The 57,003-nt window shown below is 67.8% G+C and carries 49 protein-coding genes (1 of these 49 only partly in view); 29 read left to right on the top strand and 20 right to left on the bottom strand.

Going from position 1 to position 57,003, the window contains the following annotated elements:
* Positions 1-372, top strand: the 3' portion of a protein-coding gene (locus BT264_RS33280) for an ABC transporter ATP-binding protein (protein ID WP_072444380.1). Its footprint begins 336 nt before the window's first position; only the last 372 of its 708 coding nucleotides appear in the window; the start codon falls outside the window, past its left edge; it ends in the stop codon at positions 370-372.
* 161 nt (positions 373-533) lie between these two features.
* Positions 534-1,280 carry an SDR family NAD(P)-dependent oxidoreductase gene (locus tag BT264_RS33275; RefSeq protein WP_072444378.1) on the top strand — a complete coding sequence of 249 codons (747 nt, stop codon included), beginning with the start codon at positions 534-536 and terminating at the stop codon, positions 1,278-1,280.
* Between the two features lie 61 nt (positions 1,281-1,341).
* Here the strand turns inward: BT264_RS33275 and BT264_RS33270 are convergent, their stop codons facing one another.
* From BT264_RS33270 to iolC, 5 genes are all read right to left on the bottom strand, one after another.
* Entirely contained in the window at positions 1,342-1,821 is a 480-nt protein-coding gene (locus BT264_RS33270) for a heme-degrading domain-containing protein (RefSeq protein ID WP_072444376.1), read from the bottom strand.
* 79 nt (positions 1,822-1,900) lie between these two features.
* Positions 1,901-2,719: a 5-deoxy-glucuronate isomerase gene (iolB, locus tag BT264_RS33265; RefSeq protein WP_072444374.1), complete on the bottom strand. Its 819-nt coding sequence runs from the start codon at positions 2,717-2,719 to the stop codon at positions 1,901-1,903.
* A 53-nt stretch (positions 2,720-2,772) separates the two neighbouring features.
* Positions 2,773-3,702 carry a myo-inosose-2 dehydratase gene (iolE, locus tag BT264_RS33260; protein WP_072444372.1) on the bottom strand — a complete coding sequence of 310 codons (930 nt, stop codon included), beginning with the start codon at positions 3,700-3,702 and terminating at the stop codon, positions 2,773-2,775.
* Between the two features lie 61 nt (positions 3,703-3,763).
* Complete coding sequence (gene iolD / locus BT264_RS33255; protein WP_072444369.1) at positions 3,764-5,647, bottom strand: 3D-(3,5/4)-trihydroxycyclohexane-1,2-dione acylhydrolase (decyclizing); 1,884 nt, start codon at positions 5,645-5,647, stop codon at positions 3,764-3,766.
* A gap of 45 nt (positions 5,648-5,692) precedes the next feature.
* Positions 5,693-7,651, bottom strand: a complete 1,959-nt coding sequence (gene iolC / locus BT264_RS33250; protein ID WP_072444367.1) for a bifunctional 5-dehydro-2-deoxygluconokinase/5-dehydro-2-deoxyphosphogluconate aldolase — start codon at positions 7,649-7,651, stop codon at positions 5,693-5,695.
* A gap of 306 nt (positions 7,652-7,957) precedes the next feature.
* On the opposite strand from iolC, the gene BT264_RS33245 reads away from it, so the two are divergent.
* The 8 genes from BT264_RS33245 (at position 7,958) to BT264_RS33210 (ending at position 17,015) form a co-directional block, all read left to right on the top strand.
* On the top strand, positions 7,958-8,884 hold the full coding sequence (locus tag BT264_RS33245; protein ID WP_072444364.1) for a sugar ABC transporter substrate-binding protein: 927 nt from the start codon (positions 7,958-7,960) through the stop codon (positions 8,882-8,884).
* Positions 8,885-8,950: 66 nt separating this feature from the next.
* Positions 8,951-10,546, top strand: a complete 1,596-nt coding sequence (locus BT264_RS33240; RefSeq protein WP_072444363.1) for a sugar ABC transporter ATP-binding protein — start codon at positions 8,951-8,953, stop codon at positions 10,544-10,546.
* Positions 10,547-10,573: 27 nt separating this feature from the next.
* A complete protein-coding gene (locus BT264_RS33235) occupies positions 10,574-11,599 on the top strand; it encodes an ABC transporter permease (RefSeq protein WP_072444361.1) in 1,026 nt (341 codons plus the stop codon).
* 43 nt (positions 11,600-11,642) lie between these two features.
* On the top strand, positions 11,643-12,554 hold the full coding sequence (locus BT264_RS33230; RefSeq protein WP_072444359.1) for a sugar phosphate isomerase/epimerase family protein: 912 nt from the start codon (positions 11,643-11,645) through the stop codon (positions 12,552-12,554).
* A gap of 60 nt (positions 12,555-12,614) precedes the next feature.
* Positions 12,615-13,628 (top strand): bifunctional inositol 2-dehydrogenase/D-chiro-inositol 1-dehydrogenase, encoded by a 1,014-nt coding sequence (locus BT264_RS33225; RefSeq protein WP_072444357.1) that lies wholly within the window; start codon positions 12,615-12,617, stop codon positions 13,626-13,628.
* A gap of 62 nt (positions 13,629-13,690) precedes the next feature.
* Complete coding sequence (locus BT264_RS33220; protein ID WP_072444355.1) at positions 13,691-14,617, top strand: TIM barrel protein; 927 nt, start codon at positions 13,691-13,693, stop codon at positions 14,615-14,617.
* Between the two features lie 48 nt (positions 14,618-14,665).
* Positions 14,666-15,838 carry a Gfo/Idh/MocA family protein gene (locus BT264_RS33215; protein ID WP_072444353.1) on the top strand — a complete coding sequence of 391 codons (1,173 nt, stop codon included), beginning with the start codon at positions 14,666-14,668 and terminating at the stop codon, positions 15,836-15,838.
* A 292-nt stretch (positions 15,839-16,130) separates the two neighbouring features.
* Positions 16,131-17,015, top strand: a complete 885-nt coding sequence (locus BT264_RS33210) for a MurR/RpiR family transcriptional regulator (protein WP_072444351.1) — start codon at positions 16,131-16,133, stop codon at positions 17,013-17,015.
* 57 nt (positions 17,016-17,072) lie between these two features.
* On the opposite strand, the gene BT264_RS33205 is transcribed toward BT264_RS33210, so the two are convergent.
* Positions 17,073-18,593 (bottom strand): CoA-acylating methylmalonate-semialdehyde dehydrogenase, encoded by a 1,521-nt coding sequence (locus BT264_RS33205; protein ID WP_072444348.1) that lies wholly within the window; start codon positions 18,591-18,593, stop codon positions 17,073-17,075.
* A gap of 110 nt (positions 18,594-18,703) precedes the next feature.
* Here BT264_RS33205 and BT264_RS33200 point away from each other — a divergent pair, with 110 nt between their 5' ends.
* From BT264_RS33200 to BT264_RS33170, 7 genes are all read left to right on the top strand, one after another.
* The gene (locus tag BT264_RS33200) at positions 18,704-19,639 is read left to right on the top strand and encodes a LysR family transcriptional regulator (protein WP_065500209.1); all 936 of its coding nucleotides are present in this window, start codon (positions 18,704-18,706) and stop codon (positions 19,637-19,639) included.
* Positions 19,640-19,755: 116 nt separating this feature from the next.
* Positions 19,756-19,983 (top strand): sulfurtransferase TusA family protein, encoded by a 228-nt coding sequence (locus BT264_RS33195; RefSeq protein WP_006402122.1) that lies wholly within the window; start codon positions 19,756-19,758, stop codon positions 19,981-19,983.
* 305 nt (positions 19,984-20,288) lie between these two features.
* Positions 20,289-20,723, top strand: coding sequence for a peptidase (locus tag BT264_RS33190; protein WP_072444346.1), 435 nt, complete (start codon positions 20,289-20,291; stop codon positions 20,721-20,723).
* A 269-nt stretch (positions 20,724-20,992) separates the two neighbouring features.
* Complete coding sequence (locus tag BT264_RS33185; protein ID WP_034183383.1) at positions 20,993-21,697, top strand: response regulator transcription factor; 705 nt, start codon at positions 20,993-20,995, stop codon at positions 21,695-21,697.
* The gene (locus BT264_RS33180; protein ID WP_072444344.1) at positions 21,694-23,055 is read left to right on the top strand and encodes a FecR family protein; all 1,362 of its coding nucleotides are present in this window, start codon (positions 21,694-21,696) and stop codon (positions 23,053-23,055) included. The genes BT264_RS33185 and BT264_RS33180 overlap by 4 nt, the downstream gene beginning before the upstream one ends.
* 10 nt (positions 23,056-23,065) lie before the next feature.
* Entirely contained in the window at positions 23,066-25,453 is a 2,388-nt protein-coding gene (locus BT264_RS33175) for a CHASE2 domain-containing protein (protein WP_072444342.1), read from the top strand.
* A 35-nt stretch (positions 25,454-25,488) separates the two neighbouring features.
* Positions 25,489-26,103 (top strand): DUF4136 domain-containing protein, encoded by a 615-nt coding sequence (locus tag BT264_RS33170; protein WP_072444340.1) that lies wholly within the window; start codon positions 25,489-25,491, stop codon positions 26,101-26,103.
* Positions 26,104-26,155: 52 nt separating this feature from the next.
* On the opposite strand, the gene galU is transcribed toward BT264_RS33170, so the two are convergent.
* Positions 26,156-27,040: a UTP--glucose-1-phosphate uridylyltransferase GalU gene (gene galU, locus BT264_RS33165; protein WP_034183387.1), complete on the bottom strand. Its 885-nt coding sequence runs from the start codon at positions 27,038-27,040 to the stop codon at positions 26,156-26,158.
* Positions 27,041-27,127: 87 nt separating this feature from the next.
* A complete protein-coding gene (locus BT264_RS33160; RefSeq protein ID WP_072444338.1) occupies positions 27,128-29,995 on the bottom strand; it encodes a valine--tRNA ligase in 2,868 nt (955 codons plus the stop codon).
* A 214-nt stretch (positions 29,996-30,209) separates the two neighbouring features.
* Between BT264_RS33160 and BT264_RS33150 the strand changes: the two genes are divergently transcribed.
* Together BT264_RS33150 and BT264_RS33145 are read left to right on the top strand one after the other, a co-directional pair.
* Positions 30,210-32,573 carry a UvrD-helicase domain-containing protein gene (locus BT264_RS33150; protein ID WP_072444336.1) on the top strand — a complete coding sequence of 788 codons (2,364 nt, stop codon included), beginning with the start codon at positions 30,210-30,212 and terminating at the stop codon, positions 32,571-32,573.
* Positions 32,570-33,367: a 5'-methylthioadenosine/adenosylhomocysteine nucleosidase gene (locus BT264_RS33145; RefSeq protein ID WP_072444334.1), complete on the top strand. Its 798-nt coding sequence runs from the start codon at positions 32,570-32,572 to the stop codon at positions 33,365-33,367. The genes BT264_RS33150 and BT264_RS33145 overlap by 4 nt, the downstream gene beginning before the upstream one ends.
* A gap of 66 nt (positions 33,368-33,433) precedes the next feature.
* On the opposite strand, the gene BT264_RS33140 is transcribed toward BT264_RS33145, so the two are convergent.
* Positions 33,434-34,672, bottom strand: coding sequence for an MFS transporter (locus BT264_RS33140; protein ID WP_072444332.1), 1,239 nt, complete (start codon positions 34,670-34,672; stop codon positions 33,434-33,436).
* Between the two features lie 403 nt (positions 34,673-35,075).
* On the opposite strand from BT264_RS33140, the gene BT264_RS33135 reads away from it, so the two are divergent.
* Positions 35,076-36,749 (top strand): methyl-accepting chemotaxis protein, encoded by a 1,674-nt coding sequence (locus tag BT264_RS33135; RefSeq protein ID WP_072444330.1) that lies wholly within the window; start codon positions 35,076-35,078, stop codon positions 36,747-36,749.
* A gap of 21 nt (positions 36,750-36,770) precedes the next feature.
* Here the strand turns inward: BT264_RS33135 and BT264_RS33130 are convergent, their stop codons facing one another.
* Genes BT264_RS33130 through BT264_RS33115 form a run of 4 tightly spaced genes read right to left on the bottom strand, consistent with a single transcriptional unit; the run spans position 36,771 to position 41,692 of the window.
* Positions 36,771-37,646, bottom strand: coding sequence for an efflux RND transporter periplasmic adaptor subunit (locus tag BT264_RS33130; protein ID WP_014897260.1), 876 nt, complete (start codon positions 37,644-37,646; stop codon positions 36,771-36,773).
* Between the two features lie 12 nt (positions 37,647-37,658).
* Entirely contained in the window at positions 37,659-37,862 is a 204-nt protein-coding gene (locus BT264_RS33125) for a DUF1656 domain-containing protein (RefSeq protein ID WP_011351756.1), read from the bottom strand.
* Positions 37,859-40,063 (bottom strand): FUSC family protein, encoded by a 2,205-nt coding sequence (locus tag BT264_RS33120; protein ID WP_072444328.1) that lies wholly within the window; start codon positions 40,061-40,063, stop codon positions 37,859-37,861. The genes BT264_RS33125 and BT264_RS33120 overlap by 4 nt, the downstream gene beginning before the upstream one ends.
* Before the next feature lie 15 nt (positions 40,064-40,078).
* Positions 40,079-41,692, bottom strand: a complete 1,614-nt coding sequence (locus tag BT264_RS33115; protein ID WP_072444326.1) for an efflux transporter outer membrane subunit — start codon at positions 41,690-41,692, stop codon at positions 40,079-40,081.
* Positions 41,693-41,849: 157 nt separating this feature from the next.
* On the opposite strand from BT264_RS33115, the gene BT264_RS33110 reads away from it, so the two are divergent.
* Together BT264_RS33110 and BT264_RS39405 are read left to right on the top strand one after the other, a co-directional pair.
* Positions 41,850-42,791 (top strand): LysR family transcriptional regulator, encoded by a 942-nt coding sequence (locus BT264_RS33110; RefSeq protein ID WP_072444324.1) that lies wholly within the window; start codon positions 41,850-41,852, stop codon positions 42,789-42,791.
* Positions 42,792-42,908: 117 nt separating this feature from the next.
* Entirely contained in the window at positions 42,909-43,073 is a 165-nt protein-coding gene (locus BT264_RS39405) for a hypothetical protein (protein WP_165948056.1), read from the top strand.
* Positions 43,074-43,142: 69 nt separating this feature from the next.
* On the opposite strand, the gene BT264_RS33105 is transcribed toward BT264_RS39405, so the two are convergent.
* The 4 genes from BT264_RS33105 to wrbA are packed head-to-tail and all read right to left on the bottom strand — an operon-like array spanning position 43,143 to position 46,448.
* Positions 43,143-43,973 carry a metallophosphoesterase gene (locus BT264_RS33105; RefSeq protein ID WP_072444322.1) on the bottom strand — a complete coding sequence of 277 codons (831 nt, stop codon included), beginning with the start codon at positions 43,971-43,973 and terminating at the stop codon, positions 43,143-43,145.
* Between the two features lie 25 nt (positions 43,974-43,998).
* A complete protein-coding gene (locus tag BT264_RS33100; protein ID WP_072444320.1) occupies positions 43,999-45,420 on the bottom strand; it encodes an FAD-binding oxidoreductase in 1,422 nt (473 codons plus the stop codon).
* Positions 45,421-45,438: 18 nt separating this feature from the next.
* On the bottom strand, positions 45,439-45,831 hold the full coding sequence (locus BT264_RS33095) for a DUF2069 domain-containing protein (RefSeq protein WP_072444318.1): 393 nt from the start codon (positions 45,829-45,831) through the stop codon (positions 45,439-45,441).
* Positions 45,828-46,448: an NAD(P)H:quinone oxidoreductase gene (gene wrbA, locus BT264_RS33090; protein ID WP_072444316.1), complete on the bottom strand. Its 621-nt coding sequence runs from the start codon at positions 46,446-46,448 to the stop codon at positions 45,828-45,830. Before wrbA ends, BT264_RS33095 begins: the two co-directional genes overlap by 4 nt.
* A gap of 144 nt (positions 46,449-46,592) precedes the next feature.
* Between wrbA and BT264_RS33085 the strand changes: the two genes are divergently transcribed.
* Positions 46,593-47,921, top strand: coding sequence for a YihY family inner membrane protein (locus BT264_RS33085; protein WP_072444314.1), 1,329 nt, complete (start codon positions 46,593-46,595; stop codon positions 47,919-47,921).
* Between the two features lie 15 nt (positions 47,922-47,936).
* On the opposite strand, the gene BT264_RS33080 is transcribed toward BT264_RS33085, so the two are convergent.
* Positions 47,937-48,254 carry an Mpo1-like protein gene (locus tag BT264_RS33080; protein ID WP_072444312.1) on the bottom strand — a complete coding sequence of 106 codons (318 nt, stop codon included), beginning with the start codon at positions 48,252-48,254 and terminating at the stop codon, positions 47,937-47,939.
* A gap of 156 nt (positions 48,255-48,410) precedes the next feature.
* On the opposite strand from BT264_RS33080, the gene BT264_RS33075 reads away from it, so the two are divergent.
* The 3 genes from BT264_RS33075 to aroC all read left to right on the top strand — a co-directional run bounded on the left by BT264_RS33075 (position 48,411) and on the right by aroC (position 52,297).
* Positions 48,411-48,866 carry a CBS domain-containing protein gene (locus BT264_RS33075; protein WP_006488504.1) on the top strand — a complete coding sequence of 152 codons (456 nt, stop codon included), beginning with the start codon at positions 48,411-48,413 and terminating at the stop codon, positions 48,864-48,866.
* 142 nt (positions 48,867-49,008) lie between these two features.
* Entirely contained in the window at positions 49,009-50,943 is a 1,935-nt protein-coding gene (locus BT264_RS33070) for an MFS transporter (RefSeq protein ID WP_072444310.1), read from the top strand.
* Positions 50,944-51,196: 253 nt separating this feature from the next.
* Positions 51,197-52,297 carry a chorismate synthase gene (aroC, locus tag BT264_RS33065; protein WP_072444308.1) on the top strand — a complete coding sequence of 367 codons (1,101 nt, stop codon included), beginning with the start codon at positions 51,197-51,199 and terminating at the stop codon, positions 52,295-52,297.
* 149 nt (positions 52,298-52,446) lie between these two features.
* Here the strand turns inward: aroC and BT264_RS33060 are convergent, their stop codons facing one another.
* On the bottom strand, positions 52,447-54,120 hold the full coding sequence (locus BT264_RS33060) for an electron transfer flavoprotein-ubiquinone oxidoreductase (protein ID WP_072444307.1): 1,674 nt from the start codon (positions 54,118-54,120) through the stop codon (positions 52,447-52,449).
* Between the two features lie 178 nt (positions 54,121-54,298).
* Here BT264_RS33060 and BT264_RS33055 point away from each other — a divergent pair, with 178 nt between their 5' ends.
* Positions 54,299-55,081: an SDR family oxidoreductase gene (locus BT264_RS33055; protein WP_072444305.1), complete on the top strand. Its 783-nt coding sequence runs from the start codon at positions 54,299-54,301 to the stop codon at positions 55,079-55,081.
* Between the two features lie 32 nt (positions 55,082-55,113).
* Positions 55,114-55,554: an acyl-CoA thioesterase gene (locus BT264_RS33050; RefSeq protein WP_047900500.1), complete on the top strand. Its 441-nt coding sequence runs from the start codon at positions 55,114-55,116 to the stop codon at positions 55,552-55,554.
* Between the two features lie 116 nt (positions 55,555-55,670).
* Here BT264_RS33050 and BT264_RS33045 read toward each other — a convergent pair whose 3' ends face one another.
* A complete protein-coding gene (locus BT264_RS33045) occupies positions 55,671-56,216 on the bottom strand; it encodes a LuxR C-terminal-related transcriptional regulator (RefSeq protein ID WP_072444303.1) in 546 nt (181 codons plus the stop codon).
* Positions 56,217-56,439: 223 nt separating this feature from the next.
* On the opposite strand from BT264_RS33045, the gene BT264_RS33040 reads away from it, so the two are divergent.
* On the top strand, positions 56,440-57,003 hold a 564-nt coding region (locus BT264_RS33040), incomplete at its 3' end, for a CoA transferase subunit A (protein ID WP_143156752.1).

Here is a 57,003-nt window from a genome sequence, read left to right as displayed (position 1 = left end):
CGCGCGGCGCTCGAACGCCTGTTCGACCGTTTTCCGCTGCTGGCCGCGCGCGCGGACGTGAGGGCCGGGCGGCTGTCGGGCGGCGAGCAGCAGGTGCTCGCGCTGGTGCGTGCGCTCGCCGGCAGCCCGCGCGTGCTGATCGTCGACGAACCGGCCGAAGGGCTCGCGCCGCTCGCGGTCGACGAAGTCGGTGCGTGCCTCGCCGCACTGCAGGCCGACGGCGTCGCGATCGTGCTGATCGAACAGCGATTGCAGCTTGCGCCGAGGTTGACGACGCGCGTCGCGGTAATGGGGCGCGGACGGATCGTCTACGACGGCGCGCTCGACGGCCTGGGCGGAGACGTCGCCAACGCGTGGCTGAGCGCCGGCTGACGACGCCGAACCGATTGTTCGGCTGGCCCCGCCAGACAATTCGCGTCGAGCCGCTTTATCGCCGCCGCGCGGCGCCTTAAATTGCCACTCATGCCGGGCCGCCGCATCGACGCGGCGACCGGCGCCATCCATCGATAGTCTTCTGACTGAGGAATGAAATCATGAGCAAGCTGACAGGCAAGGTAGCGATCGTCACGGGCGGTTCGAAGGGCATCGGTGCCGCGATCGCGCGGGCGCTGGCCGCGGAAGGCGCGTCGGTCGTCGTCAATTACGCGAGCAGCAAGGCGGGCGCCGACGCGGTGGTGAGCGCGATCGTCGAAGCCGGCGGCCGCGCGGTCGCGGTCGGCGGCGACGTGTCGAAGGCAGCCGACGCGCAGCGCATCGTCGATACGGCGATCGACACGTACGGCCGTCTCGACGTGCTCGTCAACAATTCCGGCGTGTACGAATTCGCGCCGATCGAAGCGATCACCGAAGAACATTACCGCCGGCAGTTCGATACGAACGTGTTCGGCGTGCTGCTCACGACGCAGGCGGCCGTCAAGCATCTCGGCGAAGGCGCGAGCATCATCAACATCAGCTCGGTGGTGACCAGCATCACGCCGCCCGCCAGCGCGGTGTACAGCGGCACCAAGGGCGCGGTCGACGCGATCACCGGCGTGCTCGCGCTCGAGCTCGCCCCGCGCAAGATCCGCGTGAACGCGATCAACCCGGGCATGGTGGTGACCGAGGGCACGCACAGCGCGGGCATCATCGGTTCCGATCTCGAAGCGCAGGTGCTTGGCCAGACCCCGCTCGGCCGCCTCGGCGAGCCGAACGACATCGCGTCGGTCGCCGTGTTCCTCGCGTCGGACGATGCGCGCTGGATGACCGGCGAACACCTCGTCGTGAGCGGCGGGTTGAACTGATCCCGCGATACGGCAAATCGGCACCATCGGCGCGCGTGCGCCGATGGTGCCGATTACGTCGTCAAGCGATCATCGCCAGCGCGTTCGCGCCGACGTGCCAGCGCAGGCTCTCGACGACGAGCGCGTGATTGCGCTCGGAGTCGAGCCCCGCGATCGTCATCGCACCGACGAGGCCGGCACCGGCGACTCGCAACGGCACGCCGCCGCCGTCGAGTGCGTAGTCTTCGTCCGACAGGCCCTGCGACCGCAGCGACCAGCCGGCGCGGCGAAACTGCGCGCCGACCTCGAGCGAACTCAGGCCGAAACGGAGCACCGTGTTCTGCCGGCGGCGGATCGCGTCGCTGTCTTCCGCGCGGCTGCCGTCGAGCGCGCAGTAGAACAGCGGTGCCGCTTCGCCGACGATGCCGACCGCTATCGGCAGCCCGCGGCGCGACGCGATATTGACCGCGATTTCCCCGAGCCGGCGCGCGGCGTCGGCATTGAAGCGCGGCAGCGCCGTGTGCGGCGCGGCGTGATCGATGCGCAGGAAGGTCGTCACCATGGCGGCTCCGTATCGTCGCAAGTCGTGTTCGCGCGCCGGCGTCGGCTCGTCACGGGCCGCGCGCTCGCCCGTGGTCCGTTCAGCGCTTCGGCGCCGCGTCGAGCATCCACTCGTGCGCGGGATCGTTCTTGAACGCCCACGCGCGGCTCGGCCCGGCCATCACGTTCAGGTAGTACAGGTTGTAGCCGTGCGGCGCGACGACCGGGTGGTAGCCGCGCGGCACCATCACGACGTCGTGGTTCTCGACCGCACATGCTTCGTCGAGGCTGCGGTCGTCCGTGTACACGCGCTGGAACGCGAAACCCTGCGGCGGGTCGATCCGGTGGTAGTAGGTTTCCTCGAGCGAGGTTTCGTCGGGTGCCGCGTCGCGGTCGTGCTTGTGCGGCGGATAGCTGCTCGAATGGCTGGCCGGCGTGACGACCTCGACGACCAGCAGCCGGTCGGCCGCCGGGTTGTCGCCCATCAGGATGTCGCACACATAGCGCGTGTTGGTGCCTTGCCCGCGCACCGAGCGGCGCATCCGTTCGCCGTCGAGGCGTCGCACCGGCTTGTCGCCGCTCGCGTATGGCGCGGTGCACAGCGCGATTTCCGCATCGCGCGTCGCGGCCAGCGTGACGGTCTTGCCGCCCGGCACGTACAGCGCGTCCGGCGACACGTCTTCGAAGACGCTGTCGCGCTTGCCGAGCGCATCGTAGGTTTCGCCGTCGACGTCCGCGCGCACCGTGCCCGTGAGCACGACGACACACAGCTCGCGCGCGCCGGTGTCGAGCGTTTCGATGTCGCCGGCCTTCAGGCGCAGCGCGCGAAAACCGACATGCTTCCAGCCGGCCGACTCGGGCGTGACGTTGCAGATTTCGCGGTCGGCAGATGCCTTGACCAGCAGGGGAGAAATCGTCATGGGGTGGGGCTCCGCAATAGGGTAGGGCTCAAGCGTTCGGGCAACTTGCGTGCTCACGCGCTCAACCGGTCGACGATCGCGCGCAGCGACTCGTAGCCCTTTTTCGCATACGCGTAGCTCGGCGCGACGGCCGGATCCTGCTCGGCCTCGACGACGAGCCAGCCTTCGTAGCCGGCGTCCTTCAGCGTGCGCAGCGTCGCGTCGTAGTCGAGCGCGCCGTCGCCGGGCACCGTGAAGGTGCCGTTGATCACGCCGTTCAGGAAGCTCCAGCCGTCGTTGCGCGCCTGCGTGACGACCTGCGCCCGCACGTCCTTGCAATGCACGTGGACCACGCGCGACACATGCTTCTTCAGCAGCGTCACCGGGTCGGCCGCGCCGCCGAAATATGCGTGGCCGGTGTCGAACAGCAGGAACACCTTCGCCGGATCGGTCAGCGCCATCAGCCGGTCGACGTCGTCGGGCGACTCGACGTACGCGCCCATGTGGTGATGGTAGGCGAGCTTGATTCCGTACGTGTCGAGCAGATGCGCGCCGAACGCGTCGAGGCGCGCCGCGTAGCGCTGCCATGCTGCATCGTCGACGAAGCGCGGCCGCTTCGCGACCGGCGTGTCGATGCTGCCCTGGATCGTGCCCGCGCATTCGCCGTAGACGACGACCTTCACGTCGTTGTACTGCAGCTTCGTCATGTGCGCGCGGCAGCGTTCGATTTCCGCGGCGACGGCATCGGCGTCGGTCATGCCCGGTTCGACTTCCGCGAGGAAGCCCGAATACCAGCCCGATACGCACACGAGCCCGAACTCGGCGAGCTTCGCCTTCAGCTCGGGGCCCGTCTTCGGAAACTTGTTGCCGAGCTCGAAGCCTGCGTAGCCGATTTCGGCGCCTTCCTTCAGCGCCGTTTCAAGCGGCGTCTCGCCGCCGAGCGACGGCAGGTCGTCGTTCATCCACGACAGGGGATTGATACCGATGCGGACGTTCCAGCTCATGACGTGCTTCCTTGGTTCGAATGTGTTTTTCGCGGGGCGGGTGGGCAGGCAGCGCGCGGCATCAGCGCCGCTGCCGGGTCTTTGCGTCGAGATACGCGCGGTGCGCCTGCTCGACGCCGGCGCGCTCGGATACCTGCGGCACCGCGACTTCCCACCACGCACCGCCGTCGTCGGTCGTGCGCTTGTGCGTGGTGTCGATCACGAGCACATGGCTCGTCTTCGCCGCGCGCGCGCGCTTCATTTCGCTGCGCAGCTCGCCGACGTCGCGCACGTGCACGGCGTCGGCGCCCATCGCGCGCGCATGCATCGCGAAGTCGATCGTCGAGCGCGCGCCGCCTTCCGGCACGCAGTCGTCGAGCATGTTGTTGAAGCTCGCGCCGCCGCAATTCAGCTGCAGCCGCTCGATGCAGCCGTAGCCGCGGTTGTCGAGGATCACGACGATCAGCTTGCGGCCGAGCATCACGGACGTGGCGAGCTCGGCGTTGAGCATCATGTACGAGCCGTCGCCGACGATCACGATCACTTCGCGTTCGGGCCGCGCGAGCTTCGCGCCGAGGCCGCCCGCGACCTCGTAGCCCATGCACGAATACGCATAGTCCATGTGGTAGTTGCCCGGCACGCCGCTGCGCCACAGCTTGTGCAGTTCGGCCGGCAGCGTACCGGCCGCGCACACCACGAGATCGCCGCGCGCGCTGTCGCGCCCCGCGTCGGCCGCGGAGTCGCGCACCGCGCCGATCACTTCCGCGTCGTACGGCAGCGTGTCCTTCGGCACGCGCGTCGTCAGCTCGGTCACGCGTGCGTTCCACGCGGCGGCCTGGTCGCGGTTGGCGGCCGTCCACGCCGCGTCGGCGCGCCAGCCGGCCAGCGCGGCGGACAACTGGCCGAGGCCCGTGCGCGCATCGGCGACCAGCTGCCGGCCGCGTTTCTTGCCCGCGTCGAACGGCTGCACGTTCAGGCTCAGCAGCGTCGCGTCGCCGTAAAGCGCGTGCGAGCCGGTCGTGAAGTCCTGCAGCCGCGTGCCGACCGCGAGCACGACGTCGGCCTGCGCGGCCGCGCGGTTCGCGGCGGGCGAGCCCGTCACGCCGATCGATCCGAGGTTCAGCGGATGGTCCCACGCGAGGCTGCCCTTGCCGGCCTGCGATTCGGCGACCGGCACGCCGTGCGTGTCGGCGAACGCGCGCAGCGCGTCCCATGCCTGGCTGTACAGCACGCCGCCGCCGGCGACGATCAGCGGCTTCTTCGCGGCCTTCAGCACGTCGAGCGCGTCGGCGAGTTCGAGCGGGTCGGCCGGCGGCCGGCGCATCCGGATCACCGGCGGCGCGAAGAATTCCTCGGGCCAGTCGTACGCGAAGGTCTGCACGTCCTGCGGCAGCGCGAGGCACACGGGGCCGCACTGCGCGGGGTCGGTCATCACCTGGATCGCGCGCGGCAGCGCGACGAGCAGTTGCTCGGGCGACGTGATCCGGTCGAAGTAGCGCGTGACCGGGCGGAAGCAGTCGTTCGCACTGACGTCGCCCTGTTCGAAATCCTCGACCTGCTGCAGCACCGGGTCGGGCAGCCGCGACACGAACACGTCGCCGGGCAGCAACAACAGCGGCAGCCGGCCGACGTGCGCGAGCGCGGCCGACGTCAGCATGTTGGTCGCGCCCGGGCCGATGCTCGACGTCGCGGCCATCATCCGCTGGCGGAAATTCGCTTTCGCGAACGCGACGGCCGCGTTGGCCATTCCTTGCTCGTTGTGCGCGCGGAACGTCGGCAGCCGGTCTTTCTCGGCGTGCAGCGCTTCGCCGAGCCCGGCCACGTTGCCGTGGCCGAAGATGGCGAACACGCCGCCGCAGTACGGCAGGATCTCGGTGCGGCCGTCGGGCTGGACGACTTCGGCGCGCAGGGCGGCCAGGTAGCGCACGAGCGCCTGGCTGACGGTCAGTCTTACGGTAGAGGTCATGTCGGTCGGTGAAGAGAGATCGGGTGGATCATCGCGGGCGTCGCGTCAGGCTGCGGCGGCACGGGCGGCCGCGCCCCGGCGGCCGAGCCACGCGTCCACGAGTTGCGCGAAGTTGCCGGCGACCTCGTCGATCAGCGCCTGGTCGTCGATCCGGCCGGCGAGCCAGTTCAGCGACGCATCGGCCCACAGCGTGCGCCCGACCATGAAGCCCTTGACGATCGGGTTGGTCGCCGAGCGGAAGCTGTCGACCAGATATTGCAGCGGCTGGTTCAGCCCGAGGATCACCGCGCCTCGGCAATGCGGGTCGCGCTCGGCGATCAGCGTAGCGAGCCGCGCCCAGCCGTCGGCACTCAGCGGCGCGAGCTTCCACCATTCGGGCATCACGCCGAGGTTGTAGAAGCGCGCGACCGCACGCAGCACCGCATCGTCCTCGGTGCCGGCCGGCGTGACCGCGCGCGGCGGAATGACTTCCAGCAGCAGCTCGTTGCCGCTGGCGCGCGTGGCTTCCCACAGTTCCAGCACGCGCTGCTCCTGCGCGACGCGCAGGTCGACGTCGTCGTCGGGGTGATAGTGGACCAGGCACTTCACGACCTGCTCGGTCGGCCAGTGCGTGAGCGACGAGCCGACCGAGCGCGTCTCGTCGAAGCGCAGCGGCCGCGAACCCGGTAGCTCGACCGGACGGCCGACCCACCAGCCGCGCCCGGTGGCCGACGCGAGCGCGTCGCTGCCGTACGCGCCGCCGTCGATCAGCACGCCGACATGGCCTTCGATATGACGATCGCGCTCGACCTGTTCGGCCGCGCGCACGAGCAGGCGCTTCAGCGTCTTGATCCGCGCCTCGTCCGCGCCGGCCTGCACCGCGAGTTCGTAGAACTGGCTGCGATGGTCGAACGCCATCACGCACAGGTCGTCCCATTCGCGGCGCGGCACCGTGACGCGATGCAGGTGCGCGAGCGTGCGGTCCGCGTCGACCACGGGATTGCGGCTGCCGTCGAACCAGTGCGCGAGTTCGGCCGGCGTCGGCATCGCGGCCGAGCACGCATGGCGCGACACGACGATCGCGCCGCATGCGTTCGCGATGCGCGTCGATTCGGCCCAGTTACGTCCGCGCAGCAGCCCCGACAGCAGGCCCGACAGGAACGCGTCGCCCGCGCCGAGCACGTTGAGCACCTCGACGCGTTCGCCGAGGAAGGTCGGCGCATCGTCGATCCGCGCGGGGATGTCGCCTTCGATCACGCAGCAGCCGAGCGCGCCGCGCTTGACGACCAGCGTGGCGTTCGTGATCCCGCGCACCGCCTGCAACGAACCGATCAGGTCGTGCGGCACGCCGCCCGCGATCAGGAATTCCTCTTCGGTGCCGACCAGCAGGTCGAATTCGCCGAGCACCTGCTGCAACTGCCGCGTCACCTGCGCGTCGGGCACGTAGCGGTTCTCGCCCGCGCCGCGCGCGGTCAGCCCCCACAGCACGGGCCGGTAGTCGATATCGAGGATCCGCACGACGCCGTGGCGGCGCGCGTAGCCGAGCGCGGTCAGCGACGCCTCACGCGTGGCCGGCGTCGAAAGGTGCGTGCCGGTGATCGCGAGCGCGCGGCAGCCGGCGATGAAGTCCTCGCGGATCTCGTCGGCGCGCACGGCCATGTCCGCGCAGTTCTCGCGCACGAACAGCAGCGGGAACGTGTCGCGATCCTTCAGCCCGAGCAGCACCAGCGCGGTGAGGCGCTCGCGGTCGGTCTGCAGCTGGCTCGTGTCGCAGCCTTCGCGCTCGAGTGTCTCGCGCACGAAGCGGCCCATCTGCTCGTCGCCGACGCGCGAGATCATCGCGGTCTTGAGCCCGAGCCGGGCCACGCCGAACGCGACGTTGCCCGACGAGCCGCCGAGATACATCTGGAAGCTGCGCGCGTCCTCCAGGCGGCTGCCGTACTGCTGCGCATAGAGATCCACGGCCACGCGGCCGAGGCAGGCGAGATCGATGGGGCGGTCACTCGGAAAGTTCAGCAGGCTCATATCACGTATCACGCTCGCGGCCGGCGTTCGGCGTTGCCGGCAGTTTAGGGGACCGATCCTCCGGCGACGGTCCGCAACATGCGCTGCACGACGCGAGGCTGCCTGCCGCAAGGAATCGGGCTACGGACGCAGTCTAGACTTTTTGGAAATCCAGTTCCCTAGGTGAAATCACGTAGAAATAAATTTCCAAATTTTCGAGGAAGTGATCTACAGTTTCATCCGGATGCTTCAGTCCGTATCGGACTCGGCCCGGCGGCGCGCAACGCGCCGTCTTCCGCCCCCCGGAGATGAGGAGACAGATTGATCATGAAGACCAAGCTGATGGCCGTCGCGGCCGCCGCGATCCTGGCTGCGCCGCTCGCGCACGCCGAGAAGATCGGCGTGACGATGGCGTCGTTCGACGACACGTTCCTGACGATCCTGCGCAACAGCATCAACGACGCAGCGAAGAAGGACGGCGCGACGGTGCAGATCGAGGACGGCGGCAACGACGTCGGCAAGCAGTTGAGCCAGGTTCAGAACATGATCGCGCAGAAGGTCGACGCGATCATCGTGAACGCGGTCGATACCGACGCGACGCCGAAGATCACGAAGATGGTGACGGCGGCGAAGATCCCGCTCGTCTACGTGAACCGCAAGCCGGTCGATTTCGACAAGCTGCCGGCCGGCGTCGCGGTCGTCGCGTCCGACGAGAAGCAGTCGGGCACGCTGCAGGCGCGCCAGGTGTGCAAGCTGCTCGGCGGCAAGGGCGACCTCCTCGTGCTGATGGGCGAACTGTCCAACGAATCGGCGCGCGCCCGCACCAAGGACATCGAGGACGTGATCGCGACGAAGGACTGCTCGGGCATGAAGATCGTCGACAAGCGCGAAGGCAAGTGGAGCCGCACGCAGGGCCAGGACATCACGATGAACTGGCTGAGTTCCGGGACCAAGTTCGACGCGATCGTGTCGAACAACGACGAGATGGCGATCGGCGCGATCAACGCGCTGAAGGCCGCGCGCAAATGGACGCCGAAGACCGTCGTCGCCGGCATCGACGCGACGCCGGACGGCCTCGCATCGATGAAGAGCGGCGAGCTGAAGGTGTCCGTGTACCAGAACGCGATCGGGCAGGGCGCGCAGTCGGTTGCCGCCGCGTTGAAGCTCGCGAAGAAGCAGCCCGTCGACCGCTTCGTGAACGTGCCGTTCGAGCTCGTGACGCCCGAGAACATGAACCAGTACGCCAAGCACTGACCGGCTTTTCCGTTGAACTGCGCGGCCCGGCCTGGCCGGGCCCGCGCGACTTGTCGAGGAACGTCCATGTTTACAGCCAGGATCGCGCGCCCGATGGCCGGCGTCGACGCGCCGGCCGCTTCATCCGGAGGATCGCCCGGCGCATCCGGATCGTCCGGTTTGCCGGCTTCTGCCGCGGCCGACTGCGTGCTCGAGGTGCGCGGCGTCGGCAAGTCCTTTCCCGGCGTCGTCGCGCTCGACGGCGTGCAGTTCCGCGTGCGCCGCGGCACCGTCCATGCGCTGATGGGCGAGAACGGCGCGGGCAAGTCGACGCTGATGAAGATCATCGCGGGCGTCTACACGCCCGATCAGGGCGAGATCCTGATCAACGGCGAACCCGTCGTGCTGAACGGCCCGCTCGATGCGCTCGACCGCGGGATCGCGATGATCCACCAGGAACTCAACCTGATGCCGTACATGACGGTCGCGGAGAACATCTGGATCCGCCGCGAACCGAAGAACCGCTTCGGCCTGATCGATCACGCGGCGCTGCGCCGCCGCACCGCCGCGCTGTTCGAGCGGCTGTCGATCGACATCGATCCGGAAACCGACGTGCGCACGCTGACGGTCGCGAGCCGGCAGATGGTCGAGATCGCGAAGGCCGTGTCGTTCGACTCGGACGTGCTGATCATGGACGAGCCGACGTCGGCGCTGACCGACAAGGAAGTCACGCACCTGTTCCGGATCATTCGCCAGCTGCGCGAGCAGGGCAAGGGCATCGTCTACATCACGCACAAGATGAACGAGCTGTTCGAGATCGCCGACGAGTTCTCGGTGTTCCGCGACGGCAAGTACATCGGCACGCATGCGTCGAGCGACGTCACGCGCGACGACATCATCCGCATGATGGTCGGGCGCGAGATCACGCAGATGTTCCCGAAGGAAGAGGTGCCGATCGGCGACGTCGTGCTGTCGGTGAAGAACCTCGGCGTCGACGGCGTGTTCCGCGACGTGAGCTTCGAGCTGCGCGCGGGCGAGATCCTCGGCGTCGCGGGCCTGGTCGGCTCGGGGCGCTCGAACGTCGCGGAGGCGCTGTTCGGCGTCGTGCCGGCCACGTCGGGCGAGATCCGGATCGACGGCAAGCCGGTGCGGATCGCGACGCCCGCGCAGGCGATGAAGCACGGGATGGCGTTCCTGACCGAGGACCGCAAGGACAGCGGCTGCTTCCTGAATCTCGACCTGCTCGCGAACATGGAAGCGGCCGTGCTCAGCAACCGCTACGTGAAGTTCAATTTCGTGCAGCAGGCGCAGTTGAAGCGCGACTGCGAGGAAATGAGCCGGATGCTGCGCGTGAAATCGCCCGGGCTGCACGAGGAAATCCAGAACCTGTCGGGCGGCAACCAGCAGAAGGTGCTGATCGGGCGCTGGCTGCTCACGCAGCCGCGCATCCTGATCCTCGACGAACCGACGCGCGGCATCGACGTCGGCGCGAAAGCCGAGATTCACCGGCTCGTCAGCGCGCTCGCCGGCAAGGGCGTCGCGGTGCTGATGATCTCGTCGGAGATGCCGGAGGTGCTGGGGATGAGCGACCGTGTGATGGTGATGCACGAAGGGCGCATGACCGGCATCGTCGAACGCAAGGACGCCGACCAGGTCCGCATCATGGATCTCGCGTCGCGCTGAGCCGAAACAAGATTGGAGACAACTGAAATGGGCAACCTGAATCCGGTCGCGGACGCGCAGACCATGACAATCAAGACGCGGCACACGAAGTGGCCGCCCGAGCTGAGCATCTTTCTCGTGCTGGTCGGCATCAGCCTGTTCTTCGAGATCGTCGGCTGGATCGTCGTCGGCCAGAGCTTCCTGTTCAATGCCGAGCGGCTCGAGATCATCGTGCTGCAGATGGCCGTGATCGGCATCATCGCGGTCGGCGTGAACCTCGTGATCATCACCAGCGGGATCGACCTGTCGTCGGGGTCGGTCGTGGCGGCGGCCGCCGTCGTGTCGGCGAGCCTCGCGCAGGTGTCCGACTTCCCGCGCGCGGTGTTTCCGCACCTGACCGACCTGCCGATCGTCTGGCCGGTGCTGGCCGGCGTGTGCGTCGGGCTGCTGGTCGGCCTGCTGAACGGCTCGCTGATCGCGATGACGGGCATTCCGCCGTTCATCGCGACGCTCGGCACGATGGTCGCCGCACGCGGGTTCGCGAAGTGGTTCACCAACGGGATGCCCGTGTCGATGCTGACCGACCCGTTCGCGGCCATCGGCGCGGGCGCCAATCCGGTGATCATCTTTCTCGTGATCGCCGCGATCTTCCACGTCGTGCTGCGCTACACGCGCTTCGGCAAGTACACCTATGCGATCGGCGCGAACCGTCACGCGGCCGTCGTGTCGGGCATCAACGTCACGCGTCACCTGGTCTTCGTCTATGCGATCGCGGGCCTGCTGAGCGGGATCGCCGGCACCGTGACGGCCGCGCGTGCGATCTCGGGACAGTCGGGCATGGGCGTGATGTACGAGCTCGATGCGATCGCTGCGGTCGTGATCGGCGGCACGTCGCTGTCGGGCGGCCTCGGCCGCGTGACGGGCACCGTGATCGGCGTGCTGATCCTCGGCGTGATGACATCGGGCTTCACGTTCATCCGCATCGACGCGTATTACCAGGAAATGGTCAAGGGCGCGATCATCGTCGCGGCCGTGATCGCCGACCAGTATCGCAACAAGAAGAAGCGTCGCTGACCCTGCCTGTCCGACCGGAATCCGATATTGCCAAGGAACCCTGATGAAGATCGCACTGGACCCGTACATGATTCGCCACCTGCCGCTCGACCGGCTGCCGCACGCGGTGGCCGAACTCGGCTACGACCAGATCGAGCTGTCGCCGCGCGGCGATTTCCTCGACTGGTGGGTGATGCCGCGCGCGACGCGCGAACGCATGGCCGCGTTTCGCCAGGCGATGCGCGCGAACGGCGTCGGCCTCGCGTCGCTGCAGCCGATGTACCGCTGGGCGAGCCCGTTCGACGACGAGCGGTTATGGGCTGTGCGCTGCTGGAAGAAGGCGATCGAGGTCGCGGTCGAAATGGAGTGCGCGCTGATGGTGTCCGAGTTCGGGCGCGGCGCGTCGCCGGAGCGCTCGGTCGGCGAGCGGCCGGGCGCGAACCCGAAGGAGCTGTGCGAAGCCGCGTGGTTCCGTTCGATGGACGAGCTGCTGCCGATTCTCGAACGCGAGGGCATCGTGCTGTCGGTCGAGCCGCATCCGGAGGACTGGATCGAGCAGCTGCAGCCGGCGATCGACATCGTGACGAACCTCGGCTCGCCGTCGCTGAAGCTGTCGTATATCGCGCCGCACACGTTCTACTACGGCGACGACATGGCCGCGATGATCGCACAGGCCGCGCCGATCCTGGCGCACGTGCGCGTGGCCGACACCTTCGACCACCGCAAGAGCAGCCAGCTGCGCTACATCGTGAACCCGCCGGGTTCGAACCAGATCCGCGTGCACCAGCATCTCGACATCGGGCAGGGCGAGATCGACTGGGACGTGTTCTTCCGCGCGCTCGGCGCCGCGGGCTTCGACGGCGTGATGTCGTCGTGCGTGTTCGCGTGGGAGGACCGCGCGGAAGCATCGTCGCGCTACATGCGCGACACGATCCAGCGCTACGTCGATCGTCATTTCGATCGCACGGCGCGCTGAACGATTACCGACCGGCGCGGCACGGGCCGCGCCGCTGATGAAACGACTGGAGACTCCCGGATGACCTTGCAAATCGGCGTGATCGGCTGCGGCGCGATCGGCCAGGACCATATCCGCAGATTGACCCGCACGCTGTCCGGCGCGCGCGTCGTGGCCGTCAACGACATCGATCCGCAGCAGGCGCGCGATGCGGTGACGAAATACGGGCTCGATGCCGAGATCTACGGCGACGGCCATGAAGTGGTTGCGGCCGCCGACGTGCAGGCCGTGCTCGTCACGTCGTGGGGGCCGACCCACGAAGCGTTCGTGCTCGACGCGATCGCGCACGGCAAGCCCGTGTTCTGCGAAAAACCGCTCGCCGTCACGGCCGACGGCTGCATGCGGATCGTCGAAGCGGAAGTCGCGCACGGCAAGCGGCTCGTGCAGGTCGGCTTCATGCGGCCGTACGACGAAGGCTATCGCGCGCTGAAGCGCGTGATCGACAGCGGCGAGATCGGCGCGCCGCTGATGCTGCATTGCGCGCACCGCAACCAGTCGGTCGGCGAGCGCTACACGACCGACATGGCGATCACCGACACGCTGATCCACGAGCTCGACGTGCTGCGCTGGCTGCTCGGCGAGGATTACGCAAGCGCGCAGGTCGTTTATCCGAAGAAGACGCGCCATGCGTCCGCGCATCTCGCCGATCCGCAGATCGTGCTGCTGGAAACCGCGAGCGGCGTGCGCATCGACGTCGAGATCTTCGTGAACTGCCAGTACGGCTATGACATCCAGTGCGAGGTGGTCGGCGAGCAGGGCATCGCGAAGCTGCCGGATCCGCCGGCCGTGGGGCTCAAGCGCGCAGCGCGGCAATCGGTCGACATCATGACCGACTGGAAGGAGCGCTTCATCGCGTCGTACGACGTCGAGCTGCAGGCGTTCATCGACGGCGTGCGGCAGGGTGCGCTGACGGGCCCGTCGGCCTGGGACGGCTACGCGGCGGCGGTCGCGGCCGACGCCTGCGTGCGTGCGCAAAAGAGCGGTGCGGTCGAACCGATCGCGATGGCCGAGCGCCCCGCGTTCTATCGCGGCTGAACCGTGGCCGCGTCGCGACGACTCGTGCGGCCGTGCGCCGCTTTTCTGCCGGACTGACCAACATGACGATGAAGATTGGTTGCGCACCCTGCTGCTGGGGCGTCGACGACGTGAAGAACCCGCACCTGCCGCCGTGGCGGCACGTGCTCGCCGAAGCCGCGCAGGCCGGCTACTCGGGCATCGAGCTCGGGCCGTACGGCTATATCCCGCTCGAACTCGACGTGGTGAGCGCCGAGCTCGAGCGGCAGCGCCTGAGCATCACCGCCGGCACGATCTTCGACGATCTCGTGTCGCCGGAGAACCTGCCGAACCTGCTGCGCCAGACGCGCGAGATCTGCGCGCTGATCTCGCGGCTGCCGAAGCTGCCGACGCAGCACGGGCAGCGCCACGCGGCGCCGTACCTGGTCGTGATGGACTGGGGGCATGAAGAACGCGATTACGCGGCCGGCCACGCCGATCGCGCGCCGCGGCTGTCCGGCGAACGCTGGGCGCGGATGGTCGAGCACATCCGGCAGATCGCGACGATCGCGCGCGACGAGTTCGGCGTGCGCGCGGTGATCCATCCGCATGCGGGCGGCTACATCGAGTTCGCGGACGAAATCGACCGGATCGTCGCCGATCTTCCGGCCGACACGGTCGGCCTCTGTCTCGATACGGGCCACCTGTACTACTCGGGCATGGACCCGGAGGCCTGGCTGCGCCGCCATGCGGCGCGCGTCGACTACGTGCATTTCAAGGATATCGACAAGGCCGTGTACGACGCGGTGATGGGCGAGCACATCGCGTTCTTCGCCGCATGCGCGCGCGGCGTGATGTGCCCGATCGGCACCGGCGCGCTCGACTACCGGTCGATCCGGCACGCGCTCGACGACATCGGCTACGCGGGCTACATCACGATCGAGCAGGAGCGCGATCCGCGCAATGCGGGCACGAGCCTGCGCGACGTCGCCGCGAGCCGCGCGTTTCTCGCGTCGGCAGGCTTCGCATGAACATTCGCACTACCGAAACCCCGAACACGGACCAGGAACACCACCATCATGATTGACGGACAGATTCTGCTTGGACACTCGATTCGCTGGGGCATGGTCGGCGGCGGGCTCGGCAGCCAGATCGGCTACAGCCACCGGTCGGCGGCGCTGCGCGACGGCAGCTTCGAGCTGGTCGCCGGCGCGTTCGACATCGATCCCGAACGCGGCCGCCAGTTCGGCGTGAAGCTCGGCGTCGCGGCCGAGCGCTGCTATCCCGACTACGCGACGATGTTCGACGCCGAGGCGCGCCGCCCGGACGGCATTCGCGCGGTGTCGATCGCGACGCCGAACAACACGCACTTCGAGATCTGCCGCGCCGCGCTGAACGCGGGGCTGCACGTGGTCTGCGAGAAGCCGCTGTGCTTCACGACCGACGAGGCCGAGACGCTGCAGCGCCTGTCGGTCGAGAAGAACCGGATCGTCGGCGTCGCATACGGCTATTCGGGTCACCAGATGATCGAACAGGCGCGCGAGATGATCGCGCGCGGCGATCTCGGCGAGATCCGCATCGTGCAGATGCAGTTCGCGCACGGCTTCCACAGCGAAGGCGTCGAGGCCGCGAGCGCGGCCGCGCGCTGGCGTGTCGACCCGAAATTCGCAGGGCCGAGCTACGTGCTCGGCGACATCGGCACGCATCCGCTGTACCTCTCCGAAGTGATGGCGCCGGAGCTGAAGATCCGGCGGCTGATGTGTTCGCGGCAGAGCTTCGTGAAGAGCCGCGCGCCGCTCGAGGACAACGCGTTCACGATCATGGAATACGACACGGGCGCGATCGGCTACGTGTGGTCGAGCGCGGTGAACGCGGGTTCGATGCACAGCCAGAAGGTGAGGGTGATCGGTTCGAAGGCGAGCATCGAATGGTGGGACGAGCATCCGAACCAGTTGCGCTACGAAGTGCAGGGGCAGCCCGCGCAGGTGCTCGATCGCGGGATGGGTTACCTGCATCCGAATGCGTTGCGCGAGGATCGCATCGGCGCCGGGCATCCGGAAGGGCTGTTCGAGGCCTGGTCGAATCTCTACGCGCGCTTCGCGCTCGCGATGGACGCGGCCGATCGCGGCGACGCCGCGGCGCTGAAGGGCATCCGCTTTCCGGACGTCCACGCGGGCGTCGAGGGCGTCCGATGGGTCGAGAACTGCGTGCGTTCCGCCGACGCGGGCGGCGTGTGGGTCGACTATCGTTGAGCAGGGCAGGCCGGATGCGGCGCACTGCGCGCCGCTTCGCGCCGGCCGTCGGCGTCGATAGTCTCGGTAGACGCCCTAATCTTTACGACGCCGCGAGAGCGTTGGACAATCGTTTCCAGCCTTGCCGTGGAGCGTGTGCAGGTGATGATCGAGCGCGTGGGAGTGAAACGCGCGGCGCGGGCCGTGCCGCAAACGTGATTAAATTCGCCCTTCATGCATGTATCCAGGTGAGCCTCGGGCCGCATCCGTCAGCATCGCGCGCGCACCGGGGCCGTCAATTTCGCGCTATCCGATGAGTTCATCCGAGAAACCTCCCGCCACCGTCGAGCAGTTCCTGCAGCACCTGACGCAGGAATACGACAGCCTCAGCAATCGCCTGAAGGTCATTGCGCGCCACGTGGAAACGCATCGGGACCAGCTGGGCCTGGAAGGCATCCAGTCGCTCGCGGAAGCGTGCGGCGTGCAGCCGTCGGCCGTCGTGCGCTTCGCGAAGCATTTCGGCTTCTCCGGCTTCTCCGAGATGCAGCGGCTGTTCCGCGAAGGGCTTGCGCAGCAGATCGCGCCGGGGCGCGCATACAACCTGCGGCTGCGCGACGTGATCGAATCGGGCTCGTCGAGCCTGCAGCCCGAGCAGATCGCCGACGAATTCATCAAGGGCAGCATTGCCGGGATGCAGCAGTTGCGGCAGACGCTCGACCCGCAGGCGCTCGCGCAAGCCGTCGAGCTGCTCGCCGACACGCAGGCGATCTGGATCGCCGGCTCGCGGCGCGCGTTTCCGATCGCCGTGTATCTCGACTACGCGCTGCAGCACACCGACAAGCGCATCGGGCTGTTCAGCGCGCTCGGCAGCATGCATCTCGGGCAGATCCGGTCGGTGCGCAACGGCGACGTGATGATCGTCGTCTCGTTCATGCCGTATGCGGACGAGACCGTGCAGGTCGCGCAGCAGGCCGTGCAACGCGGCGCGCGCCTGATCGCGATCACCGACAGCCGGATGAGCCCGCTCGCGCGGGAGGCCGAGGTGACGCTGATGGTGCAGGACAGCGAGACGTTCGGGTTCCGTGCGCTGACGGCCACGATGGGCCTCGCGCAGAGCCTGTTCGTCGCGCTCGCGTACCGGCTCGAACTGTCGTACCTGCCGACCGCCGACGGTGCGCACGGCAAGAAAGCCGGCTGACGCGTTCTGCCGGCGCACCGCCCGCCGATCGGTCAGGCGGGCGGCGCACCGGCCGGCTTACTTCGCGGTCGGCATCGCGAATTCGGCGCCCTTGCCGATGCTCGACGACCAGCGCTGCATCACCGACTTCTGGCGCGTGTAGAAACGCACGCCTTCCTCGCCGTACGCATGCATGTCACCGAACAGGCTCTTCTTCCAGCCGCCGAAGCCGTGCCACGCCATCGGCACCGGAATCGGCACGTTGATGCCGACCATGCCGACCTGGATGCGCCGCGCGAATTCGCGCGCGATGCCGCCGTCGCTCGTGAAGCACGACACGCCGTTGCCGAATTCGTGCGCGTTGATCAGGTCGACCGCTTCGCCGAAATCCTTCACGCGCACGCAGCCGAGCACGGGCCCGAAGATTTCTTCCTTGTAGATCCGCATGTCGGGCGTCACGTGATCGAACAGCGTGCCGCCGGTGAAGAAGCCTGCCTCGCGGCCCGGCACGCGCAGCCCGCGCCCGTCGACCACCAGTTGCGCGCCTTCGCTCACGCCTTGCTCGATATAGCCTTCGATGCGCTTCAGCGCTTCGCCGGTGACGATCGGGCCCATCTCGACTTCCGGTTGCATGCCGTCGCCGATCACCAGCTTGCGCGCGCGCTCGGCGACCGCCGGCACGATCCGGTCGGCCACGTCGCCGACCAGCACCGCGATGCTGATCGCCATGCAGCGCTCGCCGGCCGAGCCGTACGCGGCGCCGATCAGCGCGTCGACCGCCTGCTCGATGTTCGCATCGGGCATCACGACGAGATGGTTCTTCGCGCCGCCGAGCGCCTGCACGCGCTTGCCCGACTGCACCGCGCGCTGCTGCACGTAGGCCGCGATCGGCGTCGAGCCGACGAAGCTGACGGCCTGCACGTCCGGATGGTCGAGCAATGCGTCGACCGCGTCCTTGTTGCCCTGCACGACGTTGAACACGCCGGCCGGCAGCCCGGCCTGCGTCAGCAGGTCGGCGATGAACAGTGCCGCCGACGGATCGCGCTCGCTCGGCTTCAGCACGAACGTGTTGCCCGTCGCGATCGCGACCGGGAACATCCAGCACGGCACCATGCACGGGAAGTTGAACGGCGTGATGCCCGCGACCACGCCGAGCGGCTGGCGCATCGTCCAGTTGTCGATGCCGGTGCTGACCTGGTCGGTGAAGTCGCCCTTCAGCAGCTGCGGCACGCCGCATGCGAATTCGACGATATCGATGCCGCGCGCGACTTCGCCCTGCGCGTCGGAAAACACCTTGCCGTGCTCGGCCGTGATGATTGCCGCGAGCGTGTCACGGTGCTCGTTCATCAGCTGCAGGAAGCGGTGCAGCACGCGCGCGCGACGGATCGGCGGCGTCTCGGCCCAAGCCGGGAACGCCGCGTTGGCCGAAGCGACGGCCCGCTGCACTTCGCTGTCGTCGGCAAGCGCCACGCGGCGCACCGCGCGGCCGAGCGCCGGGTTGAGGACGTCCTGGAAGCGGCCGCTGCGGCCGGCGACGGGCGCGCCGTCGACATAATGGCCGACGTCGGCGTCGGATGTGTACGCGGGAACCGGATTCATCGTGTCTCCTGGGGGATGAAGGGGGAACGGAACCCAGTCTAGGGAAACCGGCCGCGCGGGAGAAGGTCGCGAAACTTGATTCACTGTTCAGAATTCTGAATAATCGGCGAATGAATCAGCAAAATGTCCAGGCGCTCTGGCCGCATATCCATTCGCTGACGGTGCTGGCCGCGGCCGGCAGTTTCACGGCCGCCGCGCAGCGGCTCGGCATCAGCAAGGCCGCGATGAGCCAGCGCATCGCCGATCTCGAAAAGGCGGCCGGCGTGCCGCTCGTGCGCCGCACGACGCGCAGCGTGCGGCTCACCGATGCGGGCCAGACGCTCGTCGACAGCACGCGCGACGCGTTCGAGTCGATCGGGCAGCATTTCGCGCGCGTGAAGGACCTGGCCGGCGAGCCGCGCGGCCTGCTGCGCGTGACGGCGCCGGTCGCGCTCGGGCGCCAGCAGGTCGTGCCGCACCTGCCCGATTTCCTGCGGCAGCATCCGGGCGTGCACATCGAGCTCGACCTGTCGGACCGGCTGCATTCGCTGACGCAGGAAGGCTTCGACCTCGCGATCCGCCATACGACCACCGCGCCGCAAACCCACGTCGCGTGGAAGCTGTGCGACACGCGCTCGCTGCTCGTCGCGAGCCGCGACTACCTCGACGCGCGCGGCGCGCCGCGGCACCCGAGCGAACTCGTCGATCACAGCTGCCTGTGCTACCTGCGCGACAACGAACCGGCCGCATGGAGCTTCGAGCCGGACGGCCGGCGGCGCCAGCGCGTGAGCGTGCCGGTGCGCGGCAGTTTCGCGGCGAACAACAGCGAGGCGATGCGCGAGGCCGCGCTCGGCGGGCTCGGCATCGCGCTGCTGCCCGATTTCAGCGCGCGGCGCGATCTCGACGCCGGCCGGCTCGTCGCGCTGCTCGACGGCTGGCGGCCGTCGGGCGCGTTCGGCGACCACATCTTCGCGATCCGCCCGTACAGCCCGGTCGTACCGAGCGCGGTGCGCGCGCTCGTGCGGCACCTGCGCGAACGGCTCGCGGGTGGCTTCTCCGGCGCGTGACGCCGGTGCCCGCGGCGCGGCGCCGTGGGCTGCCCGGGCGGGCGGGGCGGCGCTGCGGTAAAATCGCGGCTTCCTCCCGCGCCTCGTGTGGCGCGACATTCGAAGGTCGACAGCCGATGCAGATTCACAAGGAAGTGGACGCGCGCGGGCTCAATTGCCCGTTGCCGATCCTGCGTGCCAAGAAAGCGCTTGCCGATATGGAAAGCGGGCAGATCCTCAAGGTGCTCGCGACCGATCCCGGCTCGCAGCGCGATTTCGCCGCGTTCGCGAAGCAGACGGGCAACGAGATCGTCGAATCGACGACACAGGACAAGACCTTCGTGTTCCTGATGCGCCGCCGCTGACGGCCTGCCTCGCGCGCCCGGCCGCGGCGTCCGCTCGCGGTGCGCGGGCCAACAACAGGCTCATTTGCATTGGAAACGCGCCAAAGGCGCTACACAAGAACCAGCGAAGAACCTCGCCCAGGCTCCTGTTCCATTGGAAAGCGCTCCGGTCGAGCCTCTGACAATTCTTAAACCTCGCTTCGTGAACGGCTGCGTATACTGACCCGGCCGGTCGTCCGCTTGCAGTGGAGGCGCCGGCCACGGTACGTCGTACGGCGGGCACGGGGGCCATGCCTGGCGGTACCGTCGTACAACGGGGAGAGGACATGTCCTTCAGACCAGGGACCTATCGAAGTCCGTCCGGAGCGGAATGCATTGCGCCCGAGCGCGCGTCGGAATTGAGCCGTATCGAGCTCGATCCGCAACAGGACCGCCACGCGCGTGCCGCGCTGGAGGCCTATGCGGATTCGGCAGCAGTCGAGATGCCGTGGCTGGCCGAGTGGCTCGACGAGCGGCTGCGCGATGCCGCACAGGACGACGGCTCGGGCCCGACCTACTGCGGTGCGACGATCGAACGCGTGTTCGATCTGGCGCAGGCATGGGCGGCGGGCCAGCCGGACTACGCGGCCACCGCGTGGGAGCGCGTGCGCGGGCAGTTGCAGCGGATGCTTGCACAACCGGCGCTGTCGCAACCGCTGTTGCGGCGCCTGCCTGCCGACGATTTCGCCGAGCCGGTGGCCCGCATCGCGGGCGCCGATTAGGCGTCGGATTGCGCGACGGGAAGGATTATTCGAAGAAAGAACGGTAGTCCGCGCAATTTATTGGCGAATTTCATACTACTATGATGAAATCGCCGGTTCGTCCGTGCCCCGTTTTTGAGATATTTAGCCGGGGTCGCCGGTTTGCGCAGGTGGCGCGAGCGGCGAACGACGGCTCGCCGGCCGGTATCCGGAAGCTGCGCGCGTGCTGTGCGGTAGGGTGGGTGCCGGGGAGCTGAACTGGACGAATCGATTTCGCTTTGCGGGGTGCTATGAGAATTGCTGTACTGGATGACGATCCGGCCCAGACGGATTTCGTCAGTCAAACGCTGACTGCCGTTGGCCATACATGCTATGCGTTCAAGGAAGGCAAGGCCCTGAAGAAGCGTCTGCAGCGCGAAACGTTCGATCTGCTGGTGCTCGACTGGAACGTGCCCGACATGTCCGGCGAGGAAGTGCTCAAGTGGGTGCGCGCCAACCAGACCGAGCACAGCCTGCCGATCATCTTCATGACGAGCCGCGACGACGAGGCGGGGATCACGCAGATCCTCAACGCCGGCGCCGACGACTACGTGGTCAAGCCCGTGTCGGGCCCGATCCTGCGCGCGCGCATCGGCTCGCTGCTGCGCCGCGCGTATCCGGTCAACGCCGAGGCGACCGTCCGCGAATTCGATCAATTCCGTTTCGACGTGAACCTGAAGCAGGCCTACGTCGGCGACAAGCCGGTGAGCCTGACGCAGAAGGAATTCGAGCTCGCGCTGCTGCTGTTCCAGCATCTCGACCGGCCGCTGTCGCGCGCGCACATTCTCGATCTCGTGTGGAAGCAGGCGACCGACATCCCGTCGCGCACGATGGATACGCACATCTCGATGCTGCGTACCAAGCTCGGCCTGCGGCCCGAAAACGGCTATCGCCTCGCGCCGATCTACGGCTACGGCTACCGGCTCGAGCGGGTCGGCCAGGGAGAACCGGAGTGACGTCGGGAATCACGCAGCGTACTGCGAACCTGCGCACGATGGCGCTGCGCACGGCCTGCGCGGTCGCGTTTGCGTTCGCCGCGCAGCATGCTGCAGCACAGCCGCCCGCTGCGGCGGGCAAGATGGTCGTCTACCGCACGCAGGCCGGCGACACGCTGTACGACGTCGCCGCGCGCTACCTGCAGGGCGCGGACGACTGGCAACTGCTCCAGCAGATCAACGGCGTGCCCGCGCCGAAGCACCTGCAGCCCGGCGTCGCGCTGAAGCTGCCGGTCGCGCGCCTGCGCAAGGAAAAGCTGACCGCGCGCGTCGTCGCGGTGCAGGGCGCGGCCGAGCGCGCGTCCGGCGACGCGTACGCGCCGCTGGCGAACGATGCGACGCTCGTCGAGGGCGACCGCGTGCGCACGGGCGCGAACGGCTTCGTGACGATCGAACTCGCCGACGGCACGCACATGAGCCTGCCGCCCGACAGCCAGCTCGACCTGAAGGCGCTGCGCCGCACGGTGCTGACCGGCACGCTCGATCGCCAGTTCGAACTCACGCGCGGCTCGGTCGACAGCGAAGTCACTCATCTGAAGAAACGCGACGATCGCTTCCAGATCCGCTCGCCGTCGGTCGTGGCCGGCGTGCGCGGCACGCGCTTTCGCGTGAACTACGACGCGGCCGGCAATGCGTCGACGCGCGTCGAAGTGCTCGACGGCACCGTCGGCGTCGCGGGCGGCCGGCAATCGGCCCGCTCGACGCTCGTGCATGCGAACTTCGGCAGCGTCGCGACGTCGTCCGGCGCGGTCGGCGCGCCTGTCGCGCTGCTGGCCGCGCCGGCGCTCGCGCATCCCGACAAGGTGCAGGACGAGCCCGACGTCGCGTTCGACGTCGCGCCGCTGGCGAACGCGCATGCGTACCGCGTGCAGCTCGCGCACGATGCGGGGCTGCTCGACCTGTTCCGCGAAACGCGCACCGATGCGCCGCGCGCGGTCTTCCGCGACGTGCCGAACGGGAACTACTTCGTGCGGATCGCCGCGATCGATGCCAACGGCCTCGAGGGGCTGCCGCGCACCTATGCGTTCGAACGCCGCGTGATGGGGCTCGACGCGAGTGCGTCGCCCGGCGCGGATGGCTACGGGTTCCGCTGGTCGCCGAACGGTTCGGGCAAGGACGCGCGCTACCGGTTCGTGCTGTCGCGCTCGAAGGACCTGAGCGCACCGGTCGTCGACCAGGTCGGCCTGCGCGCGCGCCAGATCACCGTCGCGCACCTGCCGCCGGGCGATTATTTCTGGGCAGTGACCGTCGAAGAGTTCGAAGGCGGCAAGTTCTACGAGAAGACCAGTCCGGTCAGCGCGTTCACGCTGTCGCGCTGACCCGCGGCGCATGAAACCCGACTCCGTTTCCCCGCGGCGGCATCTCGGCCGCCGCTTCCTGATCGAATGGATCGCGATCGGCTGCCTCGGGATCGCGGTCATCCTCGCGTGTGCGCTCGGCCGCCTGTCGTCGAGCGTCGACGGGCTGATCTACGACCGGCTGCTGATGCTGCGCAGCCTGCCGCTGTCGCCCGACGTGGTCGTCGTCGACATCGACAACCAGAGCGTGTCGGCGCTCGGCCGCTGGCCGTGGTCGCGCGACGTGCATGCGCGGCTGCTCGACACGCTGGCGCGCGCGCAGCCGGCCGCCGTCGTCTACGACGTGCTGTTCACCGAGCCGTCGCCGGAGGATCGTGCGTTCGCGGATGCGATGAGCCACGTGCCGACCTTCCTGCCCGTGCTGCTGAGCCCCGAGCAGGCGGACGGCACGCGTACCGTCGAACCGCCGGTGGCCGCGCTCGCGGCGCGCGCGACTGGGCTCGGTCACATCAACCTCGAAGTCGATCCCGACGGTATCGTGCGCAGCGTCGCGCTGTTCGAAAGCGACGGCCGCGTGCGCTGGCCGCAACTGATGGTGCCCGTGTACCGCGCGATCCAGGCCGGCCGGCTGCATCCGGCCGGCGGCGCGCCGGGCGCGGCCGCGCACGACCTGGCTCGCGACGCGGCAGGCGACGGCCGCTACCTGATCCCGTTCAGCCGCAACACGCCCGCTTATCCGACGCTGTCGTTCGACGACGTGCTCGAGGGGCGCGTGAAGCCCGACGCGCTGCGCGGCAAGATCGTCGTCGTCGGCGTGACCGCTTCCGGGCTGTACGACCGTTTCGCGACGCCCGTATCCGGCGATTTCGGCCCGCTCGCCGGCGTGTATATCCACGCCAACGTGCTCGACATGCTGGCGACCGGCAGTGCGATCTCGCCGGCGTCGCGCGCGGGGCTGTTCGCCGCGTCGCTGCTGCCGCTCGCCGCGCTGCTGGGCGGCTTCCTGATGCTGTCGCCGTGGCGCGCGCTGCTGCTGACGCTGAGCCTCGCCGCGCTCGCCGTCGTCGCGAGCATGGCGCTGCTGTTCGAGGCGCGCATCTGGCTGTCGCCGGCGCCGGCGATCTTCGGGCTGATCGCCGTCTACCCGATCTGGAACTGGCGGCGCCTCGAAATGACGATGTCGTACCTGCGCCGCGAACTGCAGCGGCTCGCCGACGAGCCGCACCTGCTGCCCGAGGCGCCGCGCACGCGCAGCGTCGGCGGCGACGTGCTCGAGCGCCAGATGGCGCTGATGGCGCAAGCCGCGCAGCGCGTGCAGGACATGAAGCGCTTCGTGTGGGACAGCCTCGACAGCATGCCCGAGCCGATCTTCGTGACCGACCTGGACGGCACCGTGCTGATCGCGAACCATGCGGCGAAGCGCTACGGGTCGCGCCTCGCGCTGCCGCTGCCGGAAGGGCGGCCGCTGCGCGCCGCGCTCGGCGAGCTGACGTTCATGAAGACCGTCGACGGCAACGCCGAACACGATGCGGCGATCCGCGAGCACTGGCCGGCCGCGCTCGACCCGACGCTCGAGGCCGAGCACGACGCGATGGCGCGCGGCATCGAGGTGCGCGACCGCGACGGGCTTGACCATCTGTTACGCTACGCCGCCTGCACGAACGCGCAGGGCCGCGTGACGGGCTGGATTGCCGGCCTCGTCGACGTGACCGAACTGCACGCGGCCGAGCGGCATCGCGAGGAAGCGCTGCACCTGCTGTCGCACGACATGCGCTCGCCGCAGGCTTCGATCCTCGCGCTCGTCGAGATCGAGCGCGACCGCGTCGACACCGATGCGATGCGCGGGCTGCTCGCGCGGGTCGAGCGCTACGCGCACCGCGCGCTGTCGCTTGCCGACGAGTTCGTGCAGCTGGCGCGCGCGGAGTCGCAGGCGTACCAGCTCGAAGCGACGAGCCTCGTCGACGTGCTGATCGATGCGAGCGACGAGGTATGGCCGCAGGCGCAGGCGAAGCACATCCGCATCGACACCGACGTCGGCGCCGACATGTGCTGGGTGCGCGCGGACCGCTCGCTGATCACGCGCGCGTTCGTGAACCTGCTGAACAACGCAGTCAAATACAGTCCGTCCGACACCGTGATCACGTGTACGCTGACGGTCGAGCACGCGTCGAAGCGGATGTTCTGTACGATTCGCGATCAGGGGTACGGCATTGCGCCGGAAGATCATCGGCATCTGTTCGAGCGTTTCAAGCGATTCCATGCCGGCGAGCGGCCCGAGATCCCGGGTTCCGGGCTCGGCATGGCATTCGTGAAGACGGTCGTCACGCGCCATGGGGGCAGCGTGTCGGTCGACAGCGAAGTGGGTGTCGGCACCGCGGTGACGGTGTCGCTGCCCGCGATCGACGAGCCGTCCGCCTGACAGGGCCGGGCACGACGGCAGGATTGGGGAAAGCCATGAGAAAGGAATGGGCAGCGACCGCGCTGGCGGCGTCGTTGTTGACGGGTTGCGCCGGCGTGACGAGCGGCGTGAGTGCGGTCGGGCAGCCGAATGCATTCGCATCCGGCGCGCACGGCTACGATTTCGTCCGGACGGCCGCGCAGGCCAACGATGCCGAATACCGGCAGATCGAGACGCTCGTGCGCGACGAACTCGCGCGCCGCGGTTTCGACGCGCAGCCGCTCAAGGACGCGCGCTACCGGCTGTCGATCGCGTATGCGACGCAGCCGGCGGCGGTCGCGGCCAGCGCCGACCAGTGCGGCGCCGCGAGCAGCGCGTGCGTGACGGTCGACGGGCCGTCGCCGCCCGCGCTGCCGTTCGCGGGTAGCGTGTATCGCCACGTGCTGACGTTGCGTTTCGTCGATGCGAAATCGGGCGCCGACGTCTATCGCGTGACGGCCGCGCTGCGCGACCGCGAACCGGCCACGCAGCAGGCCGCGCCGGCGCTCGTGAAGAGCGCGCTCGCGAAGCTGCCGTTCGGCGATGGCGGCGGCTGGCTCGTGAAGACGAAAAAAGACGACGCGGGCGGGATGCCGGGCGTCGTCTCGGTGAAGCCGGCCGAAGCGCGCTGAGCGCCGGCCGGTGAGGTGAGGGCGGCCCCGCCGGGGCGAGCCCTTGCCGCGCTCAGGCGGCCGGTTGCGCGCCGCCGCGCGTGCGCAGGTATTCGTCGAATTCCGCGCCGACTTCCGGGTGGCGCAGCGCGAATTCGACCGTCGCCTTCAGGTAGCCGAGCTTGCTGCCGCAGTCGTAGCGCGTACCCTGGTACTTGTAGGCCAGCACCTGTTCGTCGGCGAGCAGCGCCTGGATCGCATCGGTGAGCTGCAGTTCGCCGCCCGCGCCCGGCTTCAGCGCGCGCAGGTGTTCGAAGATCCGCGGCTTCAGGATGTAGCGGCCGACCACGCCGAGGTTCGACGGCGCGACTTCCGGCGCGGGCTTCTCGACGATCGCCGACATCTTGACGATCGACTCTTCCCATTCCTTGCCGTCGACGATCCCGTACGACTTCGTCTCCGACGGCGGGATCTCTTCGACGCCGATCACCGAGCTGTGATAGTGGTCGAACACGTCGACCATCTGCTTCATCACGGGCGGGTTGCCGTCGAGCAGGTCGTCCGCGAGGATCACCGCGAACGGGTTGTCGGCCACCAGCTTCTCCGCGCACAGCACCGCGTGGCCGAGGCCGAGCGCTTCCGGCTGACGCACGTAGAAGCAGTCGACATGGCTCGGCTTGATGCTGCGCACGAGCTCGAGCAGCTTTTCCTTGCCGCGCGCCTCGAGCTCGGCTTCGACCTCGTACGACTTGTCGAAATGATCCTCGATCGCGCGCTTGCTGCGCCCGGTGACGAAGATCATCTCGGTGATGCCCGCGGCGATCGCTTCCTCGACTGCGTACTGGATCAACGGCTTGTCGACGACCGGCAGCATTTCCTTCGGGCTCGCCTTCGTTGCCGGCAGGAACCGCGTGCCGAGGCCGGCAACGGGGAATACCGCCTTGGTGACTTTCAACATGATCGAACCTTTATTCCTGTAATCGACTTGTCAGACGATGTATGTTCACGTCCGCATTATAGTGAACGCAAACGGCCTTACGGTTTGTTACGCAGGCAACCGATCGAGCTGCGCACGCAGTTTCTCGAGCGTGCTCTGGAATTCGGCGACGCGTTTCTGCTCCTGTTCGACCACGGCCGGCGGCGCTTTCGCGACGAATGCCTCGTTGCCGAGCTTCGCGTGGCACTTCGCGATCTCGCCCGTCAGGCGCGCGATTTCCTTCGACAGGCGCTCGCGTTCGGCCGCGACGTCGATTTCCACCTTCAGCACCAGCTTGTTCGGGCCGACGATCGCGATCGGCGCGCCGTGCGCTTGCCGGTCGAGCGTCGCTTCGTCCGCGAGGATCTGCACTTCCGACAGGCGCGCGAGCGCCTGGACGTACGGCGCGAACGAGCGCAGGCGCTCGGCATCGCCGGCCGCGAGCAGCGGCACCTTCGTCGCCGGCGACAGGTTCATCTCGCCGCGCAGGTTGCGGCATGCGTCGACGATCGCCTTCAGGTCGGCCGCCCACTGCTCGGACGCCTCGTCGATCTTCTGCAGGTTGGCAACCGGATACGCCTGCGTCATCAGCGACGCTTCGCCCTCGGCCTTGCCTTGCGGATAGCGGCCCGCGAGCGGCGCGACCTTCTGCCAGAGCGCTTCGGTGATGAACGGGATGACCGGGTGCGCGAGGCGCAGCACCGTCTCGAGCACGCGCAGCAGCGTGCGGCGCGTGGCGCGCTGCTGTTCCGGCGTGCCGTTCTGGATCTGCACCTTCGCGAGTTCGAGATACCAGTCGCAGTACTCGTCCCACACGAACTTGTAGATGCTGGTCGCGACGTTGTCGAAGCGGTAGTCGGCGAAGCCCTTCGCGATGTCGGCCTCGGTACGCTGCAGCAGCGACACGATCCAGCGGTCGGCCGCCGAGAAGTCGAGGTAGCCGCCGGGGCCGCAGTCGCCCGCGCCGCAGACTTCCGGCTTGTCGGCGCCGCAGTCGTGGCCTTCGCAGTTCATCAGCACGAAGCGCGTCGCGTTCCACAGCTTGTTGCAGAAGTTGCGGTAGCCTTCGCAGCGCGCGAGGTCGAAGTTCACGTTGCGGCCGAGCGTCGCCATCGACGCCATCGTGAAGCGCAGCGCGTCGGTGCCGAACGCGGGAATGCCGTCCGGGAATTCCTTGCGCGTCTTCTTCTCGATCGTCGCGGCCTGCTTTGGATTCATCAGGCCCGTCGTGCGTTTCGCGACCAGCGTTTCGAGGTCGATGCCGTCGACGATGTCGATCGGGTCGAGCGTGTTGCCCTTGCTCTTCGACATCTTCTGGCCTTCCGCGTCGCGCACGAGGCCGTGCACGTAGACGGTATGGAACGGCACCTTGCCGGTGAAGTGCGTGGTCATCATCACCATCCGGGCGACCCAGAAGAAGATGATGTCGAAGCCCGTGACGAGCACCGACGACGGCAGGAAATGCTTCAGTTCAGGCGTCTCGTTCGGCCAGCCGAGCGACGAGAACGGCACCAGCGCCGACGAGAACCACGTGTCGAGCACGTCTTCATCGCGCTTCAGTTCGCCCGTGTAGCCCTGTGCGGCGGCCTTCGCGCGCGCGTCTTCCTCGCTGCGCGCGACGAACACCTCGCCGTTCTCGCCGTACCACGCGGGGATCTGGTGGCCCCACCACAGCTGGCGCGAGATGCACCAGTCCTGGATGTTCTCGAGCCACTGGTAGTAGGTGGTCGTCCAGTTTTCCGGGACGAACTTGATCTGGCCGCTGCGCACGACGTCGAGCGACGTTTCGGTGATCGACTTGCCGGGATTGAACGTGCCTTCCGGCGCCGCCTTCGTCATTGCGACGAACCACTGGTCGGTCAGCATCGGCTCGATCACGACGCCCGTGCGGTCGCCGCGCGGCACCATCAGCTTGTGCGGCTTCACGGAGTCGAGGAAACCCAGCGCGTCGAGATCGGCGACGATCGCCTTGCGCGCGTCGAAGCGGTCGAGGCCGCGATACTGCTCGGGGCCGTTATCGTTGATCTTCGCGTCGAGCGTCAGGATCTCGATCGGCACGAGGTTGTGGCGCAGGCCGACCTGGTAGTCGTTGAAGTCGTGCGCGGGCGTGACCTTCACGACGCCCGTGCCGAACTCGCGGTCGACGTAGTCGTCGGCGATCACCGGGATCTCGCGGCCGGTCAGCGGCAGCGTGACGAGCTTGCCGATCAGGTGTGCGTAGCGCTCGTCTTCCGGATGGACCATCAGCGCGACGTCGCCGAGCATCGTCTCGGGGCGCGTCGTCGCGACGGTCAGCGAGCCCGAGCCGTCGACGAGCGGGTAGCGGATGTGCCACAGGTGGCCGTTTTCCTCTTCGCTCGCGACTTCGAGATCCGACACCGCAGTGAGCAGCACCGGATCCCAGTTGACGAGGCGCTTGCCGCGGTAGATCAGGCCCTGTTCATGGAGCGTGACGAACACGTCGCGCACGGCGGCCGACATCTTGTCGTCCATCGTGAAGTATTCGCGCGACCAGTCGGTCGATGCGCCGAGGCGGCGCACCTGGCCCGTGATCGTCGAACCGGACTGCTGCTTCCATTCCCACACGCGCTCGACGAACTTCTCGCGGCCGAGGTCGTGGCGCGACACGCCCTGCGCGTCGAGCTGGCGTTCGACGACGATCTGGGTGGCGATCCCCGCGTGGTCGGTGCCGGGCACCCACAGCGTGTTCTCGCCGAGCATCCGGTGATAGCGGGCGAGGCCGTCCATGATCGTCTGGTTGAACGCATGGCCCATGTGCAGCGTGCCCGTCACGTTCGGCGGCGGCAACTGGATCGCGAAATCGGGGCGGGACGGATCGAACGCCGGGGCGGCATAGCCGCGTTTTTCCCACTCCGGCCCCCATTGGGACTCGATGGTATGGGGCTCGAAGCTCTTCGCAAGCGTGTTGTCGCTCATGTTGGAAATCTGCCGAAAAATGCGTGAATTGGATGCCGAATCCGACAATTATAAATGGATGCACATCGACCAGCCATCGCATTGCCGGCGCAGGCTTGTCGCGAAGCGGCCGCAACGCGCTTGGCGGCGCTCGACCGAACGGATCGGGAACGGCATCGCGCCGCCGACTTATAATGTCGGGTCCGCATTTTTCTCGCCCGTCCGCCGCCGCTCCATGCCCGATCTGCTCGCCAATCTGAACCCCGAACAACACGCCGCCGTCACGTTGCCGAACGAACCGGCGCTGATCCTCGCAGGGGCGGGCAGCGGCAAGACCCGCGTGCTGATCACGCGCATCGCGTGGCTGATCCAGCAGGGCTACGCGTCGCCGCCCACCGTGCTCGCCGTCACCTTCACGAACAAGGCCGCGCGCGAGATGATGGCGCGCCTGTCGGCGATGATGCCGATCGACACGCGCGGGATGTGGATCGGCACGTTCCACGGCCTGTGCAACCGGATGCTGCGCACGCACTGGCGCGACGCCGGCCTGCCGCAGACCTTCCAGATCCTCGATACGGCCGACCAGCTGTCCGCGATCAAGCGGCTGATGAAGGCCGCGAACGTCGACGACGAGAAGTACCCGCCGAAGAACGTCCAGTACTTCATCAACAACGCGAAGGAGCAGGGGCTGCGTCCCGACAAGGTCGACGCGACCGACAACTTCAACCGCAAGTTCGTCGAGCTGTACCAGGCGTACGACCAGCAGTGCCAGCGCGAGGGCGTCGTCGATTTCCCCGAGCTGCTGCTGCGCTGCTACGAGCTGCTGGCGTACAACGCGCCGCTGCGCGCGCACTACCAGGCGCGCTTCAAGCACATCCTCGTCGACGAGTTCCAGGACACCAACAAGCTGCAATATGCGTGGCTCAAGATGCTCGCGGGCGGCCAGAACGCGATCTTCGCGGTCGGCGACGACGACCAGTCGATCTACGCGTTCCGCGGCGCGAACGTCGGCAACATGCGCGATTTCGAAGACGAATTCCGCGTGCGCAACCTGATCAAGCTCGAGCAGAACTACCGGTCGCACGGCAACATCCTCGATGCGGCGAACCAGCTGATTTCGAACAACGCGCACCGCCTCGGCAAGAACCTGCGCACCGACGCGGGCCACGGCGAGCCCGTGCGCGTGTACGAGGCCAGCACCGATTCGCAGGAAGCCGGCTGGATCGTCGAAGAAATCCGTTCGCTGATCAACACCGGGATGGCGCGCAGCGAAGTGGCTGTCCTGTACCGCAGCAACGCGCAGTCGCGCTCGATCGAGCACACGCTGATGTCGTCGGGCATCCCGTACCGCGTGTACGGCGGCCTGCGCTTCTTCGAGCGCCAGGAAGTGAAGCATGCGCTCGCGTACCTGCGCCTGATCGACAACCCGAACGACGACACGGCGTTCGTGCGCGTGGTGAACTTCCCGACCCGCGGGATCGGCGCGCGCTCGATCGAGCAGCTCGCCGACGCCGCGCGTCTATACGGCTGCTCGATGGCCGCTGCGATTCCGTACGTGACGGGCAAGGCCGGCACGAGCCTCGGCGGGTTCGCGAACCTGGTCGCGAAGATGCGCGCCGACACGCAGCAGATGAACTTGCCGGACACGGTCGAGTACGTCGTGCGCGCGAGCGGCCTCGCCGATTTCTACCAGGGCGAGCGCGAAGGGCAGGACCGTCTCGAGAACTTGCAGGAACTCGTGAACGCGGCCACCGCGTTCGTCGCCGAGGAAGGCTACGGGCTCGACACGCCGGCCCGCTCGATCCCGCTGCGCGCGGGTGCGATCGCGGCGCCCGCGCTCGGCGCGGCGACCGACGATCCGGCGGTCGAGGTACTCGATCCGGCATCGCCGGGCGACCCGGCGCAGAACCCCGACACGATGACGCCGCTCGCCGGCTTCCTGTCGCATGCGTCGCTGGAGGCCGGCGACAACCAGGCGCAGGCCGGGCAGGATGCCGTGCAACTGATGACGGTGCACGCGGCGAAGGGGCTCGAATTCTCGGCCGTGTTCATCACGGGCCTCGAGGAAGGGCTGTTCCCGCACGAGAACAGCGTGCTCGAATCGGACGGCCTCGAGGAGGAGCGCCGGCTGATGTACGTGGCGATCACGCGCGCGAAGGAGCGGCTCTACCTGTCGTTCGCGCAGAGCCGGATGCTGCACGGCCAGACGCGCTACAACGTGCGTTCGCGCTTCTTCGACGAGTTGCCGGAGCACGTACTGAAGTGGCTGACGCCGAAGGTCGAGGCCGGTTCGCGCTGGGGCGGGCGTTCGGACAACGCAGGATACGGGCGCGACTGGTTCGCGCGGCCGGGCGGCGGCAGCCGCGAGCAGATCGTCGATGCGGCGGTGTCCGCGCCGCTGCCTGCGTTCGCGGACAAGCAGCGCGCGGCCGGCGCCGGCTTCCGGGTCGGCCAGCAGGTGTTCCATACCAAGTTCGGCGAAGGCACGGTCACCGCGCTCGAAGGCAGCGGCACCGATGCGAAGGCGCAGGTGAAGTTCAAGCGGCACGGCGAGAAGTGGCTCGCGCTCGCGGTCGCGAAACTGCAGGCGGTGGAATGATGAGCATCGACATGGTTGCCACGCCTTCGACGCGCCCGCTCGGCATTCTGGCCGCGCTGCCCGAGGAACTCGGCGACCTGATCGCCGCGATGCGCGCCGACGGCGCGATGAAGACGGTCACGTTCGGCCGCCGCGATTACCACGTCGGCACCGTGCACGGCGCGGCCTGCGTCGTCACGCTCGCGCGGGTCGGCAAGGTCGCGGCCGCCGCGACGGTCAGCGCGCTGATCCACGTGTTCGGCGTGGCGGGCGTCGTGTTTACCGGCGTCGCGGGCGGCGTGTCGCGCACGGTGCGCGTCGGCGATGTCGTCGTGGCCGACATGCTGCTGCAGCACGATCTCGACGCGTCGCCGCTCTTTCCGCGCTACGAGGTGCCGTTGCTCGGCATCACGCGCTTCGCGACCGACGCGGCACTGACGGCCCGTCTCAGGGCCGCGTGCATGTTGTTCGTCGCGGAAGAGGGCGCGTTGTTCGCCGAACGCTTCGGGCTTGCCGGCGCGACGCTGCACGCAGGGCTCGTCATCAGCGGCGACCGCTTCGTGTCGAGCGAGCGCGAGGTCGTCACGCTGCGCGACGCGCTGCCGGACGCGCTCGCGGTCGAAATGGAAGGCGCGGCGATCGCGCAGGTGTGCGCGGAGCACGACGTGCCGTTCGCGCTGGTGCGCACGATCTCCGATACGGCCGACGATCACGCGACGCAGTCGTTCTCGCACTTCCTGTCGGCGATCGCGAGCAGCTATTCGTCCGGCATCCTCAAGCGTTTCCTGACGCTGCATGCGACGACGGCGGCCTGAAGCCGCCGTCGTTTTCTCCGTACAAGCCTTTGGGCCGGCCGCGGCGCGCCCGCCGTGGCCGGCTTGTCACGCCTGTTTGCGCCGGCTGCTTTCGAGGTTCGGCAGGAACACCGTCAGCACGCCGATCAGCGGCAGGAACGAACACACCTTGTAGACGAACGTGATGCTCGTCGCGTCGGCGAGCTGGCCGAGCACGGCCGCGCCGACGCCGCCGAGGCCGAACGCGAAGCCGAAAAACAGGCCCGCGACCATCCCGACCTTGCCGGGCATCAGTTCCGTCGCGTAGACGAGGATCGCGGCGAACGCCGACGCCAGCACGATGCCGATGATCACGGTCAGCACGCTCGTCCAGAACAGGTTCGCGTACGGCAGCAGCAGCGTGAACGGTGCGACGCCGAGGATCGATACCCAGATCACGTACTTGCGGCCGATCCGGTCGCCGACGGGCCCGCCGATCAGCGTGCCGGCCGCCACGGCCGCGAGGAACACGAACAGGTGGATCTGCGCGGCCTGCACCGACAGGTGGAACTTGTCGATCAGGTAGAACGTGAAATAGCTGTTGATGCTCGCGAGATAGAAATACTTCGAGAACACGAGCAGCACCAGCACGCCGATCGCGCCGATCACGCGGCCGCGCGACAGCGTCGGGTGGCCGGCCGCCGCGGCCTTCTTCTTCATCGACGGATGCTTCTTGTACCAGTGGCCGATCTGCGTGAGCACGACCATCGCGACGAGCGCGGCCGCCGAGAACCACGCGATGCTGTGCTGGCCGTGCGGAATGATCACGAGCGCGGCGAGCAGCGGCCCGAGCGCGGAGCCCGCGTTGCCGCCGACCTGGAATACCGACTGCGCGAGCCCGTGCTGGCCGCCCGACGCCATCCGCGCGACGCGCGACGATTCGGGATGGAATACCGACGAGCCGCAGCCGACCAGCGCCGCGGCCACCAGCAGCACGGGGAAGCTCGGCGCGACCGACATCAGCAGCAGTCCCGCGAGCGTGAAGCCCATGCCGACCGGCAGCGAATACGGCTTCGGACGCTTGTCGGTATAGAGGCCGACGAGCGGCTGCAGCAGCGACGCGGTGATCTGGTAGGTGAGCGTGATCAGGCCGATCTGCGCGAACGACAGCGCGAACTGGCTCTTGAGCATCGGATAGATCGCGAGGATCAACGACTGGATCATGTCGTTGAGCATGTGCGAGAAGCTGATCGCGCCGAGCACCGGATAGACGGTGCGCGATGCGGGGGGCGCGGACGGCTGCGCGGCGGTTGCGCCGGCGGCTCCGGTGTCGAGGCTGGTTTCCATGTGAGCTGAACGAGTTGAGGTAACGGGCGCGCTCTGATGGGGATCGGCGCGTTTCGAATCGTTGATGCGTCAAAGAAGTGTAATGTGGCGTATCGAGAATGTCAGGCCAAGTTTTATCGCGAATCGGACATTCATCCGACAGATCGGCGGTTACCCGTTTTTTTGACCGGGTATAACGCTGGCGGCGCGTCTGCCTGACTGCGAGGCCGCGCCGGGGGCCGGTGCGTGTTTTACCGGACTCAAGAAACGGCGGTGGCGGCCGTAGAACGACCCAATGACCACAGGTGCGCCGCGCCCGGCACCGGCTACCCGCCGTGCAGGCGCAGGACGCGCGGCATGGCTTGCCATCGCGGAACGCCGGAACCGACCTTTCCGGCAGCGTGATCCATACGGGGATATATCGATGAAAGCAGCATCATTGCATCCGCAGCCGGGTGCGGCCGCCGCCGCACCCGACGTTGCCGCCGGTCGCGCCGCACGGCGCCCGCGCGCGGCGCGTCGCGAGCGCCGGCCGTGGACCGTCAAGGCGACCTTGCGCGCCGCGTTCGCGATCCTGCTGGCCGGCACGCTCGCGATCGGCGTGTTTTCGCTGTGGCAGATCAGTCGGCTGAACGCGTCGATCTCGTCGGTCTACGAGCAGGGCCACGTCGCGAGCCGCGCGGCGCAGGAAGTCCGGGCCGAGGTGCTGCGGGCGAGCCGTGCGCAGAAGATGCTGCTGACCGCGACCACTGCGAAGGAGCGCGACGAACTGGGCGCCGAGGTCGGCGCGGGGCTCGCGTCGATCGGCCAGGCGCTCGGCACGCTGCAGCGCTATGCGGATCCGGCCGACGCCGGCGATTCGGCGCGGCTGCGTGCGTTCTCGACGGCTGTCGGCACGTGGAGCGCGCATCTGCGCGATTTCGTCGCGCTCGTGCGCGCGCAGCCGCTCGACCTGTCGCAGATGAACTGGCAGGTCGGCACGCAGGACGTGTCGCTGCTGGTCGAAACCGGCAAGCTCGAAAAGCTCGTCGCCGAACTCGTGAAGACGCGCGGCGAGAAATCGAAGGCGACGCTCGATGCGTCCGCCACCATTTTCTCGTCGTCGTTCGCGATGATCGCGATCATGACGGCCGCGCTGATCGTGCTCGCGATCGCGATCGCCGAACGCGTCGTGCGGCGCCTCGCGTCGCAGCTCGGCGGCGAGCCCGCGCACGCGAAGGCGATTGCCGCCGACATCGCGCGCGGCGACCTGACGCGGCCGATCGCGCTCGGCCGGCACGACCGCGACAGCATGGTGCGCGCGCTGGCCGAGATGCAGACGGGGCTCGCGGCGACCGTCGGCGAGATCGCCGTGAGCGCCGAGGCCATCGCGGCCGCGTCCGGCGAGATATCGACCGGCAATCTCGACCTGTCGCGGCGCACCGAGCAGCAGGCCGTCGCGCTCGAACGCACCGCGGCCAGCATGGAGCAGCTCACGTCGACCGTGCGGCAGAACGCCGAGAATGCGCGGCAGGCGAGCACGCTCGCGGCCAATGCGTCGGCCGTTGCGGAAACGGGCGGTGAAGTCGTCGGGCGGGTGGTCGCGACGATGAGCGAGATCGACGACAGCGCGAAGAACATTCGCGAGATCATCGGCACGATCGAGGGGATCGCGTTCCAGACCAACATTCTCGCGTTGAATGCGGCGGTCGAGGCCGCGCGCGCCGGCGAACAGGGGCGCGGCTTCTCGGTGGTCGCGGGCGAGGTGCGCCTGCTCGCGCAGCGCGCGGCGACCGCGGCGAAGGAGATCCGCGCGCTGATCGGCGCATCGGTGGAGCGCGTCGCGAACGGCGCGGCGCTCGCGCACGACGCGGGCCGCACGATGGACGACGTCGTGCGCGCGGTCAAGCGCGTGACGGACATCATCGGCGAGATTTCCGCGGCATCGGACGAGCAGAGCGCCGGGATCGAGGAGATCGGCCGCGCGGTCACGCAGATGGACGCCGGCACGCAGCAGAATGCGGCGCTCGTCGAACAGGCGGCGGCTGCCGCGAACGCGCTCGACGAACAGGCGCAGGCGTTGAAGTCGCTGGTCGGCCGTTTTCGCATCGCGGCCTGAGCGCGCCCGGCCGTTCCGCGCTTACGATTTCTTCTGCTTGTCCGGATCGATGATGACCGTGCAGGTCGTGCCCGCCGACAGCACCACGTCGGCAGGCACTTCGTCGATCCGGATGCGCACCGGCACGCGCTGCGCGAGGCGCACCCAGTTGAAGGTCGGGTTCACGTCCGCGACGAGGTCGCGGCTTTGCGGGTTGTCGCGATCGTAGATGCCGCGCGAGATGCTTTCGACGTGGCCCTTCATCACGCCGCCGCTCATCAGCCGCATCTCGGCCGGTGCGCCGATCTTCACGCGCGGCAGCTTGGTTTCCTCGAAGTAGCCGTAGACCCAGAACGAGTGGCTGTCGACGATCGCGAGCTTCGCCTGGCCGGCCACCGCGTAGTTGCCCTTGAACGTCTGCAGGTTCGTGATGTAGCCGTCGACCGGCGCGACGACGCGCGTGCGTTCGAGATTGAGCTTCGCGGCGTCGAGCGCGGCGATTGCCTGCTGGTACTGCGCATCGGCGCTCGACGCGCTGTGCGCTGCGTTCTCGCGGTTTTCCTTCGACACGACGAGCGCATCGAGATCCGCGCGGCGGGCCGCGTCGTCGCGGCGCATCTGCAGTTCCGCGCGGCGGGCGGCGACGGCCGCCTGTGCCTGCTCGACCGCGATCTGGTAGTGCGACGGGTCGATCTGCATGATCAGGTCGCCTTTTTTCACGAGCTGGTTGTCATGCACGGGCAGCTCGACGATCGCGCCCGACACGTCCGGCGCGACGTTGACGATCTCGGCGCGCACGCGCCCGTCGCGCGTCCACGGATCGTCCATGTAGTGCACCCACAGCGAGCGCCCGATCAGGATCGCGACGAGAAGGATGACGGCGGTCGCGACGAAGCCGAAGAGTTTTCTGAGAATCATGATGGTTCGGAATCAACGGTAAACGGCAAGACTCAGTCCGCCGCAAATGCAGACGAGCAGGCAGGCCCGGAACAGCGACGGGTGCCAGACCAGACGGTAGAGGCCTGTATAGGCGAGCAGACGGTCGACGGCCCAGGTCGCGAGCGCGCCGAGGACGAACATCAGCACCACCGTGGGCATGTAGGCATCGAGAATGGCGATTTCACGCGGCATCATGACGAGGCTCCTGGTTGGGGACGCACGGGGCGGTTGCGGTTGAGCGGCTCGAGCGGCGATTCCGGATCGAGCAGCGCGGTGCGCACGAAATGCAGATGGCTCAGGATGCGTTGCAGCCGGTGGCGCTCGTCGCGCGTCGGCTCGAACGCGTCGAGCGTCTGCCGGGTCGCGTCGATTGCAGCATTGGTCGCGGCGAGCGTTGCATCGAAGCGCTCGGCGCTCGGTTTCGCGAACAGCGTCGACAGCGAGCCGCGCATCGTCTCGATCGCGCGACGCCACGGCATCGCCGGCGCATAGCGCGGGTCGGACGGCAGCGTTGCCAGCTCGTGGCGCAGGTCGATCGCCGCGTTGCCGGTTTCGAGCACCGCGAACATCCAGCGCAGCGCATCGCGCTGCACGTCGGGCTGGTCGGCCGACAGCGTGTGGGCCTGGTACATCAGGTCGCGCGCGCCGCTCTCGAAGCGCGTGCGCAAGCCGGCGAGCCGTGCGTGGCAGGCCGCGACGGCCTGGTGGCGCAGGTCGGCGAACAGCCGCTTCTTGAGCCACGGCGCGGTCGGCGGGAACAGCACCGCGAACGCGATCGCCGACGCCAGCATCGACAGCACGAGCGCGAGCGCGTCGTTCATGAAGCTGGTCGGGTCGTAGTGCGTGATGTTGTCCGGGCCGGCGAGGAAGCTGAAGAAGATCAGGTAGCCCATCCCGTAGCCCGCGAGCTTCGGCTTCAGCGTCATGAAGATGCCGATCGAGAGCAGCGGCGCGAGCGCGACGCACAGCAGCGGGAAGCCGTCGATGTGCGGATAGATGCCGAACGTCAGCAGGAAGCCCGTGCAGACGGCGAGTGCCGTCCCCATGCCCATCTGCGCGGACATCGCGGTCGGGCGCGGCGTCGACGACGCGAGCGCGCAGGTGGCCGCCGCCGTCAGCGTGAGCGTCACGCCGCTCGGCCACGCGCTCTCGATCCAGAACCAGCCGAGCACGAGGATCACGGTCGCGGTGCGAATCGCCGCGATCACCATCGCCGTCATGTTGGTGCGCGGCTCGTAGCGTTCGATCCAGCGCTCGCGTTCGTGCGTCGCGGTCGACAGCGACGCATAGGTCGCCGCGTACTCGTGCAGGTCGGTGATGAAGCGGTACAGCAGTTCGGCGGCCGTATCGAAGTCGAGCAGCGGAAAGTCCGGCTGCGTTTCGAGCGCCGCACGGGTCGAGCGGATGCGGCGCGGCAGCGCGTCGCGCCATGCGAGCAGTTGCTCGGCCGCGTGCCCCGCGTCGGTCGACGTGCGCACGGGTTCGCCCGTGGGCGTCAGCAGCAGCGGCGCGATCTCGCGGAAGTACGGCTCGATCGCGTCGATCGCGGCCTGCGCGCCGGCCGCATGCAGCCGGTTCATCAGCTGGTGCAGCGCATGGAAACGGCTCGATGCGCTCATGAACTCGCTGTTCAGCCGCGCGAGGCGGCCGCTGCGCATCCGCGTATCCGGATCCTCGAACACGGCCATGCTGCGCGCGGCTTCGAACCCGACCACGTCGGCGACGAAGCGCGTATGGATGGTTTCGATATGCGCGCGGTCGAGCTTGCCCGACAGCGCCGACGCGACATAGTCGACGAAGCTGCCGAAGCGCTTGCGCACCGTCGTGCGCATCTGCTCGCCCGTGTACTGCGGAAACACGAGTGCGCTGACCACGCCGGCCGACACGATCCCGACCATGATTTCGGCAACGCGCGTCAGCGCGCTCATGAACGCGCCATCCGGGTGCTGCGACGCGGGCAGCCCGATCAGCGCGGTCGTATAGCCGGCCAGCAGAAAGCCGTAGCTGCGGAAGTTGCGGTTGCGCGCGGCGCCGGCCGTGCACAGCGCGACCCACAGCGCGACCGCCAGCAGGAACAGTTGCGGCTGCTGCGGGAACAGTCCGACGAACGTGAGCGTCGCGATGAGCCCGAAGATCGTGCCGGCGACGCGGTAGAAGCTCTTCGCGAGCACCGCGCCGCTTTGCGGCTGCATCACGATGAACACCGTGGTCATCGCCGTTTTCGGCGCGGGCAGGTCGAGCCGCATCGATACGCCGGTCGCGATGAACGCGGCGAGCAGCGCCTTGAACAGGTAGAGCCACGCGGCGCCGTCGCTGCGGGCCCAGTCGCCGAACGCGGCGGACCAGGCCGCGAGCGGACCGCCGGCGTGCGTGGAAGCGGGGGAGGAGGCTGACATGGCGGGCGCTCCGCGTTACCGTGCGGCCGACGTGCCGGACGTGCCGGACGTGCCGGACGTGCCGGACGTGCCGGACGTGCCGGACGTGCCGGCAGCGGCGACCTGCGCGGGCCGGGCAACGGCCGCCGCGGGCTTCGCGCCCGACGGGTTGGCGCCGTCGGCGGGTTGGTCGTCCGCCGGAACGTCTTTGCCCGTCTCGACGCCGCCGCCGAGCGCGGCCATCAGCTGCGCGTGCGCGGCGAGGCGTTCCGCATCGATGCGGGCCGCCGTCTCCTGCGCGCGCAGCAGCTGCTGTTGCGCGATCAGCACGTTCACGTAATCGGTCAGCCCGCGGCGGAAGCCCTCGCGCGACAACTGGTAGCTGCGGTCGTTGGCGGCCACCGAACGCGCGGCGTCCTTCTTCTGCGTATCGAGCGAGCGGATTCGCACGACCTGATCGGCGATGTCCTTGAGCGCACCGACGATCGTCTGGTTGTAGCGCTCGACCGCCTGGTCGTAGCCGGCATTCGCCGCGCCGAGCTGCGCGCGCAGCCGGCCGCCTTCGAAGATCGGCAGCGACAGCGCGGGGCCGGCCGTCCAGCCGCCGTTCATCGCGCGCAGGAAGTCGGTGAACGGCGCGGTCACGCCGAAGCCGCCGACCGTCGCCAGCAGGTCGATGTTCGGGTAGAACGAGGCCTTCGCGACATCGATGCCGCGCGCCTGCGCGTCGACCGTCCAGCGCGCCGCGACCACATCGGGGCGGCGGCCGAGCAGGTCGGCCGGCAGCGCCGACGGCAGGCCGGCCGGCGCGTCGAGCGCAAGCTGCGGCCGCTTGATCGCGTCGCCGGCGCCCGGGCCCTTGCCGGCCAGTGCGGCGAGCTGGTGGCGCGCGAGCTGGATCGCTTCTTCATAGCTGTCGATCTGGCGCTCGTAGTCGGGCAGCGTCGATTCCGCCTGGCTCACTTCGAGCTGCGTGCCGAGGCCGGCCTGCAGCCGCTTGCGCGCGAGCTCGGCGAGCGAGCGCTGGCGTTCGAACGTTTCGTGCGCGAGGTCGAGCAGCGCATAGTTCATCGACATGCCGACATACGCGCGCACGACGTTGACTTCGAGTTCGAGCTTCGCCGCGCGCGCGTCGGCGGCGCTCGCATGCGCGGTGTCGAGCGCGCGCTCGGTCGTGTTCTTGTCCTTGCCCCACAGGTCGAGGTGGTACGACAGGCCGAGCGTGCCGGTGTTGTTCCAGGTGTCCGCGTTCGCGAGCGGTCCCGGGCCGTAGAACACGTTGTCGGGCCAGTGCTCGCGCATCAGCGACAGGTTGCCGTTGATCTGCGGCAGTTCGGCAGAGCGGGCGACGCGCGCCATCGCCTGCGCTTCGCGCACGCGTGCCTCGGCGGCTGCGAGCGTCGGGTTGCCGGCCTGGGCGGCGGCGATCCAGGAATCGAGCTGCGGATCGCGGTAGGCGCGCCACCAGTCGGCCGCGGGCCAGCCCGCGTCGCGGTCGGCCGCTCGGATCGCGGCGCCGGCGTCGAGCGCGTTCGCTTCGATGCGGGCCGACTGCGGCTTGTTGTCGCCCATGCTCGCGCATCCGGCCATTATTAATGAGACTGCAAGAACCGCCAGTGCGAGCGTCCCTTTTGTCGCCGGAGACTGCACGATTTTCTCCCTTTCGGATATAGATGAGTCGGATGCGATTATATTTTTCAGTGATTCCTGAATAAACGAACAACGGTGCAAGTCATTTTTACGAATCCTGAGACAATACTTGTTCGCCTCTGTGCAACAATCCGTCCGGATTCAAACGGGTAATCGGATGGATACGTTACAAAACATGCGGGTATTCGTCCGCGTGGTCGACGCGGGGAGCTTTACCGCGGCCGCCCAGCAGATGAATTCGACCACCGCCTATGCGTCGCGCGCGGTCTCGGATCTCGAGGCGCACCTGCGCACGCGCCTCCTGAACCGCACGACGCGCCGGATCGCGCTGACCGAAGCCGGCGAGCGCTACCTGCAGCGCTGCGAGCAGATCCTCGCGTACGTCGACCAGGCCGAAGCCGAGGCCGGCGACGCGCACGCGCGCCCGTCCGGCAAGCTGAAGGTCCATTGCTTCACGAGCCTCGGCCAGCACTACCTGGTGCCGGCCGTCGCGCGCTATCGCGAGCGCTATCCGGACGTGCACGTCGAGCTGACGCTCGCGCAGCGGATGCCCGACCTGCTCGACGAGGGGTACGACGTTGCAATCGTCGTCGGCCGCGACCTGCCCGATTCGGGGCTCGTGTCGCAGCGGCTCGGCGAGAGCTACAGCGTCGTGTGCGCGTCGCCCGGCTACGTCGAGGCGCACGGCGTGCCGCAACGGCCGGCGGATCTCGCGCAGCACGTGTGCCTCGGGATGGTCGCGCCGGGCTTTCACTACGACGAATGGGCGCTGGCGGGGCCGAACGGCGAAGAGGTCGTTCCGATCACGGCGCCGCCGTTTCGCGTGAACGTCGCCGAGGCGCTCGCGGTGGCCGTGCGGGAGGGGATGGGGATCGGCGGGCTGCCGCTTTATTCGGCGATCGGCTGGCTGCGCAGCGGGCATATCGTGCGCGTGATGCCCGAGTACCGGTCGCACGTGATGAACATCTACGCGCTGTATCCGTCGCGTCAGTACCTCGACGCGAAAATCCGTACCTGGGTCGATTTCCTGCGCGACGAGTTGCCGTCCACGCTCGCCGCCGACGAAGCCGCGCTCGAGCAGTACACGCGTGCGACATGACCGCGCGGTTGACCGCAATCTGACGAGATTTGTCCTTCACGCAACATTTTTTTACGAACGCGTGTCGGACAGTTTGATACTGTTAAAGTAATCGAGATACGTCACCCCGGAGTAGCAATGGACACGCACCTGATGATCGGCCTTGGAGTCCTGCTTGGCGCGGCCGCTGCCGCCGCGGCGACCCGCGACCTGCTGCGCGCGATGAAGGCGAAGGCACGGATGAAGCCGGTGCCGGTGCGCGTGCGCGCGGCGCAGCACGGATCGCGCCGCAGCGACCGCTGATCGGGCCATATCAGCCCATATCAGCCCCGGTCGGAGAAGGCCGCGCAACGCGGCCGGGCGGGCCGGCGTTCAGCCGAGCTCGACGACCTTGTCCCACACGAACGCGGTATTTTCCAGTTCGCCGGTGCGCCGACGGATGTAGCCGCGCGGATTGCACACCACGCGTGTGCCGCCCTCCGCAACATAGTCGAATGACGTATGCGTGTGGCCGTGGATCCACAAATCCACCGGCGGCCGCACGAGTTCCGCCATATCCGTGATGAACCCCGCCGACGCAAGGTCTTGCGCATAGCGTTCCGCCAGCGAGCGCCGGTGCGGCGCATGATGGGTGACGACGATCGTCCGCCCCGCGAACGGCACCGCGAGCTGCGCTTCCAGCCACGCGCGGCCTTGCCGATGCAGCGCGATCGCATCGGCCGGCGAGAAATCCCGCTCCGCCGCGCCCGGTGCCGCATGCAGCGCCGCGTCGTGCGGCCAGTTCACCTGGATCAATCCCTTGAAATCGAGCATCACGCGCAGCCCGGCGTCGATTGCGGCGGCGATGCTGGCTTCGTCGCTGCCGAACAGCGAGAAATCGGCCCACAGCGTCGTGCCGAGCACGCGGAAGCGCTGTTCGGGATCGACATAGATGCCGTTGTTCAGGTAATGCACGTTGTCGAGCGCATGCGCCGCGTCGCGCATCGCCGCCTCCAGCGCGCCGAATTCCCCGTCGTAGTACTCGTGGTTGCCCGGCACGTAGATCACCGGCACGGCCGGGTCGAACGTCTCGGCGGCCCAGCGCAGGCCTTCCGCGTGATTGTGGATGTCGCCGGCGAGCACGACGAGATCCGCGTCGGCATGCGCGATCACGTCGGGCTGGTTGCTTTCGAGATGCAGGTCGGACAGTACGCGGACTTTCACGGGCTTCGCTCCGGAGTGGGCGGCTTCAGCGCAGGACCTTGCCGGGATTCATCAGGCCGCGCGGGTCGAGCGCGGTTTTCAGCGTGCGCATCAACGTCGTTTCGACCGGCGACTTGTAGCGCTGCGCGTCGTCGATCTTCAACTGGCCGATCCCGTGTTCCGCGCTGATCGTGCCGTGGTGGCGGTGCACGTTGTCGTAGACGATCCGGTTGATCGGCGCCTGGAACGCGGCGAGGAACGCCTTCGGATCGCCGCCTTCGGGCATCTGCACGTTGTAGTGGAGGTTGCCGTCGCCGAGGTGGCCGAACGTGACCATCCGCGCGCCCGGCGCGGCCTGCTGGATCGCCGCGTCGGTCTCGTCGATGAACCGCGCGACCGACGAGATCGGCACCGCGATGTCGTGCTTGATGTTGAGCCCCTCGTCGGCCTGCGCGAGCGGGATGTGCTCGCGCAGGTCCCAGAACGCGCGCGACTGCGCGAGATTTTCCGCGACCACCGCGTCGACCACGAGCCCGGCCTCGAACGCTTCTTCCATCAGTTTCTCGAACAGCGCGCGCGCATGCGCTTCGCTTTCGTTGTCGGACAGTTCGAGCAGCACCGTCTGCGAATGCGTGTGCGCGAACGGGTAGCGCAGTTGCGGGTAGTGCTTGCCGACCAGTTGCATGCAGAAATCCGACATCAGCTCGAAGCCGGTCAGCAGCGGCCCGGCCGCGCGCTGCGCGAGCGCGAGGAAGTCGAGTGCCGCGTGCGGCGATTCGAGCGCGGCGAGCGCCGTGACCTGGGCGGCCGGCAGCGGATGCAGCTTCATCACGGCAGCGGTAATGATCCCGAGCGTGCCTTCCGCGCCGATGAACAGGTCGCGCAGGTCGTAGCCGGTGTTGTCCTTGCGCAGCCCGCGCAGGCCGTCCCAGATCTCGCCCTGCGGCGTCACGACCTCGAGCCCGAGGCACAGCTCGCGCGCGTTGCCGTAGCGCAGCACCGCGGTGCCGCCGGCATTGGTCGACAGGTTGCCGCCGATCGTGCAGCTGCCTTCCGCCGCGAGGCTCAGCGCGAACAGCCGGCCGCCTTCACGAGCGCGTGCCTGTACGTCGGCGAGGATCACGCCGGCTTCGACGGTGATCGTGTTGTTGTGCGGATCGAGCGCGCGCACGCGGTTCAGGCGCGCGACGCTCAGCACGGCCTGGCTGCCGCTCGCGTCGGGCGTCGCGCCGCCGGCGAGGCCCGTGTTGCCGCCTTGCGGCACGAGCGCGATGCCGTGCGCGTTGGCCAGCTTGACGAGCGCGGCGACTTCGGCCGTGTTCGCGGGTTTCAGCACCGCGCACGCGGCACCCTTGTAGCGGCGGCGCCAGTCGGTCAGGAATGGTTCGGTATCGTGCGGATCGGTCAGCACGTGGTCGGCGCCGATCGCGTCGCGGCACGCGGAAACGAAAGCTTCGGAGGACATCATCACCTTGTCGCGTAAGGGTCAGGACGCGGCGCGCGACTTTTTCGCCGCGCGCTTGAACGGCGCGACGTACGCCAGCGCCGCCACGAAGAAGCCGACGGCAAGCGCGGTCTCGCACCAGCCGAGCGTCGCGGACAACCCGCGATCGGACATGCCGCGCACGATGCCTTCGGCGAAATAGACGAGAATCAGCATGCTCGCCCACTGCATCGTATAGATGTTACGCCGCCAGACGCCGGGCAGTGCGAGCGCGAGCGGCACGGCCTTCAGCATCAGCGCGGAGCCGCCCGGGCGCAGCGGCGCGAGCCACAGCTCCCACGCGAGCGACAGCGCGATCAGTGCGACGAGGCACGCGACGGCGGCCAGCGCGCAGTGCGGCCGGGCAGCGACGGCGGGGCGGACGGGCGCGTTCATGCGGCTTCGACGGCCTGGGCGTTGGAGAGGGCGGCCGCCGCGCGTGCGAGCCGCACGCCGAGCGCGGCAGCGAGCGCCTTTTCGTCCGCCGACAGCCCTTCGGGGTCGGCGCGGCCGTGCTGCGCGACATGCGACGCGCCGTACGGCGTGCCGCCGGTGCGGGTCGTGCTGAGCGCGGATTCGGTGTACGGGATCCCGACGATCATCATCCCGTGATGCAGCAGCGGCAGCATCATCGACAGCAGCGTCGATTCCTGGCCGCCGTGCAGGCTGCCGGTCGACGTGAACACGCTCGCCGGCTTGCCGGTCAGCGCGCCCGACAGCCATTGCGGCGTCGTGCCGTCGAGGAAATACTTGAGCGCGGCGGCCATGTTGCCGAAGCGGGTCGGCGAGCCGAGCGCGAGGCCCGCGCATTCCTCGAGGTCGCGCAGTTCCGCATAGGGCGGACCGTCGGCGGGAATGTCGGGGGCGCTGGCTTCGCAGACCGTCGACACGGGCGGCACGGTGCGGATGCGTGCCTGCATGCCCGGCACGCTGTCGATGCCGTTGGCGATCGCGAGCGCGAGATCGCGCGTGGCGCCGTGACGGCTGTAATAGAGGACGAGGATGTCTTTCATGGGCTACGGAACCGCGTGCGGCCGCGCGCGTGCCCGGTGCAGTCGGCCCCTGCTGGATCGAGCGGCTATTATAGGGGCTGAAGCCGTTGCGCAGCGCGGCGGCGGCGCGCCGTGAGGCGCGCGACATCAAGAAGGAGAAGCCGTTTGCCGAAGTTGAGCGTCGATCTCGACACCCTCAAGCGCCTCGCGCAGTTCGCGGCCCGGCGCAGCGCCGAGGATCGCATCCCGCAAGTAGCGGGCAGCCTTACGTTCACGACGATGCTGGCGCTCGTGCCGCTCGTGACGGTCGCGTTCGCGCTGTTCACCGCGTTCCCGATGTTCGCGTCGTTCCAGCTGTCGCTGCAGGGGTTCCTCGCGGATCATCTGATGCCCGCGCAGTTCAACATCCAGATCTTCAAGTACCTGAACCAGTTCGCGTCGAAGGCCAAGGGGCTGACGACGGCCGGCCTGATCGTGCTTGTCGTCACGTCGGTGATGACGATGATGACGATCGAATCGGCGTTCAACCTGATCTGGCGGGTGCGCAAGCCGCGGCCGTTCGCGCAGCGCGTGCTCGCGTACTGGGCGCTGATCACGCTCGGCCCGCTGCTGTTCGGCGTGAGCCTGTCGATCTCGTCGTACCTGTTTACGCAGTCGCTGGCGTTCACCGGCGCCGCGCCGTCCACGTCGATCGTCGAGTGGCTGCTCGCGCTTGCATCGCTGCCGTTGACGGTTCTCGCGTTCACGCTGCTGTACGTGTACCTGCCGAACTGCACGGTCGCATGGCGCGACGCGGTGATCGGCGGGCTGTTCGCGGCCGTTGCGTTCGAGCTCGCGAAGCGCGGCTTCGGCTACTACGTGCGGCGCATTCCGACCTATACGGCCGTGTACGGCGCATTCGCGGCGCTGCCGGTGTTCCTGCTGTGGGTGTATCTCAGCTGGTTTGTCGCGCTTCTCGGTGCGATGGTGACCTCCGCGCTGCCGGCGATCCGCGTCGGCCAGTTCCATCGCATCCATTATCCGGGCAGCGACCTGCTCGATGCGCTCGAACTGCTCGCGCGGCTTGCCGAGGCGCGCGCGGCCGGCAAGCCCGGGTACGCGGCGCTGCGGCTTGCGGCCATGCTGCGCTGCGACATGGAAACCGCGCAACGGCTGCTGACGACCATGGAGGAACGCGAATGGGTCGCGCGGCTGGACGGCGGCGATGCCGCGCCGCGCTATGTCCTGCTGGCGAACCCGGAGCAGTTGACCCTGGCGCAACTGTTCGACGTGCTGGTGATCGACCGCACGGAGCTGACTTACCAGTTGCAGCGGCGGCGCAGCCATGTCGACGGTGCGGCGCTGCTCGAGGTGCTGTCGAACGAGCGGTTCGACGTGTCGCTCGCGTCGCTGATCGCCGCGCACCGGCTCGCGGGCGCACAGCCGGCGAGCATCCCCGGGCAGGCGCCGGACGGCGTGCCCGACCCGCATGCGCGGCCGCCGCGGCCCGCGTGAATGCGGGGCCGGCGGCTACAGCGAAATCTTGCCGATGCAGATGTCCTTGAACATCACCCAGTCGCCCATCAGGCTGTAGATCGGGTGCCGGAACGTGGCCGGACGATTCTTCTCGAAGAAGAAGTGTCCGACCCACGCGAACCCGTAGCCGCAGACGACAGCCGCCGGCAGCCACAGCCAGTTGCCTGTCGCGATCGCCATCGCGACGCAGCCGATCACGCCGAGCGAGCCGATGAAGTGCAGCCGCCGCGACGTCGGGTTCTGGTGTTCGTTCAGGTAATACGGGTAGAAATCAGCGAAGCTGGCGAATTGCTCCGAATGGGTATGCGCCATGGCCGTCTCCTCGGGCCGCTGTTCATGCGGCCATTGTGCGGCCGGCGGCCGGTGTCCGCAAGCGGGGCGGCCCGCCGCGCCGGCCCGTGCTTTCCTTTTGACAGGCTTTCCGATAGGATCGAAAGAGGTTTTGCATTCAAGCATGAGGGGACTACGATGCGCGTCAGCGATATTCTGAAAGTGAAGGGCAACACGCTGTTTACGGTGACGCCCGATAAGCCGCTGCGCGAAGCGGTCGATACGATGGCCGAGCACGACATCGGTTCGCTCGTCGTGATGGAGTACGGCGATCTCGTCGGGATGCTGACGTTCCGCGAAATCATCCTGCGCCTGCACGTCAACGGCGGTGCGATCGGCGACGTGCAGGTGCGCAAGGTGATGGACGAGCCGCTCACGTGCACGCCGGAAACGGACGTCAACGAAGTGCGCCGGATGATGCTCGAGCGGCACGCGCGCTACATGCCCGTGCTCGACAAGAAGGTGCTGATGGGCGTCATTTCGTTCTACGACGTCGCGAAGACGGTCGTCGAGGCGCAGAGCTTCGAGAACCGGATGCTGAAGGCGTACATCCGCGACTGGCCGGAATCGGAAGCCGAAGCGCACAAGCCGTGAACCACGCCGCGCCCTGCGCCCTGACGCGCGGGCGTCGCCATCCGGCACGCGGCGGCGCAGGTTTGTCCTGCGCCGCCGTTTTTTCAACGACAACACAACAAGGCCCGCGCAGCTTCGCCAAGACGACGCGCGCGTATTCCGCATGAGCGATCAAACGCAAGCCACTTCGGGGCGGCGCGACGAACGGCGCGCCCACGCATCGCAGTTCGACCTGCTGCGCGAGCGCCGTTTCGCACCGTTCTTCACGACCCAGTTCCTCGGTGCGCTGAACGACAACGTCTTCAAGATCGGCTTCACGTCGCTCGTCACCTATCACACCGCACGATTCTCCGGCGTCGACGCGAAGACTGCCGCATTCCTGATTTCCGCGATCTTCATCCTGCCGTTCGTGCTGTTCTCGGCGACGTCCGGCCAGATCGCCGACAAGTACGACAAGGCGACCCTCACGCGCTTCGTGAAGACCTTCGAGATCGTGCTGATGCTGGTCGGCGCGGCCGGCTTCGTCATGCACAGCGCGACCCTGCTGTATCTGTGCACGTTCATGATGGGGATGCATTCGACGCTGTTCGGGCCCGTCAAGTATTCGTACCTGCCGCAGCATCTCGGCGAACACGAACTGGTCGGCGGCAACGGTCTCGTCGAGATGGGCACGTTCATCGCGATCCTGATCGGCACGATCATCGGTGGCGCGGCCGCTGGCATCGAAGGCAGCGGCGAGCGCGTGCTCGCGGTGAGCGTCGTCGTCATCGCGCTCGCGGGGCGGCTCGTCGCGCAGCGCGTGCCGTCCACGCCGGCGCCGCAGCCCGATCTCGTGATCAACTGGAATCCGTTCAGCGAGACCTGGCGCAACCTCGGGCTCGCGCGGCAGAACCGCACCGTGTTCCTGAGCCTGCTCGGCATCTCGTGGCTGTGGTTCGTCGGCGCGACATTCCTCACGTCGTTCTTCAATTTCGCGAAGGACGTGCTGTCCGCGAGCCCCGACGTCGTTACGATCCTGCTCGCGACGTTCTCGGTCGGCATCGGCCTCGGTTCGCTGCTGTGCGAGCGCCTGTCGCAGCGGCGCGTCGAGATCGGCCTCGTGCCGCTCGGCTCGATCGGCATCAGCGTGTTCGCGATCGAGCTGTATTTCGCGAGCCACGCGCTGCCGTCGCCCGGCCACCTGCTGTCGGTCGGCGAATTCCTGGCCGGCGCGCGCCACTGGCGCATCCTCGCCGACCTGTTCCTGCTCGCGATGTTCGGCGGCTTCTACAGCGTACCGCTGTACGCGCTGATCCAGAGCCGCAGCGCACCGACGCACCGTGCGCGGATCATCGCCGCGAACAACATCCTGAACGCGCTGTTCATGATCCTGTCGGCCGTGATGGCGATGGGGCTGACCAAGGCCGGCGTCGGCATCCCGGGCCTGTTCCTCGTCACCGCGCTGCTGAACGTCATCGTCGCGGCGTATATCTACCTGCTCGTGCCCGAGTTCCTGCTGCGCTTCGTCGCGTGGGTGCTCGTGCACACTTTCTACCGGATTCGCCTCGTGCACGCGGAGCGGATCCCGGCGGAGGGCGCGGCCGTGCTCGTCTGCAACCATGTCAGCTATGTCGATGCGCTCGTGCTGGCCGCCGCGAGTCCGCGCCCGATCCGTTTCGTGATGGATCACCGGATCTTCAAGACGCGCTTCGCGAGCTGGGTGTTCCGGCATGCGAAGGCGATCCCGATCGCGCCGCGCCACGAGGATCCCGGGATGCTCGCGCGCGCCTACGACGCCTGCGAGGCCGCGCTGAAGGACGGTGAACTCGTGTGTATCTTCCCCGAGGGCAAGCTGACGAAGACGGGCGACATCAACACGTTCCACCACGGCATCACCGAGATCCTGAGCCGCACGCCGGCGCCGGTGATTCCGATGGCGCTGCGCGGATTGTGGGGCAGCTATTTTTCGCGGCATTCCGATGCGCGGATGCCGCGGCCCATCAAGCGCGGCGTGATGAGCCGGCTGACGCTGGCGGTCGGCGAGCCGATTCCGGCGTCGGTCGCGACGCCCGAATCGCTGCAGGCCGCGGTGACCGAGCTGCGTGGCGCGCGGAAGTAGGTGGGCGGGGTGCCCGCCGGTATCGCGCCAGACGAGTATTTCGCCTGCAAGCGGGCCGGAACGGGCTTCCGGCCGCACCGCCCGGGCTGCGCGTGCATGTACCGTGCGCCCGGCCTGCGTCTCACGCGGCACGCGCTCTCGGGACGGCTGGCATAATAGCGGCTTACCTCTTTTTCTCGACCGGCAAACGATCGACCTGCCTGCGGCCCGGGCGGCGCATCGGTTTGCCCATTTCTCTTTGGGCGGTTCCATCATGTCCGGCAATACCCTCGGCACGCTTTTCACTGTCACGACCTTCGGCGAATCGCACGGTCCCGCGATCGGCTGCGTGATCGACGGCTGCCCGCCGGGGATGGGGCTGACCGAAGCCGACATCCAGGTCGAGCTCGATCGCCGCAAGCCCGGCACGTCGCGACACGTGACGCAACGGCAGGAGGCCGACGAGGTCGAGATCCTGTCCGGCGTGTTCGAAGGCGTGACGACCGGCACGCCGATCGCGCTGCTGATCCGTAACACCGACCAGCGCAGCAAGGACTACGGCAACATCGTCGAGACGTTCCGTCCCGGCCATGCCGATTACACGTACTGGCAGAAGTACGGCATCCGCGACTACCGTGGCGGCGGCCGCTCGTCCGCACGCCTGACCGCGCCGATCGTCGGCGCGGGCGCGGTCGCGAAGAAGTGGCTGCGCGAGCGCTTCGGCGTCGAGGTGCGCGGCTGCATGAGCGCCCTCGGCGAGATCGACGTGCCGTTCGTCGACTGGTCGCACGTGCGCGAGAATCCGTTCTTCTCGCCGAACGCGGCGGTCGTTCCCGCGCTCGAGGCCTACATGGATGCGCTGCGCAAGGATGGCGATTCGATCGGCGCGCGCATCGACGTCGTCGCGTCGGGCGTGCCGGTTGGCTGGGGCGAGCCCGTGTTCGACCGTCTCGATGCGGACATCGCGAAGGCGATGATGAGCATCAACGCGGTGAAGGGCGTCGAGATCGGCGCGGGCTTCGACAGCGTCGCGCAACGCGGCTCCGTGCACGGCGACGAGCTGACGCCGGGCGGCTTCGTCGGCAACCATGCGGGCGGCGTGCTCGGCGGGATCTCGACGGGACAGGACATCACCGTGTCGATCGCGATCAAGCCGACGTCGAGCATTCGCACGCCGCGCCGTTCGATTACGAAGGCCGGCGAGGAGGCTACGGTGGAAACCTTCGGTCGCCACGATCCGTGCGTCGGCATCCGCGCGACGCCGATCGCCGAGTCAATGCTCGCACTGGTGCTGATCGACCATGCATTGCGCCATCGCGCGCAGTGCGGCGACGTCGAGACGCAGACGCCGAAGATCGCCGGTAGCGCGACCTGACGCAAGAGGGCGGGGCGCGGGGCGCCCCGTCTCGACCATCGAGCGACGAATGCAAACGGGGCGCTGCGTGATGCAGCGCCCCGTTTCGTTTGCAGCAGTTTGCAGCGGCCCTAATAAACGCGCTGCGCGTGGCGGCGCGTTCCGGCAGGTTACATGTTCGGGTAATTCGGCCCGCCGCCGCCTTCCGGCGTGACCCACACGATGTTCTGCGTCGGGTCCTTGATGTCGCAGGTCTTGCAGTGCACGCAGTTCTGCGCGTTGATCACCAGCCGATCGCTGCCGTCGTCGTTCTTCACGAACTCGTACACCGCCGCCGGGCAGAAGCGCCCCTCCGGCCCCGCGTACGTGCGCAGGTTCACGTTCACCGGCACGCTCGCATCCTTCAGCGTCAGGTGCGCCGGCTGGTTCTCCTCGTGGTTCGTGTTCGAGATGAACACCGACGACAGCCGATCGAACGTCAGCTTGCCGTCCGGCTTCGGATACTCGATCGGCTCGCACTGCGACGCCGGCTTCAGCATCTCGTGGTCCGCGTGCTGGTGATGCAGCGTCCACGGTACGTTGCCGCCCATCACCTTCTGCTCCAGCCCGACCATCAGCGTGCCCAGATACAGCCCCTTGGCCATCCACTGCTTGAAGTTGCGCGCGCGGTACAGCTCCGTGTACAGCCACGACTGCTTGAAGGCGTCCGGATACGCGTTGAGTTCGTCCGACTGACGGCCGGCCTGCACCGCGTCGAACGCGGCGTCCGCCGCCAGCATGCCGGTCTTGATCGCCGCGTGGCTGCCCTTGATCCGCGATGCGTTCAGGAAACCCGCGTCGTCGCCGATCAGCGCGCCGCCCGGGAACACCGTCTTCGGCAGCGACAGCAGCCCGCCCGCGGTGATCGCGCGCGCGCCGTACGACACGCGCTTGCCGCCTTCCAGGAACGCGCGGATCGACGGATGCGTCTTGTAGCGCTGGAATTCCTCGAACGGCGACAGGTACGGGTTCGTGTAGCCGAGGCCCACCACGAAGCCGACCACGACCTGATTGTTGTCCATGTGATACAGGAACGAGCCGCCGTACGTATCCGACTTCAGCGGCCAGCCGGCCGTGTGGATCACGAGGCCCGGCTTGTGCTTGGCGGGATCGATTTCCCACAGCTCCTTGATGCCGATCCCGTACGCCTGCGGATCGGCGTTCGCGTCGAGCTTGAACTTCGAGATCAGCTGGCGGCCGAGGTGGCCGCGGCAGCCTTCGGCGAACAGCGTGTACTTCGCGTGCAGCTCCATGCCGAGCTGGAAGTTCTCGGTCGGCTCGCCGTCCTTGCCCACGCCCATGTTGCCGGTCGCCACACCCTTCACCGAGCCGTCGTCGTGATAGAGAATCTCGGCTGCGGGGAAGCCCGGGAAGATCTCGACACCCAAGGCTTCCGCCTGCTGGCCCAGCCAGCGCGTGACGTTGCCCAGCGAGATCACGTAGTTGCCGTGGTTCTTGAAGTTCTCGGGCAGCGCCCAGTTCGGCGTGGTCACCGCGCTCTTCTCGGACAGGAACAGGAAGCGGTCTTCCGTCACCTCGACGGTGAGCGGCGCGCCCTGTTCCTTCCAGTCGGGAAACAGCTCGGTGATCGCGCGCGGGTCCATCACCGCGCCCGACAGGATGTGCGCGCCGATCTCGGAACCCTTCTCGAGCACGCACACGCCGATCTCGGTGCCTTTCTCGGCGGCCAGCTGCTTGAGCCGGATCGCCGCCGACAGCCCGGCGGGGCCGCCGCCGACGATCACGACGTCGTATTCCATCGATTCGCGCGGGCCGTATTGCTCGATGAGGCTTGCGGGGGTCATTGGCGTTCCTCTAACCGTTAGAATGCTTTTATTCGGGAGCGTATTGTCTGCGAAACGAAACGCTTGCCGCAACAGCATGCGTCTAGATTAGCACGATCGTTCTATTTTTGTGCTAGGGTTATGCCGCCCGGGCCGTGTTGCCCGGGCTGGCGAAATGACATCGAAAGGGGATGTGCAAATGGGTCGATCGATCAATCTGGAAGGCAAGGTTGCGCTGGTCACGGGCGCGTCGAGCGGCCTTGGGCAGCGTTTTGCGCAGGTGCTGTCGCAGGCCGGCGCGAAGGTCGTGCTCGCGAGCCGCCGCGTCGAGCGCCTGAAGGAGCTGCGCGCGGAGATCGAGGCGGCAGGCGGTGCCGCGCACGTCGTATCGCTCGACGTCACCGACGTCCAGAGCATCAAGGCGGCGGTCGCGCACGCGGAGACGGAAGCCGGCACGATCGACATCCTCGTGAACAATTCCGGCGTGTCGACGATGCAGAAGCTCGTCGACGTGACGCCGGCCGATTTCGAGTTCGTGTTCGATACCAACACGCGCGGCGCGTTTTTCGTCGCGCAGGAAGTCGCGAAGCGGATGATCATGCGCGCGAACGGCAACGGTAACGGCAAGCCGCCGTGCCGGATCATCAACATCGCGTCGGTGGCCGGCCTGCGCGTGTTTCCGCAGATCGGGCTGTACGCGATGAGCAAGGCCGCGGTCGTGCAGATGACGCGCGCGATGGCACTCGAATGGGGGCGCCACGGGATCAACGTCAACGCGATCTGTCCGGGTTATATCGATACCGAAATCAATCATTACCTGTGGGAAACCGAGCAGGGCCAGAAGCTGCAGTCGATGCTGCCGCGCAAGCGCGTCGGCAAGCCGCAGGATCTCGACGGGCTGTTGTTGCTGCTCGCGGCCGACGAGTCGCAGTTCATCAATGGCTCGATCATCTCTGCCGACGACGGCTTCGGCCTCGCCTGAGCGGATGACATTCAGCAACAAAGAAGACTGCAATGAGCGCAACAAGCGATTACTCACCCGTTTTTGAGATGTCGATGCCGATCCGCTGGGGCGACATGGACGCGTTCGGCCACGTGAACAACACGGTCTATTTCCGCTACATGGAGCAGGCGCGGATCTCGTGGTTCGAGGAACTCGGCATCGCCGGCGGCAACGGCGAGGGGCAGGGGCCCGTCATCGTCACGGCGTCGATGGAATTCCTCAAGCAACTGCACTATCCGGGCGACGTGATCGCGAAGATGTCGGCCGCGAAACCCGGCCGAAGCAGCTTCGACACCGGTTTCGAGCTCACGCGTGCGGACGATCCGCAGCACGTCTATGCGCGCGGCAACGCGCGCTGCGTGTGGGTCGACTACGCGCTCGGCAAGTCGGTGCCGCTGCCGCAACTGCTGCGCGACACGATCGAGCGCGCGCTCGCGACGAACATCGGCTGAGCGCCGATACGGCGAGGCCGGCGCCGGCGCGCCGGTGAGTCGCCATGCCCGTTGTTGCCCGAATCGGCCGCCATGCGCGGCCGATTGTCATCCGGGCGCCGCCATTCACTGTCCGTTCACTGCCCGAGCAGGCGCTGCAGCAGCTCCGGCGTGTTGTTCGTCCCGTACTTGCGCATCAGCCGTGCGCGGTAGATGTCGACCGTGCGCGAGCTGATGTCGAGCACGCGCCCGATCTGCTTGCTGGTCTTGCCGGTCGCGAGTTGCGCGGCGATCTCGCGTTCGCGCGGAGTCAGTTCGACCGCGACGCGGCGCGTCGCGCTCAAGTCCTCGAAGGTCCAGACGCCGGCCGCGAGCGGCGCGGTGCGGTCGAGCGCGCGGCCCGTCACGTGGCACCAGAACAGCTCGCCGTCGGCCCGTTTCATGATTCTGTCGTCCGAGTAGATGCCGTTCGCGGCCATCACGCGCGAGATGCGCTCGCCGATTCGCTGGAATTCGTCCGTCGACGGGTAGAGCACCTCGTACGATTTTCCGATCAGGTCGGCCCGCGCGCAGCGGAAGATCGACGCGAGCGCGTCGTTGCAGTCCTCGATTACGCGGTCGCGCGACATCACGAGGCCGAGCGGCGCGAGGTGGAAGGCAGTCTGGTAATCGAGAGCGGGCATGGCGCAGGCAAGCGGAGGCAAACGCTTATGTATTTTTGCGTATTGTGCCGCATCCGCGCCGCATCGTACCCTTTCAGGCATCTCGCGGCAGTTCGTCGCGATATAAAAACAGCGCGCCTCGACGCACGCATCGCCGCGCATGCATAGAATGATGCGGCGGGCTTGCGGTCCACATGGGCGCGTGAACCGGTTTCGCTGGTTTCCATAGAGGAAGGGACAACAGATGAACAAAGTCTATCCAAGCGCGGCTGCCGCGCTGGAAGGGATCGTCCGCGACGGACAGACCTTCGCGGTGGGCGGCTTCGGCCTGTGCGGGATTCCCGAGGCGCTGATCGGCGCGTTGCGCGATACGGGCGTCAAGGGCATCACCTGCATCAGCAACAACGCGGGTGTCGACGGCTTCGGTCTCGGCCTGCTGCTGGAAACGCGCCAGATCAAGAAGATGATCTCGTCGTATGTCGGCGAGAACAAGGAGTTCGAGCGCCAGTACCTGGCCGGCGAACTCGAGCTCGAATTCACGCCGCAGGGCACGCTGGCCGAGAAGCTGCGCGCGGGCGGCGCGGGCATCCCCGCGTTCTTCACCAATACCGGCTACGGCACCGTGATCGCGGAAGGCAAGGAGACGCGCCAGTTCGGCGATCGCCACTACGTGCTCGAGCCGTCGCTGACGGCCGACGTCGCGCTCGTGAAGGCGTGGAAGGCCGACAAATCCGGCAACCTGATCTATCGCCGCACCGCGCGCAATTTCAACCCGATGTGCGCGATGGCCGGCAAGATCACCGTGGTG

It is taken from the genome of Burkholderia sp. NFPP32, assembly GCF_900119325.1.
GTDB classification, from domain to species: domain Bacteria; phylum Pseudomonadota; class Gammaproteobacteria; order Burkholderiales; family Burkholderiaceae; genus Burkholderia; species Burkholderia pyrrocinia_C.
Note: the sequence above shows the minus strand (reverse complement) of the source record. Positions and strands in the feature narration are given on the sequence as shown.

What these genes read in the sequence shown, in the direction of transcription:
- BT264_RS33210 (WP_072444351.1), top strand. Translation starts at nt 16,131, where the DNA reads ATGAGTTCATCCGAGAAACCTCCCGCCACCGTCGAGCAGTTCCTGCAG.
- BT264_RS33270 (WP_072444376.1), bottom strand. Translation starts at nt 1,821, where the DNA reads ATGGTGACGACCTTCCTGCGCATCGATCACGCCGCGCCGCACACGGCG.
- BT264_RS33145 (WP_072444334.1), top strand. Translation starts at nt 32,570, where the DNA reads ATGATGAGCATCGACATGGTTGCCACGCCTTCGACGCGCCCGCTCGGC.
- BT264_RS33220 (WP_072444355.1), top strand. Translation starts at nt 13,691, where the DNA reads ATGACGATGAAGATTGGTTGCGCACCCTGCTGCTGGGGCGTCGACGAC.
- BT264_RS33140 (WP_072444332.1), bottom strand. Translation starts at nt 34,672, where the DNA reads ATGGAAACCAGCCTCGACACCGGAGCCGCCGGCGCAACCGCCGCGCAG.
- BT264_RS33205 (WP_072444348.1), bottom strand. Translation starts at nt 18,593, where the DNA reads ATGAATCCGGTTCCCGCGTACACATCCGACGCCGACGTCGGCCATTAT.
- BT264_RS33240 (WP_072444363.1), top strand. Translation starts at nt 8,951, where the DNA reads ATGTTTACAGCCAGGATCGCGCGCCCGATGGCCGGCGTCGACGCGCCG.
- BT264_RS33225 (WP_072444357.1), top strand. Translation starts at nt 12,615, where the DNA reads ATGACCTTGCAAATCGGCGTGATCGGCTGCGGCGCGATCGGCCAGGAC.
- BT264_RS33215 (WP_072444353.1), top strand. Translation starts at nt 14,666, where the DNA reads ATGATTGACGGACAGATTCTGCTTGGACACTCGATTCGCTGGGGCATG.
- BT264_RS33120 (WP_072444328.1), bottom strand. Translation starts at nt 40,063, where the DNA reads ATGTCAGCCTCCTCCCCCGCTTCCACGCACGCCGGCGGTCCGCTCGCG.
- BT264_RS33130 (WP_014897260.1), bottom strand. Translation starts at nt 37,646, where the DNA reads ATGATTCTCAGAAAACTCTTCGGCTTCGTCGCGACCGCCGTCATCCTT.
- iolE (WP_072444372.1), bottom strand. Translation starts at nt 3,702, where the DNA reads ATGAGCTGGAACGTCCGCATCGGTATCAATCCCCTGTCGTGGATGAAC.
- BT264_RS33055 (WP_072444305.1), top strand. Translation starts at nt 54,299, where the DNA reads ATGGGTCGATCGATCAATCTGGAAGGCAAGGTTGCGCTGGTCACGGGC.
- BT264_RS33045 (WP_072444303.1), bottom strand. Translation starts at nt 56,216, where the DNA reads ATGCCCGCTCTCGATTACCAGACTGCCTTCCACCTCGCGCCGCTCGGC.
- BT264_RS33050 (WP_047900500.1), top strand. Translation starts at nt 55,114, where the DNA reads ATGAGCGCAACAAGCGATTACTCACCCGTTTTTGAGATGTCGATGCCG.
- BT264_RS33275 (WP_072444378.1), top strand. Translation starts at nt 534, where the DNA reads ATGAGCAAGCTGACAGGCAAGGTAGCGATCGTCACGGGCGGTTCGAAG.
- aroC (WP_072444308.1), top strand. Translation starts at nt 51,197, where the DNA reads ATGTCCGGCAATACCCTCGGCACGCTTTTCACTGTCACGACCTTCGGC.
- BT264_RS33195 (WP_006402122.1), top strand. Translation starts at nt 19,756, where the DNA reads ATGCAGATTCACAAGGAAGTGGACGCGCGCGGGCTCAATTGCCCGTTG.
- BT264_RS33185 (WP_034183383.1), top strand. Translation starts at nt 20,993, where the DNA reads ATGAGAATTGCTGTACTGGATGACGATCCGGCCCAGACGGATTTCGTC.
- BT264_RS33110 (WP_072444324.1), top strand. Translation starts at nt 41,850, where the DNA reads ATGGATACGTTACAAAACATGCGGGTATTCGTCCGCGTGGTCGACGCG.
- BT264_RS33235 (WP_072444361.1), top strand. Translation starts at nt 10,574, where the DNA reads ATGGGCAACCTGAATCCGGTCGCGGACGCGCAGACCATGACAATCAAG.
- BT264_RS33245 (WP_072444364.1), top strand. Translation starts at nt 7,958, where the DNA reads ATGAAGACCAAGCTGATGGCCGTCGCGGCCGCCGCGATCCTGGCTGCG.
- BT264_RS33160 (WP_072444338.1), bottom strand. Translation starts at nt 29,995, where the DNA reads ATGAGCGACAACACGCTTGCGAAGAGCTTCGAGCCCCATACCATCGAG.
- BT264_RS33150 (WP_072444336.1), top strand. Translation starts at nt 30,210, where the DNA reads ATGCCCGATCTGCTCGCCAATCTGAACCCCGAACAACACGCCGCCGTC.
- iolC (WP_072444367.1), bottom strand. Translation starts at nt 7,651, where the DNA reads ATGAGCCTGCTGAACTTTCCGAGTGACCGCCCCATCGATCTCGCCTGC.
- BT264_RS33070 (WP_072444310.1), top strand. Translation starts at nt 49,009, where the DNA reads ATGAGCGATCAAACGCAAGCCACTTCGGGGCGGCGCGACGAACGGCGC.
- BT264_RS33200 (WP_065500209.1), top strand. Translation starts at nt 18,704, where the DNA reads ATGAATCAGCAAAATGTCCAGGCGCTCTGGCCGCATATCCATTCGCTG.
- BT264_RS33190 (WP_072444346.1), top strand. Translation starts at nt 20,289, where the DNA reads ATGTCCTTCAGACCAGGGACCTATCGAAGTCCGTCCGGAGCGGAATGC.
- BT264_RS33170 (WP_072444340.1), top strand. Translation starts at nt 25,489, where the DNA reads ATGAGAAAGGAATGGGCAGCGACCGCGCTGGCGGCGTCGTTGTTGACG.
- BT264_RS33080 (WP_072444312.1), bottom strand. Translation starts at nt 48,254, where the DNA reads ATGGCGCATACCCATTCGGAGCAATTCGCCAGCTTCGCTGATTTCTAC.
- iolB (WP_072444374.1), bottom strand. Translation starts at nt 2,719, where the DNA reads ATGACGATTTCTCCCCTGCTGGTCAAGGCATCTGCCGACCGCGAAATC.
- BT264_RS33135 (WP_072444330.1), top strand. Translation starts at nt 35,076, where the DNA reads ATGAAAGCAGCATCATTGCATCCGCAGCCGGGTGCGGCCGCCGCCGCA.
- BT264_RS33100 (WP_072444320.1), bottom strand. Translation starts at nt 45,420, where the DNA reads ATGATGTCCTCCGAAGCTTTCGTTTCCGCGTGCCGCGACGCGATCGGC.
- wrbA (WP_072444316.1), bottom strand. Translation starts at nt 46,448, where the DNA reads ATGAAAGACATCCTCGTCCTCTATTACAGCCGTCACGGCGCCACGCGC.
- BT264_RS33075 (WP_006488504.1), top strand. Translation starts at nt 48,411, where the DNA reads ATGCGCGTCAGCGATATTCTGAAAGTGAAGGGCAACACGCTGTTTACG.
- BT264_RS33230 (WP_072444359.1), top strand. Translation starts at nt 11,643, where the DNA reads ATGAAGATCGCACTGGACCCGTACATGATTCGCCACCTGCCGCTCGAC.
- iolD (WP_072444369.1), bottom strand. Translation starts at nt 5,647, where the DNA reads ATGACCTCTACCGTAAGACTGACCGTCAGCCAGGCGCTCGTGCGCTAC.
- BT264_RS33095 (WP_072444318.1), bottom strand. Translation starts at nt 45,831, where the DNA reads ATGAACGCGCCCGTCCGCCCCGCCGTCGCTGCCCGGCCGCACTGCGCG.
- galU (WP_034183387.1), bottom strand. Translation starts at nt 27,040, where the DNA reads ATGTTGAAAGTCACCAAGGCGGTATTCCCCGTTGCCGGCCTCGGCACG.
- BT264_RS39405 (WP_165948056.1), top strand. Translation starts at nt 42,909, where the DNA reads ATGGACACGCACCTGATGATCGGCCTTGGAGTCCTGCTTGGCGCGGCC.
- BT264_RS33060 (WP_072444307.1), bottom strand. Translation starts at nt 54,120, where the DNA reads ATGACCCCCGCAAGCCTCATCGAGCAATACGGCCCGCGCGAATCGATG.
- BT264_RS33125 (WP_011351756.1), bottom strand. Translation starts at nt 37,862, where the DNA reads ATGATGCCGCGTGAAATCGCCATTCTCGATGCCTACATGCCCACGGTG.
- BT264_RS33175 (WP_072444342.1), top strand. Translation starts at nt 23,066, where the DNA reads ATGAAACCCGACTCCGTTTCCCCGCGGCGGCATCTCGGCCGCCGCTTC.